The sequence below is a fragment of the Mesorhizobium sp. AR07 genome (genome assembly GCF_024746815.1).
Lineage (GTDB): Bacteria > Pseudomonadota > Alphaproteobacteria > Rhizobiales > Rhizobiaceae > Mesorhizobium.
The window spans coordinates 512,914-569,175 of record NZ_CP080528.1 but is presented as its reverse complement, the minus strand read 5'-3'; the positions used below and the strand labels follow the sequence as shown (position 1 = coordinate 569,175).

48 protein-coding genes and 16 pseudogenes (2 of these 64 cut by a window edge) are annotated in these 56,262 nt (G+C 61.1%); 36 read left to right on the top strand and 28 right to left on the bottom strand.

Annotated features, from left to right (window positions below; genetic code table 11):
• A protein-coding gene (gene istA, locus BPNPMPFG_RS39000) for an IS21 family transposase (protein WP_258598295.1) crosses the window boundary here: on the top strand, positions 1-244 show its 3' portion. Its footprint begins 1,043 nt before the window's first position; only the last 244 of its 1,287 coding nucleotides appear in the window; the start codon falls outside the window, past its left edge; it ends in the stop codon at positions 242-244.
• On the top strand, positions 244-1,044 hold the full coding sequence (istB, locus tag BPNPMPFG_RS38995; protein WP_258598293.1) for an IS21-like element ISSme2 family helper ATPase IstB: 801 nt from the start codon (positions 244-246) through the stop codon (positions 1,042-1,044). Before istA ends, istB begins: the two co-directional genes overlap by 1 nt.
• A 39-nt stretch (positions 1,045-1,083) precedes the next feature.
• Here the strand turns inward: istB and BPNPMPFG_RS38990 are convergent, their stop codons facing one another.
• The 6 genes and pseudogenes from BPNPMPFG_RS38990 to BPNPMPFG_RS38960 form a co-directional block, all read right to left on the bottom strand.
• Positions 1,084-1,584, bottom strand: coding sequence for a hypothetical protein (locus BPNPMPFG_RS38990; RefSeq protein WP_258598291.1), 501 nt, complete (start codon positions 1,582-1,584; stop codon positions 1,084-1,086).
• Between the two features lie 725 nt (positions 1,585-2,309).
• A pseudogene (locus BPNPMPFG_RS38985) lies at positions 2,310-2,528 on the bottom strand (hypothetical protein); the annotation flags it as partial.
• Positions 2,529-2,736: 208 nt separating this feature from the next.
• A pseudogene (locus tag BPNPMPFG_RS38980) lies at positions 2,737-2,790 on the bottom strand (hypothetical protein); the annotation flags it as partial.
• A gap of 123 nt (positions 2,791-2,913) precedes the next feature.
• Positions 2,914-3,153, bottom strand: coding sequence for an oxidoreductase (locus tag BPNPMPFG_RS38975; RefSeq protein ID WP_258598289.1), 240 nt, complete (start codon positions 3,151-3,153; stop codon positions 2,914-2,916).
• A gap of 429 nt (positions 3,154-3,582) precedes the next feature.
• Positions 3,583-4,263, bottom strand: a complete 681-nt coding sequence (locus tag BPNPMPFG_RS38965; protein WP_413776967.1) for an OmpW/AlkL family protein — start codon at positions 4,261-4,263, stop codon at positions 3,583-3,585.
• 201 nt (positions 4,264-4,464) lie between these two features.
• Complete coding sequence (locus BPNPMPFG_RS38960; RefSeq protein ID WP_258598285.1) at positions 4,465-6,558, bottom strand: prolyl oligopeptidase family serine peptidase; 2,094 nt, start codon at positions 6,556-6,558, stop codon at positions 4,465-4,467.
• Here BPNPMPFG_RS38960 and BPNPMPFG_RS38955 point away from each other — a divergent pair.
• On the top strand, positions 6,549-7,307 hold the full coding sequence (locus BPNPMPFG_RS38955; RefSeq protein ID WP_319946063.1) for a DUF2285 domain-containing protein: 759 nt from the start codon (positions 6,549-6,551) through the stop codon (positions 7,305-7,307). The genes BPNPMPFG_RS38960 and BPNPMPFG_RS38955 overlap by 10 nt on opposite strands.
• Before the next feature lie 23 nt (positions 7,308-7,330).
• Here the strand turns inward: BPNPMPFG_RS38955 and BPNPMPFG_RS43450 are convergent, their stop codons facing one another.
• Positions 7,331-7,459: a hypothetical protein gene (locus BPNPMPFG_RS43450; RefSeq protein ID WP_413776921.1), complete on the bottom strand. Its 129-nt coding sequence runs from the start codon at positions 7,457-7,459 to the stop codon at positions 7,331-7,333.
• Positions 7,460-7,691: 232 nt separating this feature from the next.
• Between BPNPMPFG_RS43450 and BPNPMPFG_RS38945 the strand changes: the two are divergent.
• Positions 7,692-7,914: pseudogene (locus BPNPMPFG_RS38945) on the top strand (helix-turn-helix domain-containing protein).
• Between the two features lie 779 nt (positions 7,915-8,693).
• Here the strand turns inward: BPNPMPFG_RS38945 and BPNPMPFG_RS38940 are convergent.
• The gene (locus BPNPMPFG_RS38940) at positions 8,694-10,052 is read right to left on the bottom strand and encodes an IS1182 family transposase (RefSeq protein WP_258598283.1); all 1,359 of its coding nucleotides are present in this window, start codon (positions 10,050-10,052) and stop codon (positions 8,694-8,696) included.
• Between the two features lie 233 nt (positions 10,053-10,285).
• On the opposite strand from BPNPMPFG_RS38940, the gene BPNPMPFG_RS43020 reads away from it, so the two are divergent.
• From BPNPMPFG_RS43020 to BPNPMPFG_RS38925, 3 genes are all read left to right on the top strand, one after another.
• Positions 10,286-10,543 (top strand): TatD family hydrolase, encoded by a 258-nt coding sequence (locus BPNPMPFG_RS43020; RefSeq protein WP_319946062.1) that lies wholly within the window; start codon positions 10,286-10,288, stop codon positions 10,541-10,543.
• A 102-nt stretch (positions 10,544-10,645) separates the two neighbouring features.
• Positions 10,646-10,981, top strand: coding sequence for a helix-turn-helix domain-containing protein (locus BPNPMPFG_RS38930; RefSeq protein ID WP_258598281.1), 336 nt, complete (start codon positions 10,646-10,648; stop codon positions 10,979-10,981).
• Complete coding sequence (locus BPNPMPFG_RS38925; RefSeq protein ID WP_258598279.1) at positions 10,974-12,221, top strand: type II toxin-antitoxin system HipA family toxin; 1,248 nt, start codon at positions 10,974-10,976, stop codon at positions 12,219-12,221. Before BPNPMPFG_RS38930 ends, BPNPMPFG_RS38925 begins: the two co-directional genes overlap by 8 nt.
• A 1,258-nt stretch (positions 12,222-13,479) precedes the next feature.
• Here BPNPMPFG_RS38925 and BPNPMPFG_RS38920 read toward each other — a convergent pair.
• The gene (locus BPNPMPFG_RS38920; RefSeq protein ID WP_413776966.1) at positions 13,480-14,937 is read right to left on the bottom strand and encodes an NAD-dependent succinate-semialdehyde dehydrogenase; all 1,458 of its coding nucleotides are present in this window, start codon (positions 14,935-14,937) and stop codon (positions 13,480-13,482) included.
• Positions 14,938-15,163: 226 nt separating this feature from the next.
• Here BPNPMPFG_RS38920 and BPNPMPFG_RS38915 point away from each other — a divergent pair.
• Positions 15,164-15,948 (top strand): annotated as a pseudogene (locus BPNPMPFG_RS38915) (IS5 family transposase).
• Here the strand turns inward: BPNPMPFG_RS38915 and BPNPMPFG_RS38910 are convergent.
• From BPNPMPFG_RS38910 to BPNPMPFG_RS38895, 4 genes are all read right to left on the bottom strand, one after another.
• Positions 15,919-16,248: a transposase gene (locus BPNPMPFG_RS38910; protein WP_413776920.1), complete on the bottom strand. Its 330-nt coding sequence runs from the start codon at positions 16,246-16,248 to the stop codon at positions 15,919-15,921. The pseudogene BPNPMPFG_RS38915 and the gene BPNPMPFG_RS38910 sit on opposite strands and share 30 nt — an antisense overlap.
• 219 nt (positions 16,249-16,467) lie before the next feature.
• A complete protein-coding gene (locus BPNPMPFG_RS38905; RefSeq protein WP_258598273.1) occupies positions 16,468-17,562 on the bottom strand; it encodes a site-specific DNA-methyltransferase in 1,095 nt (364 codons plus the stop codon).
• Positions 17,559-18,617: a hypothetical protein gene (locus BPNPMPFG_RS38900; protein ID WP_258598271.1), complete on the bottom strand. Its 1,059-nt coding sequence runs from the start codon at positions 18,615-18,617 to the stop codon at positions 17,559-17,561. Before BPNPMPFG_RS38900 ends, BPNPMPFG_RS38905 begins: the two co-directional genes overlap by 4 nt.
• 43 nt (positions 18,618-18,660) lie before the next feature.
• Positions 18,661-19,740, bottom strand: coding sequence for a ParB N-terminal domain-containing protein (locus BPNPMPFG_RS38895; RefSeq protein ID WP_258598269.1), 1,080 nt, complete (start codon positions 19,738-19,740; stop codon positions 18,661-18,663).
• Between the two features lie 420 nt (positions 19,741-20,160).
• Here BPNPMPFG_RS38895 and BPNPMPFG_RS38890 point away from each other — a divergent pair, with 420 nt between their 5' ends.
• The gene (locus BPNPMPFG_RS38890) at positions 20,161-22,356 is read left to right on the top strand and encodes a helix-turn-helix domain-containing protein (protein ID WP_258598267.1); all 2,196 of its coding nucleotides are present in this window, start codon (positions 20,161-20,163) and stop codon (positions 22,354-22,356) included.
• A gap of 244 nt (positions 22,357-22,600) precedes the next feature.
• Here the strand turns inward: BPNPMPFG_RS38890 and BPNPMPFG_RS38880 are convergent.
• Together BPNPMPFG_RS38880 and BPNPMPFG_RS38875 are read right to left on the bottom strand one after the other, a co-directional pair.
• Positions 22,601-23,730 (bottom strand): IS3 family transposase gene (locus BPNPMPFG_RS38880; RefSeq protein ID WP_258598265.1). Its coding sequence is split into 2 segments (ribosomal slippage): positions 22,601-23,481 and positions 23,481-23,730, totalling 1,131 coding nucleotides; the frame shifts between segments, so codons are not numbered across the junction.
• 58 nt (positions 23,731-23,788) lie between these two features.
• Positions 23,789-24,682 (bottom strand): annotated as a pseudogene (locus tag BPNPMPFG_RS38875) (reverse transcriptase domain-containing protein); the annotation flags it as partial.
• A gap of 53 nt (positions 24,683-24,735) precedes the next feature.
• Here BPNPMPFG_RS38875 and BPNPMPFG_RS43675 point away from each other — a divergent pair.
• The 4 genes and pseudogenes from BPNPMPFG_RS43675 to BPNPMPFG_RS38860 form a co-directional block, all read left to right on the top strand.
• Positions 24,736-24,957 (top strand): annotated as a pseudogene (locus tag BPNPMPFG_RS43675) (DUF5372 family protein); the annotation flags it as partial.
• A 58-nt stretch (positions 24,958-25,015) separates the two neighbouring features.
• Positions 25,016-25,174: a hypothetical protein gene (locus BPNPMPFG_RS38870; protein ID WP_183454876.1), complete on the top strand. Its 159-nt coding sequence runs from the start codon at positions 25,016-25,018 to the stop codon at positions 25,172-25,174.
• The gene (locus BPNPMPFG_RS38865) at positions 25,167-26,957 is read left to right on the top strand and encodes a recombinase family protein (protein ID WP_258598262.1); all 1,791 of its coding nucleotides are present in this window, start codon (positions 25,167-25,169) and stop codon (positions 26,955-26,957) included. Before BPNPMPFG_RS38870 ends, BPNPMPFG_RS38865 begins: the two co-directional genes overlap by 8 nt.
• 33 nt (positions 26,958-26,990) lie before the next feature.
• On the top strand, positions 26,991-27,392 hold the full coding sequence (locus BPNPMPFG_RS38860; protein WP_413776965.1) for a helix-turn-helix domain-containing protein: 402 nt from the start codon (positions 26,991-26,993) through the stop codon (positions 27,390-27,392).
• A gap of 11 nt (positions 27,393-27,403) precedes the next feature.
• Here BPNPMPFG_RS38860 and BPNPMPFG_RS43670 read toward each other — a convergent pair whose 3' ends face one another.
• The 5 genes and pseudogenes from BPNPMPFG_RS43670 to BPNPMPFG_RS38835 form a co-directional block, all read right to left on the bottom strand.
• Entirely contained in the window at positions 27,404-27,754 is a 351-nt protein-coding gene (locus BPNPMPFG_RS43670; RefSeq protein WP_495885011.1) for a reverse transcriptase domain-containing protein, read from the bottom strand.
• 945 nt (positions 27,755-28,699) lie between these two features.
• On the bottom strand, positions 28,700-30,097 hold the full coding sequence (locus BPNPMPFG_RS38850; RefSeq protein ID WP_258598259.1) for a M16 family metallopeptidase: 1,398 nt from the start codon (positions 30,095-30,097) through the stop codon (positions 28,700-28,702).
• Positions 30,098-30,101: 4 nt separating this feature from the next.
• Positions 30,102-30,827 (bottom strand): annotated as a pseudogene (locus tag BPNPMPFG_RS38845) (M16 family metallopeptidase); the annotation flags it as partial.
• A gap of 559 nt (positions 30,828-31,386) precedes the next feature.
• Positions 31,387-31,925: pseudogene (locus BPNPMPFG_RS38840) on the bottom strand (class I adenylate-forming enzyme family protein); the annotation flags it as partial.
• An 89-nt stretch (positions 31,926-32,014) separates the two neighbouring features.
• Positions 32,015-33,108: pseudogene (locus BPNPMPFG_RS38835) on the bottom strand (Fic family protein).
• A 319-nt stretch (positions 33,109-33,427) separates the two neighbouring features.
• On the opposite strand from BPNPMPFG_RS38835, the gene BPNPMPFG_RS38830 reads away from it, so the two are divergent.
• Positions 33,428-33,640 (top strand): cold-shock protein, encoded by a 213-nt coding sequence (locus BPNPMPFG_RS38830; protein WP_095495993.1) that lies wholly within the window; start codon positions 33,428-33,430, stop codon positions 33,638-33,640.
• 246 nt (positions 33,641-33,886) lie between these two features.
• On the opposite strand, the gene BPNPMPFG_RS38825 is transcribed toward BPNPMPFG_RS38830, so the two are convergent.
• Positions 33,887-34,357 carry a Ros/MucR family transcriptional regulator gene (locus BPNPMPFG_RS38825; protein WP_258599103.1) on the bottom strand — a complete coding sequence of 157 codons (471 nt, stop codon included), beginning with the start codon at positions 34,355-34,357 and terminating at the stop codon, positions 33,887-33,889.
• Between the two features lie 591 nt (positions 34,358-34,948).
• Here BPNPMPFG_RS38825 and BPNPMPFG_RS38820 point away from each other — a divergent pair.
• The 4 genes and pseudogenes from BPNPMPFG_RS38820 to BPNPMPFG_RS38805 form a co-directional block, all read left to right on the top strand.
• A pseudogene (locus BPNPMPFG_RS38820) lies at positions 34,949-35,671 on the top strand (cytochrome-c peroxidase); the annotation flags it as partial.
• 84 nt (positions 35,672-35,755) lie between these two features.
• Positions 35,756-37,031, top strand: a pseudogene (locus BPNPMPFG_RS38815) (IS256 family transposase).
• 40 nt (positions 37,032-37,071) lie between these two features.
• Positions 37,072-37,416: pseudogene (locus tag BPNPMPFG_RS38810) on the top strand (cytochrome C peroxidase); the annotation flags it as partial.
• Between the two features lie 448 nt (positions 37,417-37,864).
• Positions 37,865-38,218 (top strand): hypothetical protein, encoded by a 354-nt coding sequence (locus BPNPMPFG_RS38805; protein WP_258598257.1) that lies wholly within the window; start codon positions 37,865-37,867, stop codon positions 38,216-38,218.
• A 39-nt stretch (positions 38,219-38,257) separates the two neighbouring features.
• On the opposite strand, the pseudogene BPNPMPFG_RS38800 reads toward BPNPMPFG_RS38805, so the two are convergent.
• Positions 38,258-38,531, bottom strand: a pseudogene (locus BPNPMPFG_RS38800) (YbaK/EbsC family protein); the annotation flags it as partial.
• A gap of 58 nt (positions 38,532-38,589) precedes the next feature.
• Between BPNPMPFG_RS38800 and BPNPMPFG_RS38795 the strand changes: the two are divergent.
• Entirely contained in the window at positions 38,590-38,862 is a 273-nt protein-coding gene (locus BPNPMPFG_RS38795; protein WP_258598256.1) for a hypothetical protein, read from the top strand.
• 9 nt (positions 38,863-38,871) lie between these two features.
• Here BPNPMPFG_RS38795 and BPNPMPFG_RS38790 read toward each other — a convergent pair whose 3' ends face one another.
• The 6 genes and pseudogenes from BPNPMPFG_RS38790 to BPNPMPFG_RS38765 all read right to left on the bottom strand — a co-directional run.
• On the bottom strand, positions 38,872-40,269 hold the full coding sequence (locus BPNPMPFG_RS38790; RefSeq protein WP_258598254.1) for an ATP-binding protein: 1,398 nt from the start codon (positions 40,267-40,269) through the stop codon (positions 38,872-38,874).
• A gap of 179 nt (positions 40,270-40,448) precedes the next feature.
• Entirely contained in the window at positions 40,449-40,610 is a 162-nt protein-coding gene (locus BPNPMPFG_RS38785) for an HWE histidine kinase domain-containing protein (protein ID WP_258598253.1), read from the bottom strand.
• A 69-nt stretch (positions 40,611-40,679) separates the two neighbouring features.
• Positions 40,680-40,796 (bottom strand): annotated as a pseudogene (locus BPNPMPFG_RS38780) (HWE histidine kinase domain-containing protein); the annotation flags it as partial.
• Positions 40,797-40,801: 5 nt separating this feature from the next.
• Positions 40,802-41,086 (bottom strand): PAS domain-containing protein, encoded by a 285-nt coding sequence (locus BPNPMPFG_RS38775; protein ID WP_258598252.1) that lies wholly within the window; start codon positions 41,084-41,086, stop codon positions 40,802-40,804.
• Between the two features lie 48 nt (positions 41,087-41,134).
• Positions 41,135-41,386 (bottom strand): hypothetical protein, encoded by a 252-nt coding sequence (locus BPNPMPFG_RS38770; protein ID WP_258598251.1) that lies wholly within the window; start codon positions 41,384-41,386, stop codon positions 41,135-41,137.
• A 175-nt stretch (positions 41,387-41,561) separates the two neighbouring features.
• A pseudogene (locus tag BPNPMPFG_RS38765) lies at positions 41,562-41,714 on the bottom strand (ATP-binding protein); the annotation flags it as partial.
• Between the two features lie 406 nt (positions 41,715-42,120).
• Between BPNPMPFG_RS38765 and BPNPMPFG_RS38760 the strand changes: the two are divergent.
• From BPNPMPFG_RS38760 to hypE, 17 genes and pseudogenes are all read left to right on the top strand, one after another.
• Positions 42,121-43,206, top strand: coding sequence for a hydrogenase small subunit (locus BPNPMPFG_RS38760; RefSeq protein WP_258598249.1), 1,086 nt, complete (start codon positions 42,121-42,123; stop codon positions 43,204-43,206).
• A 24-nt stretch (positions 43,207-43,230) separates the two neighbouring features.
• A complete protein-coding gene (locus tag BPNPMPFG_RS38755) occupies positions 43,231-45,021 on the top strand; it encodes a nickel-dependent hydrogenase large subunit (protein WP_258598248.1) in 1,791 nt (596 codons plus the stop codon).
• 12 nt (positions 45,022-45,033) lie between these two features.
• Positions 45,034-45,753 (top strand): Ni/Fe-hydrogenase, b-type cytochrome subunit, encoded by a 720-nt coding sequence (gene cybH, locus BPNPMPFG_RS38750; RefSeq protein WP_258598246.1) that lies wholly within the window; start codon positions 45,034-45,036, stop codon positions 45,751-45,753.
• Positions 45,754-46,362: a HyaD/HybD family hydrogenase maturation endopeptidase gene (locus BPNPMPFG_RS38745; protein WP_258598245.1), complete on the top strand. Its 609-nt coding sequence runs from the start codon at positions 45,754-45,756 to the stop codon at positions 46,360-46,362.
• Positions 46,298-46,963 (top strand): HupE/UreJ family protein, encoded by a 666-nt coding sequence (locus BPNPMPFG_RS43665; protein ID WP_495885010.1) that lies wholly within the window; start codon positions 46,298-46,300, stop codon positions 46,961-46,963. Before BPNPMPFG_RS38745 ends, BPNPMPFG_RS43665 begins: the two co-directional genes overlap by 65 nt.
• 81 nt (positions 46,964-47,044) lie before the next feature.
• The gene (locus BPNPMPFG_RS38735) at positions 47,045-47,341 is read left to right on the top strand and encodes a HypC/HybG/HupF family hydrogenase formation chaperone (protein WP_183455178.1); all 297 of its coding nucleotides are present in this window, start codon (positions 47,045-47,047) and stop codon (positions 47,339-47,341) included.
• A 166-nt stretch (positions 47,342-47,507) separates the two neighbouring features.
• Positions 47,508-47,957 (top strand): thioredoxin domain-containing protein, encoded by a 450-nt coding sequence (locus BPNPMPFG_RS38730; RefSeq protein ID WP_258598244.1) that lies wholly within the window; start codon positions 47,508-47,510, stop codon positions 47,955-47,957.
• Positions 47,954-48,802 (top strand): hydrogenase expression/formation protein, encoded by an 849-nt coding sequence (locus BPNPMPFG_RS38725; protein WP_258598242.1) that lies wholly within the window; start codon positions 47,954-47,956, stop codon positions 48,800-48,802. Before BPNPMPFG_RS38730 ends, BPNPMPFG_RS38725 begins: the two co-directional genes overlap by 4 nt.
• Positions 48,799-49,014: a rubredoxin gene (locus tag BPNPMPFG_RS38720; RefSeq protein ID WP_258598241.1), complete on the top strand. Its 216-nt coding sequence runs from the start codon at positions 48,799-48,801 to the stop codon at positions 49,012-49,014. Before BPNPMPFG_RS38725 ends, BPNPMPFG_RS38720 begins: the two co-directional genes overlap by 4 nt.
• On the top strand, positions 49,004-49,519 hold the full coding sequence (hybE, locus tag BPNPMPFG_RS38715; protein ID WP_258598239.1) for a [NiFe]-hydrogenase assembly chaperone HybE: 516 nt from the start codon (positions 49,004-49,006) through the stop codon (positions 49,517-49,519). The genes BPNPMPFG_RS38720 and hybE overlap by 11 nt, the downstream gene beginning before the upstream one ends.
• A gap of 104 nt (positions 49,520-49,623) precedes the next feature.
• Positions 49,624-50,625, top strand: coding sequence for a nickel-dependent hydrogenase large subunit (locus BPNPMPFG_RS38710; protein WP_258598237.1), 1,002 nt, complete (start codon positions 49,624-49,626; stop codon positions 50,623-50,625).
• Positions 50,618-50,959: a hydrogenase maturation nickel metallochaperone HypA gene (gene hypA, locus BPNPMPFG_RS38705; RefSeq protein WP_183455173.1), complete on the top strand. Its 342-nt coding sequence runs from the start codon at positions 50,618-50,620 to the stop codon at positions 50,957-50,959. Before BPNPMPFG_RS38710 ends, hypA begins: the two co-directional genes overlap by 8 nt.
• Positions 50,959-51,822: a hydrogenase nickel incorporation protein HypB gene (hypB, locus tag BPNPMPFG_RS38700; protein ID WP_258598236.1), complete on the top strand. Its 864-nt coding sequence runs from the start codon at positions 50,959-50,961 to the stop codon at positions 51,820-51,822. The genes hypA and hypB overlap by 1 nt, the downstream gene beginning before the upstream one ends.
• Before the next feature lie 18 nt (positions 51,823-51,840).
• Positions 51,841-54,117 (top strand): carbamoyltransferase HypF, encoded by a 2,277-nt coding sequence (gene hypF, locus BPNPMPFG_RS38695; protein WP_258598235.1) that lies wholly within the window; start codon positions 51,841-51,843, stop codon positions 54,115-54,117.
• Positions 54,108-54,338, top strand: a complete 231-nt coding sequence (locus BPNPMPFG_RS38690) for a HypC/HybG/HupF family hydrogenase formation chaperone (protein WP_258598234.1) — start codon at positions 54,108-54,110, stop codon at positions 54,336-54,338. Before hypF ends, BPNPMPFG_RS38690 begins: the two co-directional genes overlap by 10 nt.
• Positions 54,335-55,471, top strand: a pseudogene (gene hypD / locus BPNPMPFG_RS38685) (hydrogenase formation protein HypD); the annotation flags it as partial. The gene BPNPMPFG_RS38690 and the pseudogene hypD, both read left to right, overlap by 4 nt.
• A gap of 18 nt (positions 55,472-55,489) precedes the next feature.
• On the top strand, positions 55,490-56,262 hold the 5' portion of the coding sequence (hypE, locus tag BPNPMPFG_RS38680) for a hydrogenase expression/formation protein HypE (RefSeq protein WP_258599102.1). The gene runs 280 nt beyond the window's last position; the window shows 773 of its 1,053 coding nt (coding positions 1-773); it begins with the start codon at positions 55,490-55,492; the stop codon falls past the right edge of the window.

Here is a 56,262-nt window from a genome sequence, read left to right as displayed (position 1 = left end):
CCTGATCGGCGAGAGCGTCCAGGTCGTGGTGTTGGCTGGCCGTGTGATCATCCGTCATGCAGGCCAGGTGGTAGGCGATCATGCCCTGTGCCGGGGGCGACGACAACGGATAGTGGACCGGGCGCATTTTGTCGGCGTCGCCGGCTTTGAAGGGCCGGTGCGCGCGGATCCCATCGAGATCGCTCCAGCCGCCCTGCTGCGGCCGCTTGCGGAATACGAGGCGGCTGTCGGAGGGGGCTGGTGATGACGAACGTGGATCATGACATGCTCATCGCAACGCTCGATCGGCTGAAGCTGACGGCGATCCGCGACCAGCTCGACACGTTGCTGGACGAAGCTGCCCGCTCGAAGATGACGTTACGCGAGGCCCTGGGCTTCCTAGTGTCGCGCGAGATCGCCCGGCGCGACGAGCGGCGCATCGCCATGTCGAGCAAGATCGCCCAGTTCCCCTTCGTGCGCGAGCTGGACGGCTTCGACTTCGACGCCCAGCCATCGCTCGATCAGGGGCAGATCAGGGAACTCGCCACCTGCCGCTGGATTGCGCACGGCGACACACTTTTGTTCCTCGGCCCACCCGGCACGGGCAAGACCCATCTGGCCGTGGCCCTCGGCCGCGAGGCGATCCGCCAGAATTACAACGTGCAGTTCATCACGGCTGCTACGTTGGTGGCGACGCTGGCCAAGGCCCACAGCGACGGCTCGCTCGACAAGCAGTTGGCGATCCTGTCGCGGCCGAAACTGCTCATCATCGACGAACTGGGCTATCTGCCCTTCGAGGCCAATGCCGCCCACCTGTTCTTCCAACTCGTGTCACGGCGCTACGAGAAGGGTTCGATCCTGATCACCTCCAACCGCTCCGTGGGCGAATGGGGAAGTGTTTTTGGCGACCCCGTTGTGGCCACGGCGATCCTGGACCGCCTGCTTCACCACTCCACGGTGATCACCATCCGCGGCGACAGCTACCGTCTCCGCGAAAAGCGTCGGTCCGGCCTTCTGCAGAAGACCGGACCGACGCTTGAACCCAACGAAACAGCAAACCAGTGAAGGGGGTCAGTTCCTAACTTCGCCAAAGGGGTCAAATCCTCACTTCGCTTGACACCAGTCAGCAAAGGTGCGCATTTTGATGCGCCGCCGCGGCTCTGGCACAACCCTTGGCGGCTTTTTCGTACGCATGGTGCGCCTCGGCATCTGGAGCAAGCGGTCGATCGTCGCGGCGCTCATAGACAGGATCTTGTGGCGTATCTCCTCCTCGAGCTTCAAATGATCGTTGCGTTCCAGCGCCGGCAATAGAATGGGCAGCAGTGCCTTAAGGCGCTTGCCGCAGACTCGATCTGAAGCTTCCCACAGCACAATCAACGCGCCCCGAGCGGCCTCGTCATAGAGCGACGGGCGTTGACGGGTCTGCCGGCTCCTCGGCTGCGGGGGGCTGTTCAGGACACGGATTGCGGACTTTTCATGATAACCCGTCGCCGCGATGAACTCCTCCAAGATCCTGCGCTTGTCCTTGTTCGCTGCGGCCGCATAGCGAACCCTGACCGCATTGGCGAGTTCCATGCGAATAGCATGCGTCATCTTCGTCGTCATGATGCCTCCCTCGTGGTGAGAGCATCATCGCGGTATTCGCCTTCACGGGTAACATTTTAGGTGAGGCAACCAAGACGCGCGGTAACATTTTCTTTGAGGCAATGCGACACTTGGCGATCACGGCCTCTTCCTTCTTCTGCATCTGGAAGGTCCTGCTGTAGTATGGCCGGACATATGCCCCGCCAGAAAGCTTTGGGCTAACATTTCGACATTCTCCGCATGACTATCGTCGGTCCGTGACGCGTTTGCGGATGACACGATGCAATATGCGCGCCGAAGGAAAAACCCGTTTAGACACAAGGCAATCGATCGGACCGGCTATGTCGGATGTCCGACATTCGTCGGGCGTCGGACAATGCCAAGTGACATTGACCTGTTGCACGCCGGGTTGCCAAAAGTGGGCCGTCGTCCAGTCAGCGATGACAGCAACCTGAGCAACGCGAGACGAGCGATTGCCGGGATGGATCACAGCTCAAGATTGCAGCACGGGCTGGTGGTCGCTTTGTAGCGCTCATCCGCGGGGAAGATGAACGACGGATCCGCCGATGCCGGCACCAGCGAACCGGCTTCGATCTGCGGCACGTATCGACTGCCATTTCCAGGCGCGGCGATCAGTCATGGCTGGATAGGGCGATGGTAATGAACACCCCGCCCGTCAGCTACAAGCGCCTCTCCAACCGAAGGCTTGGGAACGTCCACCTTGCCTGTCACGATGGCGAAGTCCGATGCCAGATATCGCTGGGCGACGGCGTATTACGGCGCAACGGGCGAGCATAGTCTGGCCCGAACTTGCGGCCCCAGCGCCGTATCTCTCGTAACGACACGGCAATGCCGCGCTCCAGCAGCATTTCCTCGACAAGGCGCAGGCTGAGGGGGAAGCGGTAGTAGAACCATACGGTGTGCGCAATGCTCTCGGTCGTGGTCACGAGCAATCCGGGAACCACGGGGCCGCGCTAGACTTAACCAGTGTCCCGCATGGTCTCCCTTGCTGCCGCGCGAGCGGCCAGTTGCCTTGCCAAGCCAGGAGCTCTTTTGGCCAAATGAGCCCCGTTGTGGCGATTCCAGCAGCGGAACTGGGTCTGCGCCGAGCGCGTACGCTGCGTGCCCAGCCCAAAAAGGATCGAGTAGCGCCTCCCTGCCGATTGCAATCAGATCGGCATCGTCAGCAGCCAGAATCTCTTCGGCCTGCTGCGCATCCACAATCATGCCGACCGCCTGCCTCATCACGCCTGTCTTCCTGCGAATCCGCGCGGAGAAGGCAAGTTGGAAACCGAGGCCACGAGGAATTGCGGCGTTGTCGTCGCATCGGTTAGCCCGCCGGAAGAGCAGTCAATTACATCGACTCCGACCTCTTTCAGACGCACCGCCAGAGCGATTGACTCTTCGAGATTCCAGCCGTTCTCGGCGCCGTCGAAAACGGACAACCGCACAAACAACGGCTTGTGCTCCGGCCATGCCACGCGCGTCCTCAGCGAGCTCAATGGCCAAGCGCATGCGTCTGTCGCGGTCACCGCCATAGGCATCCGTCCTCAGGTTGGCATGAGGGGAGAGGAATCCGACGATCTTCACGATCTATGAACTGGCATCGGCCCTCGGCGTCAGCCACAAGGATCTGGTTCGCCCCGACAAACAGGCCTGACACACCCGACTTCCAAATAATTGCTGCGCGCCCGCGCGCCTGAAGAGGCCGCGTTGACCAGGGTACTCTTCCTGGTCCGGTGGAAGCGGGGAGGCCGCCCCTCGACAAAGCTCCTCCAAGTGTCGTCCCACAATCGGCTGCTATGCGTCGGGGGGCATCGATAAAGCTGATCCGAACGTTCCTACGAGATCTCGGGCACCTCCCGCCTACCAAGGCGCCTCCTCGACGATCCGGGTCGATTCGCCTGTGCAGGCCGACGATAAAAAGGGCGCACGAGGCGCCCTTCATTTCAGATCGGCTGCCCAAACGAGCGCTTACTTCGTGGTCGGGGCTTCAACAAGCCCCCTTCGCTTCCGTTGTTAGAAGCGGTAGGTGACACCTGCGCCTATCAACCAGGGATCGAGCGCCGCTTTTCCCGTCAGTTTCGCCCCGGCAACGGTGACGTCGAAGTCTGGCTTCAGGAAAAGCTTCTTCACGTCGAAGTTGACACCCCAGTGCTGATCCACCATGTAGTCGAACCCGACCTGCAGCGCTGTGCCGAACGTATTCTTAACCTTGAGAGCATCGGCGCTGCCGGCATCCTGGTTATAGAAGATCGTGTAGTTCACGCCGGCGCCGACATAGGGCTTGAACGCGCCGAAATTGGTAAAATGATACTGCAATGTGAGGGTAGGCGGCAACAGCCAAACCTTGCCGATATTGCCCAGCCCGCCGATTGTCCCTTGGCCCTCGATGTTGGCATAGGTGGTGCCCAGTATGAGTTCGGCGGCGATGTTGTCCGTGAAGAAATACGAGATATCGAGTTCCGGCGTCACCGTGTCCGAATAAGAAAGACCGGAGCCGGGCACCGTATTAACGTAGCCCGAGTCCTCAGTGATGACCCCCAACGCGCGCAGGCGGATCTGCCAAGGGCTTGGCCATTCCGTGACCGAGGCTCCCGCCTGCGGGACGCTCGCGGCTTGCACAAGGTCCGCCGCGACGGCCTGCTGTCCCACCACGATGAAGACGACGGCCGCTGTTACTCCCCGCGCCACGCCCATTCGTTTTCTCGCCATGACATTCTCTCCTTTACCTTCAGAAATGATGCACTGCACTACTAATAATCTCCTCGGATTGATTGATATTGACGGAGTCTCATGCTCATTTTACAATAGACTGTGCCGACATTATTTGCGCATTTCCGCAATCATTGACCTGTGCCAACTTTATTTGAAACGTTGCTCTTGTTGGGCCCCGGTCACCTATCGACCGCTATCGGCTTGCCAGCCGATCGCACTGCGAAGGAAATTGTTGCCCAGGGCAATGAATGCGGCTCGCTCCCGGTTGTCCTTGCCGTAGCCGTGCCCGCCCGCGCTGGGCTCGTAAAAGTAAGCCTGATAGCCAAGAGCCTGCAGCTTTGCGGCCATCTTACGCGCGTGGCCCGGGTGGACGCGGTCGTCCCGCTTGGTGGTGGCGAGCAGGATCGGGGGGTAGGGCTGTCCCGGCGTCGCGGCGTGATAGGCAGAGATTTCCTTCAGGAAAGTCCAATCGTCCGGTTCGTCGGCATCGCCATATTCGTCGATCCAGCTCGCGCCCGCCAAAAGCTTGGTGTAGCGGCGCATGTCGACAAGCGGGATTGTGCAGAACAGCGCGCCGAAACGCTCAGGATAGCGGGTAAGCATGTTGGCGATCAGGAGGCCGCCATTTGAGCCGCCCTCGGCGGCAATCAGCCCCGGCCGCGTAATGCCCCTTCGCACGAGGTCGGCCGCAACGGCGGCGAAATCGTCATGGGCGAGACGCTTGCCCTCTCTGCGTCCCGCCTCGTGCCAACGGGTGCCGAACTCGCCGCCTCCCCGAATGTTCGCCACCACCCACGTGCCGCCGCGTTCGAGCCACAGCTTGCCGATCGAGGAGTTGTAGTAGGGCAGGAGCGATATGCCGAACCCGCCGTAGGCGGTGAGGTGAACCGGGGCATCCCCGTTCCCGTTCGCCGGACCGACCTGCGTATAGGGGACCATCTCACCATCGATCGAGACTGCCTCGTGGCGCGTGACCACGAGCCCGGATGCGTCGAAATTTTCCGGGTTGCGCTTCAGGATTACTGAAGCGCTGAGAGGCGGCGCGGTATTGAGGTCAAATAGGAGAAGCTGCGGCGGCGTGATCGGATCCTGAGCCCAAACCAGGACCTCTCCATTGGTCTCGTGAAGTTGCGCATCGAGTGACCAAAGGTGAACAGTCCCGTGGCCGGGCACGGTGTCCACGGCTCGGCGCGTGCATTCCTGCCGGCGTGGAGTGAACGTCTCGAAACGCGGAACGAGGTTCACCAGGTAGGAGATGATGAGCTCCCCGTTGTTCCAGAAAAATGACTGCAGGGAGCGCCTCTCGCCTGGTTCAAACAGGGTGACAAAGCCGCGCTCGCCGGCCATGAAAGAGGAAAGCGAGATGCCGATCAGCGCGTCGGCGGCATAGGTAGTCCCTCCAACCGTCCAGGGATTGCGCGGCTTTGCCGCCAGCCAGTCATCGAAGCCATTCCACCAGGCGTCCCGAGGAAGGTCGATCTCAACCTTCGGCCCGCTTCTATCGCCAATGCGGACTATCTTCTCGAAGTAGGCCGGCTTTTCGATAAACCAAAGGCGCTCGCTATCGGCGGTGCGGTCCAGATGGCCAGACACGCCGAGGGTTTCGGAAACGGTCTCGAAGATTACCGGCGCGGTGAGCGGATCCGCGCCACGCTTCCACAGCCGGACGGTGCGCGCGTAGCCGGAGCGGGTGGCCATGCCATCACCAAGCGCACTGGAAAGCAGAAGCGTGTCAGGGTCGAGCCAATCAATGCCGCCCTTGGCTTCCGGGAGATTGAAACCGTCGGCGACTAAGCTCAGAGTCCCTAGATCGAATTCGCGATGCACGACCGCATCGCTGCCGCCGCGCGACAGGCGCAGAACCGCTTTTTCCCGTCTCTCCGGCTCGATCGACGCGCCGCCCCAGATCCAGTCTTCTCCGTCACTAACGGCGAGGGCGTCCAGATCGAGCAGTACTTCCCATTGGGGATCCGCCTTCATGTAGGCGGCAAGGGTGGTCCGGCGCCACAGTCCGTGCGGGTTACGGGCATCTTGCCAGAAATTGTAGAGGTACTGACCGCGGCGCGTGATCAGGGGAATCTTGTCGGGACGGTCGAAAATCGCTGTCAGGGCCGCGCGGTCGCGCTCGAACTGCGTTCCACCGAAGTTCTCCAGGGTCCTTGCCGACTGGCTGGCGGTCCAGTCAAGTGCCGGTTCGCCTTCTATATCTTCAAGCCAAAGATAATAGGGATCATCGTCGGGAGCATTCAGAGTTGGACGGACATCGAATGCGGTCATGTCCGGACAACCCTAGGAATGAAAGCGCAAAGGCTTCCGTCGGCTCGGGAACGCTCAGTGTTCGCGGCGGCGACCGCATGTTCGAAAAGCGTGATCATGGTATGAGTTCTTCTCAGTCGGCGCGGCGCGGCAGTACGTTTGCGGATAGGACTGCATGTGTCGTGCCAACTAGGAAAATCGTTTCAGAACAATGCGATCACTCTGATAGCGTTGTGTCTCATGTCCGACATCGTCGGAGATCCGACAATGACTGCAACCTTAAGCGCCTGATCGATCTCGTATGCGAGCTCGCAGGACACCCGCAAACTCAAGCAGTGAAGCTCACAGCGAACTGTTGGGACGCAACATCTTTGCTCCAAGACGCTTCTCGTACCCTCCAGCTCGGCGCCTTGGGCGCGGACTATCCTGCACCCCGTTTGCCTGCGCACCGAGGCGATCTGGCCCGCGATGCTTTCGAAGCATCGCCTGAGGGCGATCGAGTGCCTCAATGCCCTCAGTCTGGGTCAACAACTGCCCACCGCTTGTTTCCGCCGGAAAAACGCGGCCCCCGTTTGACCTTCGTTCTTCGTGCGCTCGACGAATCGCTCGCCGGAGCGCCACATCGCGAGCTCGCTGAAGCTCTGATCGGTCAACGGCGCGTCCACGCCGATTGGAGGGATCCTCGCGATCATCTGCGCGACCGCATCCGCCGCGCCGTCTCTCGTGGCCGCGCGCTCATGCATGGCGGATACAGAGATTTCCTTGTTTGAAAGGTGACAGTCCGCGCTGTGCGTCAGCCGGCGAACAGTTCCTTGTAGCCGGTCGTCACCATCCAGTTCGCCCGGTCGATATGGCTGCGAAGGGCCCTGCGGGCGCGTACCGGTTCAAGGGCCGGGTCGATGCCGAGAATGAGATCGACCATTTCCTTTTCGCTGGCATTGTCGGCGCAGGCGTCCAGGATCCGCAGGTAGATGGTGAAATGCTCCCTGTCGTAGCTCGTGAAACTCTCTGCCCAGGGGACGTCGTCGACGACACGCGGCGTTCCGTCAGTTACGTGACATGGGTTTTTACCTTCACAGTTCTAAGCCTCCACCCATGCCGGTTTGTCAGAATACTCCGTGGTGGGATGCTCTACAGGAGCTGGCCTCTCACGCATGGAGATTCGAGAAGTCTTTGCCCGCAATCTGCGACAGCATCGACAGAGAAAGAGGCTATCACAGGAGGCGTTGGCGCATGAGGCCGGCGTTGACCGGACTTACATCAGCGCGCTGGAACGTGGCGTGTGCGGCGCCACTATCGATTGACAAGCTTGCCACGGTACTCGAAGTTGAGCCGGCAGTCTTGTTGGATCGGCGGTCGCAGACAGATGCGCAATGATGATGCGCGGGAAAGTTTGACAGCGCTGCGCGCTGTCCCCGCATCGACCGACAGCTCGCTCGACGTGGATGTCGCACTCGAATGCTGAGAGCCGTCGCGATTGATAATGGTGTGCCTGGCGTGCAGCAGGTCCCGGTTGCCCGGCGCTGTCTCAAGGAATAGCGGACAGAATCCCCCGGGGGAAAGCTGATTCACGCACCTTTCAGCCACGCTCAGCGTTGTCCGATACCCGACAATGTCGGATACACAACGCAGCAGAATCTGATCCATCAGTTGTTTTTAAATGCTTTTTCGCTTTGGCACGGTACATGCACTGCATACGGCAAAAGGCGTTCGGACTGAGGAGAAGTCGTCCCATGGCTGCGAAAAGCCGCTGAATTACGCCACCTCCCAAGGCGTACCCGGCCCGGCGGCGAGCTCAGTCTCCTGCCGGGCATCCGGTTTCAGGGTGTATGTGCCCCTGGTGTTCGGAAGTTGAAGTTGGGCGGCGGCAATGTCCGGCTGAAGAGGATTGCGGCGGATGGAATATGAGAAGGCAATCTCCAACCGTCTCGAGAGGGATTTCCGACGGCATTAAGAAGCGCCGGATAGACTCAGCGCCCAGGGACGGGGCACTCGTCGTCTAGCAGCCTGTCGGACTGATGTCTTCAATCGAAGGCAGAGTGGCTCTGGCTGGTCGAGACCTGTGAATGGCCAGGAGCCGGTCCGAGAGAGGCTTTGGTCGGCGATTTTTGACCGGTGGACGCTTTGGCGGTCTTCAGGCTTTGATGACGCCCCCATCAGGCTGGCATCAGGGCGAACATGCGCTTGATGTTCCAGGTCATGGTCACGAGGTTCCATTCGCCGCAAGCCTTTTTGTGGCCGCGCATCGAGAACTGCCGGAAGCCCAGAACGGATTTGATGATGCCGAACACCGGCTCCGGTGTCTGCTTGCGCAACGCATAGAGCCTTTTGCCTTCGGGTGTCTTCAGGCGGTGGGCCATGGCCTCGACAGGCGTCGGATTTTCCGGCGGCGGCGGTGGCTCGGCAAGCCGCTCGCTGAGCGGCGGGTAATGCGCCTGCCGGCCCGTGGCGATCAGCGGCTCGATGCCGGCGTTCGCGCAGGCATCGACATTGGCAGCGCTGAAGTAGCCGCTGTCGGCCAACAGCGTATCGGGCCGTCCCACCTCGTCCGGCAAGGCCGTGATCTTGTAGACCATCGGCGCAAGCTGCTGTTTGTCGTTGGCCGCCTGCACCACCTCCGCCGCGACCACCAGCAGGCTGCCTTCAGCGACGACGGCCTGCGCATTGTAGCATTGCTCGAACCCGCCGCCGGCCACCGGCATGATGCGCGAATCCTCGTCAGTCAGATTGATCTGGTCGGTGGGCGAAGGGCCCGATGCAGGTGGGGACGGCGGCTTGCCGCCGGGCTTCTTGCCCGTGCGCTTTTCCTTTTCCTGCCGCGCCGCAAGTTTTGCCTCATACTCGGCCTGCTCACGGGCGTGGCGCTCTTTGGCCCGCGCCTCGATCTTGGCGCGCGCCTCGGCAAGCTTGCCTAACCGCTCTTCCCGCAACGCAAGTTCTTCGGGGATCGAAAAGCCATCGGGAAGGTCGGCCTGATCGGCAGCTTCGGCCTTCGCCATCAGTTCGGCCACCTCGGCCTTCAGCTGTGCTTCGATCTTGCCCGCATGCTCATACGAAAGCGCGCTGTGCCGGCTGGCATTGGCGTGCAGCTTCGTCCCGTCAAGCCCAACCGTGCCCATCTTCAGAACGCCCATCTCGCGCGCCAGCAGCAGCACCTGCACAAACAGACCTTCGATCTCCTTGAGAAAACGCCGCCGGAACGCCGCTATCGTATCGTGGTCAGGATGATCGTTCGCCGCGATAAACCGGAAGGCCACCGAGTCATACGTCGCCCGTTCAAGCTTGCGGCTCGAAAAAACTCCCGTCGCATAGCCATAAACCACAACAGCAAGCAGAACCTTCGGGTGATACGACGCCGAACCCGACCCGCGATAGCTGCCGCTCATCGCCCGCAGGTCCAGCCCTTCGACAACCTCCACGACAAAACGCGCAAGGTGCCGCTCGGGAAGCCATTCATCCACCGAGGGCGGCAGAAGAAACCCGCTCGTACGATCGACCATTCGAAAGTTGCTCATCGCACAACCGGACATCTGGCTGGAGAATCAATCGCTTGATTCTAGTCGATATCCCTCCGGTGCGCTAAGTCCGACAGGCTGCTAGAAGCTTTTGTCCGACGGTGCGATGGGTGGCATCGGAAAACATCGCCGGCATGTAGCGGCCGCAGCCGGCGTCTGTTCGACAGGCTGATCGCGTTCGGCGCCGTCCGTGAGCTGGCGCGAGATCTCCATGTCCATCACCGCATGAACAGATCCACGACGACAACTCCTGCGCCCAATCAGACGCGACGCTCGGCTGCTTTTGTCCGTCGCCGCTGAGATACCCCGCTCGGATCGGAGGGGGCGCCTTCGTCACCGAATTCCCGACCGATCGGATCCTGACGGAGACAGATGGCCCCTTCACTCAGGTTGACGGTCGTCCCAGCGAGCCCGCTGACGTGAAAACCACTGTCGCCGCGATCGCTGACGTTCGGAATCTCCCGGTCGATGCCGCCTCGCGACGTCGGTAAGATTAAACCTCGCCTCCTGCTGGGCGGGCCTTGGACGGGGCTAGAAACAATTGTAATCTTCGTGCTACCTATTCAGCCATTTTGTAGTGCGAAGGTATCAAAATGCCAACCCCACACAACCCTCCTGCTGCCGTGCGGCGCGCCCTGCGTAAGCTTGGGGCGGACATTCACGATGCGCGTCGACGGCGACGGCTGCCGATGGCGGTCGTGGCCGAGCGCGCCTTCACGTCTCGCTCGACACTCCAACGGGTCGAAGCCGGGGACAACAACGTCAGCATCGGCATTTATGCCGGCGTCCTGCAGGCGCTCGGCCTGCTCGAGGGCCTGAGTCAAGTCGCCGACGTCAGAAACGACAGCGTCGGACAGGCGCTGGCCAGCGCCGATCTGCCTAAGCACGTCCATCTCAGGCGGCCAGTCGGATCATCGCGCGATGACTGACTTCGAGGTGCATATCGATCTGGACGGTCGCATACGCCCGATCGGAATGGCGAGGAGCAATCGCGTCCGAGGCACGGAGACCATCCTTTTCGAATATGATGGCGCATGGCTTAAGGACCCGGACCGCTTCTCGCTGGAGCCTGCTCTTGCTCTGACCCGCGGGGCCTTCGCTGCTTCTGCCGGTCTTGCGACTTTCGGGTCCATCAGCGACTCGGCGCCAGATACTTGGGGTCGCCGCCTTATGCAGCGCGCCGAGCGCCGCCTGGCGGAACGCGAAGGACGCGCCGTTCGCACCCTCACGGAAAGCGACTATCTGCTTGGCGGCGCCGACGAGACCCGCCTTGGCGCACTCCGCTTCCGCTGGGTTGGCGACGAGGTTTTTCAGGCACCGACCCGCGATGGCGTTCCCGCCCTGATCGAGCTTGGCCGGCTGCTCCAAATCACCGAGCGAATTCTTCGTGACGAAGAAACGGACGAAGACATGCAGCTCATTTTTGCCCCTGGCTCCTCCCTCGGCGGTGCCCGGCCGAAGGCGTCGGTCATCGATCAACAAGGGCGCCTCTCCATCGCCAAGTTTCCGAAGGAGACCGACGACTACAGCATGGAGACCTGGGAGGAGATCGCGCTGAGGCTGGCCGGTCAGGCAGGTATCGCCACGCCCCTGCACGAGCTGATCGACGTCGCCGGAAAGGCGGTCATGCTGTCGCGGCGTTTCGACCGTGATGGTGCGATCCGCATCCCGTTCCTATCGGCGATGGCGATGATGGGCGCCAAGGATGGCGAGCGTGGCAGCTATCCGGAGATCGTCGATGCCCTTGCGCAACACGGCGCACAGGGAAGGACGGACGCCCATGCCCTCTATCGGCGTGTCGTTTTCAACGTGCTGATCTCCAATGTCGACGATCACCTGCGCAATCACGGCTTCCTGTGGCTGGGAAAGGCCGGATGGTCGCTGTCACCGGCATACGACCTCAACCCCATCCCGACCGATCTCAAGGCGCGGGTGCTCACCACCAACATTGATCTCGACGAGGGCACCTGTTCGCTCGATCTTTTGGAGGGCGCGTCGGAGTTTTTTGCGCTCACGCTGGCGCAAGCCCGGGCGATTATCAAAGGAGTCGCGGCCGTGACCGCGACATGGCGGGACGCCGCCAAGGCAGTCGGCGCCCGCTCGGCCGAGATAAACCGCATGGCCAGCGCCTTCGAGCACGACGACCTCAAGCGGGCGCGGGCGCTGTGACAAGGACATTCCTTCACGGTTTCTATCCAGCAGCGCCAGTCCCGGCGGCCCCGCGTCGCATGAAATACGACACAGATAAGCGAAAGGAACATACAGACAGTGATTACCCGAGGGGTGATCCGGATCGCTCGCAAGGGAACGATGGGCAAGGCAATCGCGGTGGCAGTCTAGATCTGGATGGACCCTCCCAGGGTCGTTCAACAGATTGAGAGGCCTCGCTCTCCTACCCCATCATGCGGCCGGTCAGGTGCGGACCGCGAAGAGAAGCGAGTGACCAACGGGGCGACATCGTTCGGAAAAGACGGGAGCCTGACCTCACCGACCGCAATCGGAGAACTCCAGCCTCGCCCGCGCCTCCGCGTTCTCCGGCAGGCCTACACCGCCTGCGCCGCGCCTTGGCATCTGGATCTTGAGGATATCGTCCTTGCTGAGTTTCTGCGGCCGAGCTCAAGTTTCCCCAGCGGCTCCGCACTGTCCACAAAGGACTTCAAAGCAAGTGATCCCACCGGTGGCGGCGGAAGCGATTATATCCTTTGCACGACAGTGCCAAAGGTTCATCGGCCAGGTAAGCTGTGGACGAACCTCCCCGGAGCGGGGCTCGCAACGTGTCTTTGGGATTGCAATCCGTTCATCATCCAGCCGTTTCGGTTCGCGCCAGATATTCCCCACATCCAACCGCGGGTCTCGACCATAATGTCCCGATCGCTACCTCCTATTCCACGCGCAGACCCAAGGATCGCCCGATGCGATCTGAGCTGATGTCGCGCAAGCATCGGTCAAGTACCGTTCGCCCTGCCGGAGGGAAGCGAGCCACGCGATGCCGTAGGGTACCGGCAAGCGTCTGCGTATCAAGATCCAGGCCGCCCGCAGAAGCTTCAGTCGATCGAGCAGTGGGCTCGCTGCCATGGGCGGAACCGATGAAGCCGCTGATCTCCCGGCCCACGCGGCGCGCCAATGCAAACAAGCCCTTCCATGTAGAGACCTTGTTCGGGCCACTTGCCGAACTACAACTCGAAACGAAGCCTTCTCGGCGAGGACGCCTGGTCGCTCACAAGCTTGTCGCCCGCCACATGCGACGCTCTTCGCCGCCAACCAGGCGCTTGTCGCGTCGAGAGAATATCCAGCCAGTACTTCAGAATTGCGTCTCCACGGGTTGCAGAGTCGCACGCCGGCACCCATCGAGCAGCGGTCTTTCGATTCCCGTCTTCGGCGATCGCTCGCGCAGTTGCCGGATCTGCGAACCGCGCAAGCAGATGCTTCAGATGCCGCCCATGCAAAGATATTTCATTTCGAGGTAATCCTCGAGGCCATGACGGGAACCCTCACGCCCGATGCCGGACTGCTTGATCCCGCCGAAGGGTGCCGCTTCCGAGGACATGCGTCCGGTGTTGACACCGACCATGCCATATTCCAGAGCCTCGGCGACACGCCAGACACGCTTCAGGTTGGAGGCATAGAAGTAGGCGGCGAGGCCGTAGATCGTGTCGTTGGCCTCACGCACGACCTGATCCGCATCGTCGAAGCGAATGATCGGCGCCAGCGGCCCGAATGTCTCCTCCCGCGCAACCGCCATCACGCTGGAAATCTCGGTGAGGACCGTCGGTTCGAAAAAAGTGCCATCCTTGCCGATGCGACTGCCCCCGCATCGAATTGTGCCGTCTTTGGCAACGGCATCGGCGATGTGCGACTCGATCTTGGCCAGAGCATGCGTGTCTATGAGCGGTCCGATGTCCACTCCGAGAGCGAAGCCGTCACCAACCGATAAGCGGCGGACTTTCTCAACGAATTTCTCGACGAACTCATCGTGAACGCTCGATTGTACGTAAAGGCGGTTCGCCGACACGCAAGTCTGGCCGGCATTGCGGAACTTCGCCTGGATCGCACCGTCGACCGCAGCGTCGATTTCGGCATCGTCGAAGACGATGAAAGGTGCATTGCCGCCGAGCTCGAGGCTGACCTTCTTGATCTGTTCCGAGCATTGGCGCATCAGCAGCCGGCCAACCTCGGTCGATCCGGTGAAGCTGATCTTGCGGACCTTGGGATTGGCGCAAAGTTCGCGGCCAACCGCATCACCTTCGGACGCATAGATCAGGTTGACGACGCCTTCGGGAAAGCCGGCCTGATGGGCGAGGGCGAACATTGCGCCAGCCACGAGGGGGGTCTGCTCAGCGGGCTTGAGGACAATGGTGCAGCCTGCGGCCAAGGCTGGCGAGATCTTGCGTGCGACCATGGAGGCTGGGAAATTCCAGGGTGTTATCGTGCCGACGACGCCGATCGGTTGCTTGATCACCAGCATCCGACGGTCCGTCGATGGTGCGGAGATCGTCTCGCCATAGATGCGATTGGCCTCCTCGGCGTACCATTGCAGGTACGCCGCAGCATGCGACACCTCCGATTTGGCTTCGGCAAGCGGCTTGCCCATCTCCGCTGTGAGTATTGCGGCGAGATCGTCGGCGTGGTCGATGATCAACTGATGCCAACGCCACAGAACGTCGCTGCGCTCGCGTGCGGTCAATGCTGCCCATCCAGGCTGGGCGACATAAGCCTTGTCGATCACCGTGCGCGTCTCCTCGACACCCATGTCAGGAAGCTCTGCCAGCACTTCGCCGGTCGACGGGTTGAGGACCTCGAATGTTCGCTTGCTAATCCGGGTGCCAAGTGCCGGCAGGCGATCAATGGGTCCAAACAGCTCGGGGCATTTCAAGTGACGGATCATCGGCAGGCACAGGGGCAATACCGGATTCCTCCTCAACGTAGCGGGTATATGTAGCAGGGTGCGGCGTGTATTGCGCCCGCCGGGGTTGCTTATAGGGCCTCGGCCGGACAGCTGGTAGTCACAATGTAACCGGAAAGGGAACTACTTTGAGAGTTTTCTAGGCTTCGTGGACAAAGCTTGACGCTAGACTCGGTCGCTGATTCAAGGCTGTCTTTTGGAGGCAGCGTTGGGCGACCGGATTGGGGTATCGGACGAGGAATGGGCACTGATCGGGCCGCTGCTGCCAGCAGAGCGGGGTCCAGGGTGCCGTCCGGCGCAGGATAATCGGCGCTATTTCGAAGGCATGATGTGGATGGCCCGAACCGGGGCGCAATGGCGTCATCTGCCTGATGAATATGGCAAGTGGAACAGCGTCTTCCGCCGATACCGGCGATGGGTCGCGACGGGGGTGTTCGATGCGCTGCTCGAAACGCTCGCCGAGATGGTGGAACGCGATGCCACCGCCGACATGATCGATAGCACCGTTGTCCGGGCACATCATTGTGCAGTCGGCATAAAAAGGGGACTCAGGAAACTGAGGCGCTTGGCCGATCGCGCGGCGGCTTCACCACCAAACTCCATGCGCGGTGCGACGGAAAAGGCCGACCTCTCGGCTTCGTCCTGACACCTGGCCAGGCGCATGATATTCAAGGCTTCGGCCCGCTGTTTCGAATGATCGCCGACCGTATCGAGGCGCTCCTGGCGGACAAAGGTTATGACTCCGACGCTATCCGCGAAGAGATCGCCAAAGCCGGCGTCCAAGCGGTCATCCCCGCCAAAAGCAACCGCCGCGCCCCCATCCCGCATGATCGCGAGAAATACCGTTGGCGCAACCTCGTCGAGCGCCTGTTTAACAAGCTGAAGAACTGGCGCCGTATTGCCACACGCTACGACAAGACCAAGGAATCCTATCTTGGCTTCGTGGCGCTCGCCTCAATCAAACTATGGCTGCCCTTTGTCCACGAAGCCTAGTCGATGGCTCGCGGTTCTCGTTCGGCGAAAAATTGAACAATGGGACATTTCGGATTCGCCACCGGCACGCGGTGCATGTCGGCGACCCCGCCGACAATCTGCGGAACACGATCGGCGCTCACCGTCCTCACGGCGCCAATCGTCGGCGCCACACTCGCGCGCAGCGCGTCGCCAGGCGAACAACTGAGCCGGGAACAGCCCGTGACGGCGGGCAACGCAAGAAACGCTATCTCCCGCAATATAACGTTCTTCGACAATCTGACGCTTTGCCTCCGCACTGAACCGCCGGCCAGTGTCCACATCTCGAGAAGCCTGAAATCATTACTGATCGCAGTGGTGTCCATACGACCTCTAATCATATCAAGCCGAGCTCCTCACAAGGCGGCCTTCCTCGGATGTGTACGCAATATGCATCCCGGCACCCTTTGCTCATCTGGATTTCTACAATTTCGCTCAATCCGGGCCAGTCAGGACAACGATCGCTGTCGACAACACGGGCGCGCCCGATGGAAATCCTTATTAGGAAATCTGGAAGGTGAAGTCGTGTTCGAGGCGTTCGGGCTTGGTGCCGGGGCGGAAGGAATTGGTTTGGCGCTTGGCAATTTCGGACGAGCGACCACTGTGTACGGCTCGGACGGTGCGAGATTTCATTGCTTCAGAAAGTCCCGATTGCAGACCTTCCAACAATGCGTCTTTGGTAAGCCGAGTGCCGCCAATCCGAATCACGATAGTTGAGGTTTCGCGCAGTAGCGGTTCGGTGCCTTTCCAAACCTCTGAAAGAAAGCTCCAATAATCTGTCGGAACGGTATGTCGGTCATCCCGATTGAGACGATGAACAGGCCGTTCCGAACCACCAAGAAACCAGAGCCGAAGCCATTGGTCTTCGGAATAGTCTGTCGTGTCTAGATAGGGCGGGGAGGTGACCACAAGCGCGACCTTGCCGCGATGCTCGGCAAACCTTTCAGCGGACTTTCGAGAGTCGGCCAGAACAACCTTGCCATGGTTCTTGGGCGGCAGTTTTGAATATCGAAAAGTGGCCGCTTGACGAAGGATTTTGAAAGCGTCTCGCTCGGGTGCCTCCATACCGCGCTCTCGCCACCATCGTACCGAATAGTCTGGTTTAGTACTGATCGTCCGGGGCATGCGATTGCTGAGGCACATGGCCGAACGATGGGACTCGCCGTGAAGAACTCCCAACATCACTGCTGCAATGAAGCGGTCAGTTCGATCATCTTGCCAAATCAGCTGCTCGCGCAAGTATGCGATTTGGGCGAACGTCTTCGCGTGAAAACACGTGGAAAAAAAAACTGAGGGCGGGGCCGTCCGTTCGTCAGTCGCGTCGAATGACCCCTCCAACGCATTCAACCTGTCAAGTACCGCCTTGAGCTCGGGCACCTGCGCTTTGGCTCCCGCCACGCAAGCAGCGACAGGATTGATATCTGAGCCAATAGCTGCACGGTCATTGAGCAGGCTCTCAAGCACCGTGGTTCCGCGCCCACAGAAGGGATCAAAGACCAAATCCTTGGGTCGTGTATAGGCCAAGAGTTGCTCGGCAACGAACCTCTCTGGAAACATCGCAAAATACGGACAAATAGCATGTAGTGGATGTCTCATGCCGCAGCCCTCTTTTCGGCGAGAGATGCCATAACTTCGTCAACCCAAGCTGCAACTTCACCGATCCGATCGACCCCATCGACGCCTGCCCTAGGCCCTCCTGGGGCGCCCAGCACTCGAGCGGAAGATTGCGCGATACGGCCTCGGTCGAATATGACGCCAAACGCGCTCTCTCGAACGGCGAAGCGACGCAGTATGCCATCTTTGAAGGGCAGCTTTTTGCCGGACGCATCCTTCGGAGGCTCATCAAGATCAAACCAGAGCGGGAAGGGGATGCAAATCGCTGGCATGAAGTGTTCGAACACTCCGTCTACGAACCACTGCTTGATCGCCTTGACATCGTTCGCGACTGGCTTGTCTTTCCAGTCCAGCCCAGAGGCCACCTGCACGAACATCAAGAATGTTGCAGCGTGACCGTCATCGAACGGCCGCCAGGCAATTATGTCGACACCACCATCCTTGAGCTTGGCATCGAACCCGTGTGGAATGTCTTGTCGGACAGTGTAGGAGCCATACCGAAGCCATGCCGCTTGGAGCGCCGGAAGAAAGCCGTCGCCAGTTGCCCTTGGGAAACCGAACGACACGACTTGGGCTTCGGTATATCCGCCCACAGCGATGCACGAACAAATTTGAAAAATGTTTCCAATTCGTTGCACAAAATCCTGTTCGGCTTTTGGAACTTTCACCAAATCTTCGCGCATACATGAGTCGAGAAGACAGAAGGTGTAAAAAAGCTCGCCTGTTTGGGCCTCATTCCAAGTCGGCTTTCGGCGTAAGATTTGTGATTCACCAAGCTTGCCGTTAACCACTAGTTCGAATGGGTAGGCCGAACCAACAGTCTGCACTCGGAGCGAGAGTTCGTCGACCACGCGCTCCTCAAGATCGTCAGCCGCGCGGTCGGTCACTTCGGGCTCGCCGCTATCGTCGGCATCGGCATCCAGTTCCTTCGCCGAGGTCCGGTCGTCGGAAGTACGACGTAGTTGAGATTTGAGCGTTGAAATGGACACCTGACCGGCGGCGCTAGTTATAGCGAGAAGCTCCAGCCAATCGGCCAATCGCGTCCGCCGCGAACTTAGATCCGGTGGATTGATGTGCACGTCACAGATCCTCGTCTTGGCCGAGGCTCTTCTTCACCATCGCGTCCCGCAAATTCCTAACGGTCGTCGCCAGATTCCGGCCCATTGCGAGGAGCGTTTCATCGCCGTCAAAATGCGCTGAAAGGCCGAGCGCATTCTCGCACTCCTTGGATGCCGCGATAAGCGCCTCCTTAAAGCGCACCGAAGGGGGTTCAACTTGCTCGAAAGCCTGATCGAGGCGGCGGGTTTTTGCCAAGACAGCCAAAGCGGTCTTGTTCTCCATAACTCGCACAAGCTGGTTCAGGTTGGGATTCTGGCTGGCGATGAGAGTCGATTCTTTCTTGGACTCCTGACCGTAGAGCCACGACATAAGCTGATCGAGTTGGTTGCTGTTTTCGGTTGGAACAGGGGTCTCCGATTCATCTTCATCGTCCATTCCAAGATAGGTCCGCACGGCGGGTCTCGAGACGGCTGTGTAGAGATGTGAGAACGCGAATCGCTTCTTACTCCGGTCGTTGAGATCGAAGCCTTGCGCTTGCGCTTGCTCAAGCACGCGATAGCCGGCGACTAGCCGACGAACAGTGTTGTGGTTGTCGCCCAGCATTTTGCTGACAACTTCCACGTCCTCGCCTTCTTTCAACCAATCGGCCGCGTATTTTGCCTTGGCATATGCATCCCATTTGAATGGTCCGTTGATATGCTTGAAAGCAATAAACCGCCGCGCGGCAGCGCGATTGGGGACGTATCGAACACGGAGACCTGTGGGCAGCGGCTGCGGATTCGCTATATCGGGGAGGCGATAATTCATCGCTGCCCGGAGCTTTTCGTCGGCAATGAGGCGCAGCGCCGCGAGGCGGCGGTTTCCTTCGTAGACGATGTTGGTTTTAGCTTCGAGGATTAGCGGTTCGTAGTCGATCCACCCTGAAGACAGGATCGACTGTACGAGTTCCTCGACGTCGTACTCGTCGACAAGGTAACGCACGACTTCTTCGTCAGTCTCGAATGCCTCGTTGGGGACGCGAGGATTTCGCAGATCAAAACGCAGGTCAGCAGTAGGGATCATGACATCCCTGGCCGCCGGGTTTTCGATGTTTTTTGCCACTATCGGCCCCTTTCCCGGATACGCGTAGCAGTCGCATCAGCGACGGCCTTCTTGAGTGTCCGACTTATCCATTCTTGAAGGGTAGTGTCCTGCTCGGCGACGATCAGCCTGAGCTCGCGATGAAGGTCTGCGTCCAGCCGAATATGGACCATGCGCGCCTTATCATCGCTCGCAGCGTCGGATGAATCTTGAGCGCCGATAGCCGCCCCCTCTTTGTAACACAGTGACTCGTGTAACACGCGTTCCGTTGGCCCGCTATTCCCATGGACATTCTGTCGCTTGACCATGCCGCACCGCCCAAACTCCAGAGTTCGCGGGCGACATCGGCGATCCCACGATTTTTAAGATCCAGAACAAAGTTGACACAAGGCGACGTCCTGCATATATGTTTTCATTAATGCGGCATAAGGATGTACCTAAATGACAATTTTCCCTATTAATCATACGTCCGTCGCCATAGCCCGACTTCGGGCCGAGGCTGGCGCAACGCAGGCAACAGTGGCTGAAAAAGCCGGCCTTGACCAAAGTCGCATTTCCCGGATCGAAAAAGGAGAGATTGCCGCCGCAGCCGAGATCGATCGCGTCCTGGACGCGCTCGCCGAACTTGGCGCAATAAGAGCAGCTGACTATAAGAGTTATGCAGCGCGTGAATGGCTGCACATAGAGCCGCCTTCTTTCTGGAACCCGGAACTAGCTTGCCTTGAAATCACTGAAGAGACCCTCGGCCAAGTCGCAGAATTTCTGAACGACGATGAACGCCCCTGGCCCCTCCGCAGGCAAATTGAGAAGCACCGGGATTCATTGCTTCGCGCTGCGACATTCCTGAACCGTCTCAACCACAACATCGCGTTTATCGGCGACATGGGCGTCGGAAAATCGACGGCAATCAGCTTCATCTTTGACCTGCTTGTCCCTGCCTCAATGGCAGAGAAGCAGATCAACCGGCCGATACTGGAAACTGGGGGCGGCGGGACCACGATCTGCGAAGTTCATATAAAAGGGGGCCCAGAATTTGGTATCTCTCTTGTGCCCATGAGCGAAAACGAGTTGCGCGAATTAGTGGCTGACTTCTGCGCTGCGAAATGGATGATCCTGAGCAGTGAAAAGCGGGATCAGAGCGAGACGGTCGGCGTCAGCCGCGAAGCCGATCGTGCAATCCGTAACATGTCCGGCCTCGGTCGGCGTAGGGAGATGGTCGAAGGCAAGATCACCTATTTCGATCCGGTCAACGACTTGGCGCGTTCCTGTGGTAACGAGGAAGAATTTAGAACCCGTGTTCTCGGCCTAATGGGATTGCCCGACCGTACCCAGCGCGAGCTGTGGTACGACAGCGCTACCAGGAAGCATCCAATGGAATGGGTCACGGAGACCTTCAAGGCTGTGAACAACGGCCGGCTTAAGGATGTGTCGCTGCCACGCAGTATTGATCTGATGATTCCGAATTTCGGCCGAAGCTTTGGCGAGCTTGAGGTATCTGTAATCGATACCAAAGGGGTCGATGACGTTGCCGTCAGAGAAGACCTTGACGCCCGACTCAAGGATCCTCGCACGGCGGTCATTTTCTGCTCGCGGTTCAATGATGCGCCCGGCACGAGCGCCCGTATGCTGCTTCAACACATGCGGCTGACCTTCTCCGAGCGGGTCGATACCGGCAAGGTTTCTGTTCTTGCCCTGCCCCGTTCGGAAGAAGCACGCTCGATGAAGGACGATATGGGCGAACAAGCCCTGACCGATGCAGAAGGCTACGAGTTCAAAACAATGCAGGTGTCGGGCGAACTTCGCGCGGAGGATTTGGGCGGAGTTCCGTTGATCTTTTTTAACGTTGAGTCCGATGAACCGGCGCGTATTCGGGCCGAACTCTTTGGGCAACTCGCTCATATGCGAAAAACGATTGAAGAAAGGTTGTTTGACCTCTGTGCCGCCGCTCAAGAAATCATCGAAAATCATGAAGCCCAGGCCCTCAATGCTGCGATCGAGGAGGTGGCAAATCGCCTGAACACGTTTCTTAAGGGCAATCGGCGTCTAGGCGCGCGTGAACGGCTTGCATATGTCGAAGCAATCGGAACAGTTAAGGGCGTCCGGTACGCATCGACGCTTTGGGCAGCAACACGGCGGAGCGGCGAATACTCTGGTCTCAACATGACGCACCTTATTGGAGTTGGAGCTGCCCGTGATGCCAAGCTGCGCAGCGACACGTGGTTTCAGAGCCTTGATGCCTTCCTAAAATCGCTCAAGGCCGATGACGATCTTGCGGCGGCCGTGCGAACAATCGATCAGTTCGCGGCAAGCGCCGCAGCGTCGAAAGTTGCGTTCCTCGAAGGATCGCAACGGGGCGCAATCGAGGTGTATCGGGAGCCTTTGACCCAATCCCCCGTGTGGACGTCTTGCTCGTCGGAATGGGGTCGTGGCCCCGGCTTCAAACTGCGGGTTGCCGAGCAACTCGAAAAATGGTTTGCGGCAAAAGGCGATCTAAAAGAAACACTCGAAGATATCATCAACAGTCTTTGGGAACAGTCCGTAATCCTTCCTCTTCTGCGGCTTGTAGAGGAAAGCGCCCCCGAGGCTGACATCGCCGCGACAAACGTAGTTCGGTTCCCTGGTCACCTTTCAACATAACGCCGCGACTAACTTAGAAAGCCTGCAAAGGGGAACGCCGGAGCTGCTGCAGGATCAACTCGCTGAACTTTGGTCGAAGATGGATGATGTGAGCGTGGGCGTCAGTAGCCGAACCTTGCCGATATTGCCCAGCCCGCCGATCGTCCCTTGGCCCTCGATGTTGGCATAGGTGGCGCCGAGGTAAGAGCTGGCGCGGTTTGTTTGAACAGGATTTCCCGATTTATAAGTGGAATCCTACCTGTGTTTAAGCCGCTTTGGGAAGCGTCATTGGGGTGAAGTAGGCCTCATCGGGCGTTCTGTCGTCAAGGCTCGAATGAGGTCGTCTCTGGTTATAAAAAGTCAGGAATTTACCGATGGAAGCACGTGCCTGGCTGACGCTTTCATAGGCATGGAGATAGACCTCGTTGTATTTGACGGTTCGCCATAGGCGCTCGACGAATACGTTGTCGCGCCAGGCGCCCTTACCATCCATGCTGATCTGGATTTTCTGATCGAGCAGGTTCTTGGTGAACTCGATGCTGGTGAACTGGCTGCCCTGGTCGGAGTTGAAGATTTCCGGCTTGCCATATCGGGCGAGCGCCTCCTCGAGTGCTTCAATGCAGAACGCCGTGTCCATCGTGATGGAGAGCCGCCAGGACAGAACCTTGCGCGTAAACCAGTCGACGATGGCGACCAAATAACAAAACCCACGTGCCATCGGGATATAGGTCAGGTCTGTCGCCCAGACCTGATTGGGCCGGGTGACCGGCAGTTTGCGCAACAAATAGGGATAGATTTTGTGCCCATCCCCGGGCGTGCTGGTGCGCGGTTTGCGATAAAGCGCCTCTATGCCCATGCGCTTCATCAAGGTTCGCACGTGTAAGCGGCCCGTTTCATAGCCCTCCCGCTTCAGGAGTTTTTGCATCAGCCGGCTGCCGGCGAACGGATAATCCATGTGCAATTCGTCGATCCGGCGCATCAGCTTCAGATCGGCGGCTGACACGGGCCGAGGCAAGGCGTAGACGCTGCCCCGGCTGATCCCCAATTCGGCAGCCTGCTTTGTAATCGGCAAGTCATGGTCGCGATCAATCATCGTTTTACGCTCGCCAACAGCCCGGCCTTGTCGAGCGCCGAGCCTAAAAAATCATTGGCCAGCGTCAATTCGCCGATCTTGGCATGAAGAACCTTCACATCGACCGCTGGTGCCGCTTTCTCCCCACCGTTAGACACGCTCGCGGCTCCCTCAAGAAGCTGTTTCTTCCAATCCGCGATCTGGTTGGGATGCACATCGTATTGCTGCGCCAATTCCGATAGCGTCTTTTCCCCTTTCAGGGCCGCAAGCGCCACTTTGGCTTTAAAACCAGCAGCATGGTTACGGCGAATTCGTTTCGGCATTTCAGCTCCTGTTCGTGAGCCACCCTGGCTCAGCTCAGGGTCGCGGTAGGGACGCGCATTACTGCACGCCCCCCGCACAGATCCGTACGTGCGGCTTTCCCGCATACGGCTCCCACCTCGGGTGTCTGACGGCGAAGCGCTGCTCCGGCCAAGGGTGGATAATCTGGACCTTGGGGAGATAGTCGTCGGCGAATTTCTCGATCCGCTGCCTTGTCGTTCGGTCCCGATCGCCGCGCCTAATAAGGGCTCGACGCCAGTGTGATATGACTTGGCGGCGGAACGCCACGTTGGCCTCGTAGTTGGTCGGCACAGCGTGATAGTTCATAAATCCTCGGACAACCTGCCCCAGCCATTTCCCCAGTTCGGGGGTCGACTGGTGCCTTCGCTGTCGCAGCGTGGCCTTCACCTCCTTGAGCTTTGTCCGCAGGCGATCGGCCCGGGTTTTCCTCTTGACGAGGAACTTACCCTGCCGAGATCTGCCGCAGATAAAAGTAAAGCCCAGAAAGTTGAAAGTCTCCGGTTTTCCGAGCCCGCGCATCTCGCGATTTGCCGCCGCGTGGCGGCCAAACTCGATCGTGCGGGTCTTGTCCGGATGCATCGATAGCGAGAACTCCTCAAGCCTGGTTCGCATCGCATCGAGGAAGCGCCTTGCGTCAGTTTCGTGCTCGAAGCCAACGACCAGATCATCGGCATAGCGCACAACGATCATGTCGCCGGATGCTTCCCGACGCCGCCAGCGCTTGGCCCACAGGTCGATGACGTAGTGCAAATAGACGTTGGCAAGTAGCGGTGAGATCACCGAGCCCTGTCCCGTCCCCATTTCACTGACCGCCACCACCCCATCTTCTAGGACGCCCGCCTTCAGCCATTTCTGGATCAGGCGGATGATGCGCTTGTCGCCAATCCGATGTTCCAGGAACCGGATGAGCCATTCTTGGCTTACCGAGTCGAAGGAAACATCTCCAGACTGCCCATCACCAGGACCTTCCCGCCTCGGCAACGATCATGCGGGAGGGCCACGCCTTTGAAGGGCGGCCTCTGGCCGTAATCAGCCGCCTCAAACGCCGCGGCGAGCCAACGCTGCTTTTAGAATTGCCGGACGGCAGCCGGACCTACATTCCCGTCGCGTGGACGGATCTCGGGGGCCTGGGGGGTGATTCCACAGCCTCGCCGGCTAATCACTCCAGCATTGGGCGGCTTTCAGACCTTCTGCATCTGCGCTTTCTGACCGACGCTCTTCTTGAACGGCGCGGCGAGTCGCCGCCCGATGACAAGGAGGAGCGACATGCAACTGAAGCTGAGATTCGCCGAGGAAGACCGCAAGCGGCCTCCCGACCCACCCACCTGGGAGACGCTGGACGCCGAGGCGCGGGCGGAGGCGTTGCGCCGGCTCGCCCTCGTGATCGCGCGCATGCTGACAGTGAGGGAGGCCGGTCATGACTGAACACAGCAAAATCGCCGCCGGTCACCAGGCCCGGCTGGCTGTCGTCTACCTGCGCCAGTCGAGCGCCTCACAGGTGGAGAACAACCGTGAATCGACCGAGCGGCAATACGCGCTCTCCGGTCGGGCGCGTGAGCTGGGTTGGCCGGACGAGCGTGTCTTGGTCATCGACGAGGACCTTGGCCTGTCCGGCTCCGGCAGCGTCATGCGCGCCGGCTTTGCGCGGCTGACCAGCGAGGTGGCGCTGGCCCGGGTCGGCATCGTGCTTGGCCTGGAGGTTTCGCGGCTGGCGCGCAACAATGCCGACTGGCACCGGCTGATCGAGTTGGCCGGGCTGACCGATACGCTGATTGGCGATGCCGACGGGATCTACCACCCGGCTCTGTTCAACGATAGGCTTTTGCTCGGGTTGAAAGGCGCCATGAGCGAGGCCGAATTGCACGTCCTGCGCGCCCGCCTCAATGGCGGCATCCGCAACAAGGCAGCGCGCGGTGAATTGCGCCGCGGCCTACCGATCGGCTTCGTCTGGGGCGAGGCGGACGGCGAGATCCTGATCCATCCCGACGAGGCCGTCGCCCATGCCATCCGCACCGTCTTTGCCCGCTTTGCCGAGCTCGGCTCGGCGCGCCGCGTGTGGCTGTGGTTCCGCGAGCAAGGGATGAAGTTCCCGCTGTGGCTTAATGCACGCACCGAGCTGCGCTGGGGCGAGGCCAGCTACCACGCGATTCACAGTGTGCTTGGCAATCCAGTCTATGCCGGCGCCTATGTCTATGGCAAGTATCGCCGAGAGACGGTGCTCGACGAAACCGGCGCGCGGTGCAAGCGGATACGCAAGCTGCCGATGGAAGACTGGCAAGTGCTGATCAAGGACCACCACCAGGGCTATATCGATTGGCCCACCTTCGAGGCCAATCGAGAGCGCATGGCGGCCAACACCCAACCCCGGACGCACGCCAAGGCGCAGGAACAGGCCGGTGGCGCCGCCAGAGAGGGTGGCGCCCTGCTGCAGGGCATTGCCCGCTGCGGCCACTGCGGGCGACGGCTGCACACCCATTATCGCGGCCGCACCGTGACGCCGGGCTACCATTGTCCCGGCAAGGTGGTCGTCGAGGGCAGAGGCGTCCATTGCCTCAATGTTGGCGGCGGGCAGATCGATGAAGCCGTGGTGGCGGCCTTCCTGGAGGCGCTGGAGCCGGTGCGCCTGACCGCCACGCTCGAAGCGGCCGAGCGGCTGGAGAACGATCGCGAGGCAGCACTCAAGCATTGGCGGCTCGACGTGGAGCGCGCCGCCTTCGCCGTCAACCGCGCCGAGCGCCGCTATTGCGCCGTCGATCCCGACAATCGCCTGGTCGCCCGCAGGCTCGAGCAGGAGTGGGAGGAGGCGTTGCGCGCACTGGAGGCGGCAAAGGCGGAACTGGCGCGGCGCGAGGAGCAGCGTCCGCGCGTCCTGTCGGCCACGGAGCGGGAAACGCTGCTTGCCCTCGGGGCCGATCTGGCGAGCGTTTGGTACGCGCCCACCACCACGCCGCGTGACCGCAAGGAATTGCTGCGCACGCTCCTCGATGAGGTCACCCTCCATGTCGATCGCGACGAGGCAGCGGCGCTTCTCGTCCTGCGCTGGAAGGGCAACGCTACGAGTCGCCTCACCGTCGCCTTGCCGCGCTCGCGGCCGGCGACGGTTCGTACCGACGAGGACACGCTGGCGCTGCTGCGGCGGCTGGCACCGCATTATCCCGACGCGGTCATTGCCGGCGTCCTCAACCGCCAGGGCCGCCGAACGGCGTAGGGCCACCGGTTTGACGCCAACCGCGTCGGCTATCTGCGTAAGCACTGGAAGATTCCCGCCTGCAAGGCCAAGCCACCAGCCGCCGACGGCGACATCGTCACCGTCCGTCAGGCCGCTGCCGCGCTCGGCGTGGCGCCATCGACGCTTCACCGCCATGTCAACGACGGCCTCATCCCGGGCGAACAGGTGACACCCGGTGCGCCATGGCGCATTCGCCTGACCGCCGAACTCAAGGCCCGCTTCCTGGCCACGCCTGGCGAAGGCTTTGAGCCCATCCGCGACGCCATGGAGAACCTCGGCCTGTCGCGCCAGGTCGTGTTGCAGCGAGTAAAACGCGGCGAACTCGAAGCCGTCCATGTCGTGCGTGGACAGAGAAAAGGCCTATGGATCAAGACGATAGACCAAAATCCTAGCCTCTTCGAACAGATACCGTGAACCAGGGGGTATTATGACAATGGATCCAAGAATGACCGGATGTCGGCGTCAAGAACCCAGTTCACTTTCCGTTTGCCAATCCCAACTACAAGGGCGTCCAGCGCATCGTGCTGGCTACGTCCAGGTCGGAACCCATACGAGAACCCGAGGAAATCTTCCTCATAGACCGCATTCAGCACCTCCAGCGTCGCCCTTTGGACAATTTTGTCTTCCAGAGCTACCACCGCGAGAGGCCGTCGTCGCCCATCCGCCTTTGGTATGTACTGCCGGCGGGATGGAAGCGGGTGATACGGTCCCCCTCGGTGAACCCGATCATAGAGATCGGCGAGGTTGCTTTCGAGATCGGCTTCGTAGTTTGCCATGTCACTCCGTCTACTCCCGGAGCAGCTTTCCGTTTGAGGGCGTAGAAGGCTTCCCGCATCTGGTTAATGCTGACATGGTGCAAAAGGGCAGTGAACTTCGTCTCCTTGTTGTGCCTTGCCACTTGCCGTATGCGGTCCAACCCATGTGCCACACTCTCCCGTCCCTGTGTCCGGAGTGTGCGGTGCTGTTCCGCATTCCCCTTGGCCCCCGCCCTTCGCTCCACCGTCTCCGCCGCCGGTGACCCGGCCTTGTTCGTCGGCTTCTTCACTACTATGGCGGGATCCGACTTCTCGCGACCGTGCATCATCGGCTCCGGCTCCTCACCTTCCCGATGCGGGCCGAGGCGGTTTCCCACCTTCGGTCAGACGCGAGATATCCCAGGTTCCGACGCAATCCGTTCGTGCGTGATAGGATCTTCGACCGCGGCAGAGCGTCAAGGCCTCGCATAGCGGCCCCGCACATTTCGCCTTCGACGTTTCTGACCGTCTCGGCCTCTGCGACATTGTGGATATCGCGGCTCAATAACCTACCCCTCACGATTGCTGTGTACGCTTCGCGGCCGCCGTCGCCGGCGGGCTCACGCAACACTCGCTACCAGGCGGACGCTACTCCTTACCTGGGCCGGACTTCCACCGGCTGGATCACGCCAGCTTCTCCTGGCGCACCAGAAATTCCACTTAACCCCCTGTTCAATTTTGCCGAGCCAGCTCTGTACGCCCAGTCTGCGGGCCACGGTCCCGCTCTCTAACCGACCGAAGAGATGCTGACGTGAGGAGGAGCGGCCACAATCAGGCGAGTAGGCCGCCTGAACCGGCAAATGCTCGTAAGGCCCCCCCCAAACCGCTCGGCGGGCTTTTAAAAAACCCTACCAGCCAGCCGAACTGGGCCACACTCCCCTTGAAAAAGATCAAAAGGGAGAGGGAAGTCGAAACGGGCTCCTGTATTCATCCTTTGCCCCCCAGCGGCGGGCCAACGACCATAATGGCGGGCTCGGCCGAAAGCAGCTTCTTCGCCGCTGCCTTGACCTGGTCGAGCGTCACCTGATCGATGAGGGCGGAACGGCGCTGGATGTAGTCGGTGCCGAGATTGTCGAGCTGCAATCCGACGAGCGTGGCTGCAATCGAGCTGGAGGTATCCAGATAGCTGATGGCATAGGCGCCGATCAGATGCTTCTTGCTCGCCTCGAGCTCGGCCTCGGTCGGCCCCTTTTCCGCCATATCCTTCACCACCTGACGCACGATGCTCAGCGTCTCGGCGGCGCGGTCCGAGCGTGTCGCCGTCGTAACCAGCAGCGCATGAGAATGCTCGTAACCGGCCAGATAAGAGCCGACCCCATAGGCAAGGCCGCGCTTTTCCCGCACCTCCTCCCACAGGCGCGACGTGAAGGGCGAGCCGCCGAGGATATCGTTCATCAGCAGCGCGGCGAAGAAATCCGGCTCGCTGCGTCCGACGCCAGGAAAAGCCAATCGCAGCGAGGTCTGCGGAAGCTCGTAGTTCACCTCGACCTGCTGTCCGAGTTTCGCGGCGACATCGACAACGGGGGAGAGCGTCTGCTTCTCGTACAAATCGCCGAACAGCTGGTCGAGCTTTTCACTCAGCCTCTTCGCGTCAATGTCGCCGACCACGACAACATGGAGCCCGTCGCGAGCGAAAATAGCCTTGTGGAAGGCGCCGAGATCGGCCGGCGTTATGCCGGCGAGGCTCACTTTGGTCCCTTCGTCCGGCCTCGAATAAGGATGCGTGCCGTAGATCGCGCGTAGCCATTTGCGCTGAGCGATCGCATCGGGGTCGGGCTCATTGGCAATGATGCCGGAGAGCACCTGGGCGCGGATGCGATCGACCGGCTCCTGGTCGAAGCGCGGCCTGTTGACCGCGAGCCTGAGCAGATCGAAAGCGGCGTCCTTCCGCAGGGAAGGCATGCGCATCGAGCCATGGATGCCGTCGCGTTGCGCGTCGAAGCTCATCTCGGCGCCGGCATTGTCGAGCTTCACCTGGAAGGCCTCGCTGTCGAGATCGCCGGCGCCCTCGTCGAACAGGCGGGTCATCAGATGAATGAGCCCCTCCTTGCCGAGCGGGTCCTGCGTGGTGCCGCCGGCGAAGACAAAGCGAATGGCCACGATCGGCACCGTATGGTCCTCGACCAGCCAGGCATTGATGCCCTTTTCAGATTTCACCTCCTGGATGTTCATCGCCGCATGAGCAGTGAGCGCCGGCAGAATGAGGAAGAAAATGGCGATGAAAAGGATGGCCAGCGGGGTGGCGAGGCACGCGACGCTACCTTCTGCCGCTGAAAGCGGAAAAGGCAGCGCTTGAGCAAAGGCGGCACGGTGTTGGTTCCTCATCACATCAATTCTCCGTCTTGGGCAAGAGATAGCCGGTGGTCGAATGGCCGGGCACGAGATAGCGGGCGGCAACCGCTTTGACCTGATCGGCGGTAACCTTGCGGATGCGGTCCGGCCATTCCTCGATATCTTTTACGCTGCCGCCGGTGGCAAGCGTTGAGCCATATATGTGGGCCAAGCAGGCGGGGTTGTCGCGGGCGAGGATCACCGAGCGGACACGGCGGTCCTTGGCCTTGCCCAGCTCGTCATCGGTAACACCGTCCTTGACGATGCGGGCGACCTCGGCATTGGCCGCCGCTTCCAGATCGGCGAGCTTGGCATCGCCGCGCGGCGAGGCGTAGATGGCGAAGTTGGTGGCATCCAGCATGGTGCCCTGGAAATTGGCGCTGGCCTCGGCGGCAATGCCCTGCTTCACAAACAGCTGCTGGTAGAGCCGGCTGCGGTTGCCGCCCCCGAGGATATCGGCCAGGAGGTCGAGCGCCTCGGCCTCGCCAGGTTCGGCCGTATGATAGGACGGGACCACCCATTGCGTGGAAAAGCGGGGCACCGAAACGCGCGCGTCGGTCAGCGTCACCGTGCGCTTGGTGTTCTGCTCCGGCTCGACCGGGCGGATGCGGGTTAAACCAGGACCTGCCGAAACCTTTCCATAAGTCTTTTCGGCCAGCGCCTTCACCGTTTCCGGCTCGACGTCGCCGGTTACCACGAGCACGGCGTTATTGGGCCTATAATATAGGTGGGGCTCGTGAGGCAATGTGTGTACACCTCCCGAGAAGATCGCGGGGCTGCTAACGCAGAGCCGTGCACTCAAGCCGACAGAGAGAGCGCCTAGCCGTTTTGAAAAAGCCAACAAAACAAGGCAGCGACGGGAGTGCTCTTTGCGTACTTCCTATCGGCGTGCCTTCTTCAATGTCCGGAGCGACCACGAAACCGCAATCGCCATCCTCAGGACGCTGAGACATTGCGGCTATTAATCATATATCGGTGGATGCGAGGACGAAGCGGCCTTGCGCGACGCCCTTTGCTGATCCCGCCGGGCGACCGCAGGCTGCAGCTGGTCGAGATTTGGCAAAGGCGATCGTCGGCCGAACGGCGATTGGTGGGCGGCATGAGCAGCGCGCTAAATATTACGCCGCGCGTCCATAATCTAAATTCGCGACAGAAACACAGGCGATAGCCTCCGAACCTTTCGCCGAGGCCGGGTTTGTAGCACCGCCACAGCCGCATTCACCTTGAATTGCAAGTTCACCGTGGCCGTAAAAAAACCCAGTCATCGCGCAACGCCCCGTTCTTCAATTGCTGCCACTTTGCTGGCGTGGTCGCGCATCGCGCTCTTTCAGAATAGAGTGCTGGATGTTGCCGAACGCCGTTCGCGGCAATTCGTTCGTGAAAATAAACTCGCGCGGGACTTTGAAACGGGCGACCTGGGACTGCACATGGGCAGCCAGCGCTTCTGCTTCGATCCGAGCCCCCACCCGCCTGATCCCCGTAGGCGACTGGTACTTCGTCCCAGCGCGGATCCGGCCGGCCGACGACAGAGCATTCTGCGACATCGGGGTGCTCGTTAAGCACACGCTCGACTTCCGCCGGATAGATGTTTTCTCCGCCGGAAATGATCAGGTTCTTTTTGCGATCACGGACCCAAAAAAACCGTCGGCATCGCGGTGACCGAGATCGCCACTGCGATACCATCTGTCACGCCGCGCCTCTCGGGTCGCTTGTTGATCGCGCCAATATTCATAGGAGACGTTGGGGCCCGCACCGCTATTTCGCCTGTCACGCCTGGCGGCGACTCCTTGTCAGCGTCGTCGATAATCATGGCTTCGCAGCATCTCCGCGCGTTTCAGGCGATCGTGAAAGACGAGTTGGAACGGCTTCGAAGGGGCTGATGCGCGTACCGAGACTCCGAGCGCATGACGACTATTGCTTCAGGTTTAGATGGTATCGCGTGTGTCGACGCTCGCCGGTACGCACCAGCGCGCCCTTTTCGACAAGGTCTTGCAGGTCACGTGTAGCAGTGGCTCGGGACGCTTTCGTCGTATGGATATAGTTATCGGCGCTAAGGCCGCCTTTGAAGCCCTCGATGCCCTCTCGGAACATACGGGTGACGGCTTTCTCCTGCCGGGGGGATAGCTTACCGCGCAGCCGGTCAAAAAGGCGCGCCTTATCGATATAGAAGTCGATGCGCTTCAACGTATTGCTTTGCGCTTCGAGGATCGTTTCCGCGAAAGACACCAGCCAATCGGTGATCTCATTCTCCTTGTTGGAGCGCTCCAGCGAGTCGTAGTAAGCCTTGCGGTTCCGCTCGATCGTGTACGCCAGCGCGATAAGGCTCGGCTCGCCGAGGTTCTGCGCCAATGCCTTTTCCGAAAGCGCTCGACCGATACGCCCGTTGCAGTCCTCGAAAGGATGGATGCTCTCAAAATACAGATGCGCGATCCCCGCGCGTGTCAGTGCCGGCAAGGCGCGCCGCTGATCCGACGCGCTCGCGTTGAACCAGGCGATGAAGGCGTCCATTTCGGCGCCCGCGCGTGCCGAGGGCGGCGCCTCGAAATGCACCTTCGGCTTGTCGATGCGCTCGGATACGACCTGCATCGGCTCCGCATGCGTGCGGTAACCGCCTATCACCTGGATGCTGCGGTGCCCGGCGATGACCATCTTGTGCCAACCCAACAAAGTTTCGGCGTAAGGGTGTCGGCAGAGGTCCGGTAGAGATTGACCATCATCTCGGCGATGCCGCACTCTTGCGGAGGAACGTTGTCGAGCCCCAGTTGCTGGCGCAGCGAAGATTGCACGCTGTCACGATTGAGGATCTCGCCTTCGATTTCCGAGGTCTTCAGCGCTTCATCGCTAATCAATTCGATTCTCAGCGTATCCCGATCATTGGGACTGACATGGCGGAATCCACCGAACAGTTCGCCTGCGCGCAGCAGAAATGCCTTCTCCAGCGGCTCTAACGCAGCGGGATCGTAACGGAAATTCGGCCAGTCGGGTTGTTGCCAGTTCCAGGTCATGAGCGATAGAATGCCTTTCTATAGCTCATTTCTCCCTAAAATATGAGTTATAGTAAGCATTTCTATGCCTCAACGGACACACCAAAGCCAATCGCAGTGTCCACTGCGACAGTGATATAGATGATACTGGGATTCAGGCGCGTCGCAGGCGCAATGGCGACGTGAACCACCCGGCCGTTGACCCAGTGGCGCGAGCCACCACCGGCAGATCGAGCCGGGCCTAGCAATTTTTCGTTTTTGCTTTGCCTAAAGTCTCGGCTATGAAACGGACTGGCCAAATGGCCTGCCCACGTTGCAATTGTTACAAAGGAATACGCATATGGCGACCGGAACAGTGAAGTGGTTTAACAGCAGCAAGGGATTTGGATTTATCCAGCCCGACAATGGCGGTCAGGATGTTTTCGTCCACATTTCCGCTGTCGAGCGCGCGGGCCTCTCAACCCTCAATGAAGGGCAGAAGATCAACTATGAGATTGAACAGGACCGCCGCACTGGCAAGTCATCCGCTGGCAGCCTCAGCAAAGCTGGCTGATTTTTCGGCTGCGTCCAGCAAGAGCCGGAAGCAGCCCGGCACGTCCCGGATGGGCTGACCCGCTCGACAAGAGTGGGCGAGAACATGGCTTGACCGGAGAATCGGTCAACAGTTTGCTGCAAACCGTCGCGAATTCCTGAAACCAGGCTGTCTGCAAAGATGGGGTTGCTCCCCCGCCCTTTCATAGTCCGCGCAGATCATGCCAATGGCAGCAGCGCGGTCCAGAACGAATCTCGGTTGCCGAAATTAAGCCGCAACCTTCTTGCGGGTCCGTTTCGCCGGCCCCGGCGCCGGCGTTTCCGGCTCCTTCGGTTTGCGGCCGAGCCCCATCGTCTTGGCCAAGGCCGAGCGCGCCGCGGCGTAATTCGGCGCGACCATGGGATAATCCGCCGGCAGGCCCCATTTGGCGCGATATTCGTCCGGCGTCAGCCCGTAGTGGGTCGACAGATGGCGCTTTAGCGATTTGAATTTCTTCCCGTCCTCAAGGGAGATCATGTAGTCCGGTGTCACTGACTTCTTGATCGGGACTGCAGGCTTAAGGACCGCCGGCTCTTCTGCGGAGACGCTTCCGGCCGTGCCATTCAGAGCCGCATGCACTTGGGCGATCAGAGCAGGGAGGTCCCCTACCGGAACCGGATTGTTGGAGACATAGGCTGAGACCACATCGGCGGTGAGCTCGATGAGGCTGTCGATGTTCTTGTCGGTTTCTTCTGTCATGAAATTCTCCGGGCGGCTTGAAACATAGTCGGCGAAGCGTCGCTTCATAGTGGGGGTTGCCGCTGAACGCAACAATTGTCTCGACAGGATATTGCGATGCTCATCCCAGCATCGAGGTCTATAGCGCCGCATCCCACCATCATGCACGTTGATCCGCTCGGTGTTGGGCTGTCCCGCAACTGGGTCGGAGTTTGCTTTGATTCCCGATCCCCTCCATTTGAATTTTGCAAAATGAAAAAGCCGAAGGTGTTTCGCGCCGCTGAAGGTTTCGTACGTCATCGGATACACGGCTCCGACCTTCATGGTCTCCAATGATGCTTTCCGCCTTGGCATTGTCATGGTGATCGTCGCCACGCCCCAAGGAACCAACCAGGCCGTCAGCGCGAGCAAATTGCGACGGCGCCGGCCACGTATGGGATCCGCGGTCGCAGCGATGGACACAGGCTTGGTGGCGGCTTCCGCCATTCGATCACAGGCCCAATAAAAGTCTGGCCGTCAGGCCCGGTCCTCTCCCGCCGTTGATCTAGCGCAGGGCGTTCACGAACCGCATATCCCACAATGGCTTCCGTGCACAACTCTCGGAGATCATTTATGAAAATGCTATTCACTACGATGGCTGTCGCCTTGCCGGCAGCCACCGCTTTTGCTGCCGAACCGATCCCCGCCGACCTCAGAGAAACGGCACTGGGCACTTTCAAGGCTTTGCCATCCACCACGCCGGCAGTCGACAACAACCCGATCACACCGGAAAAGATCGCCCTCGGCAAGGCATTGTTCTTCGATCCGCGTGTCTCGGCGTCAGGCGTTTTGTCGTGCAACTCGTGCCACAACCTGGCCACCGGGGGCGACGACAATCTTGAAACCTCGATCGGCCATGGTTGGCAGAAGGGACCTCGCAACGCGCCGACGGTGCTGAACGCTGTCTTCAACATCGCTCAGTTCTGGGATGGTCGCGCCGAAGACCTGAAGGCTCAGGCCAAGGGACCGATCCAAGCCGGTGTCGAAATGGCCAACACACCGGGTCAAGTCATCGCGACGCTCAAGTCGATGCCGCAATACGTGGGATGGTTCAATGCAGCTTTCCCGGGCGAGGCCGATCGCGTCACCTTCGACAACTTAGCCAAGGCAGTTGAAGCCTTTGAGGCGACACTGGTAACACCGGCCCCCTTCGATGCTTTCCTCAAGGGCGATGACGCCGCCATGACTTCGGAACAGAAACAGGGCCTGGCGCTTTTCATGGAGAAAGGCTGCTCGTCCTGCCATGCCGGCATCAACGTTGGCGGGGAGGCCTATTACGCAGGAGCTATGGCTGAAACTGGGTGATGACGGTTTGAGAAGGGCGGCGTATCGAGGCGGGTGATGAAGCCTGCCAGAACCTCTCAAGGAGAGCGATACGCCATGAACGAGACTATCAACATTGTTCGCCTTCGTCAGCCCGACGAAATCGATGATCCCCTGACGGATGTGCTTCGCACCGGCGCGCGCAAATTGCTGGCGCAGGCGATCGAGAATCGAGATGGAGGCCGAAGCGTTTCTTGCCGAGATGCGGGATCTCAAGCTTCCGGACGGACGTGACCGGCTGGTCCGGCACGGTCACGGGCCGGAGCGGAGCATCCAGACGGGGATCGGGGCGGTGCCCGTCAGCCGGGTGAAGGTCCGGGATCGCGGCGCGAACGGTGAAGCGGAGCGCATCCGTTTTTCCTCATCGATCCTGCCGAAATGGGCGCGTCGGACACGAAGTCTGGATGCGCTTCTTCCCGTTCTCTATCTGCGCGGCATTTCGACGGGCGACTTTCAGGAAGCTCTGGCAGCTCTGTTGGGCAAGGAGGCGCCGAACCTCTCACCCTCGGTGATCACGCGACTGACGGCGGAGTGGGGCATCGAATACGATCGTTGGCAAAAGCGCGATCTTTCGGCGCGCCGCTATGTGTATGTGTGGGCGGACGGGGTCTACCTGCAGGCCCGGATGGAAGATCATGCCGAATGCATGCTGGTCCTGATCGGCGCCACGCCCGAGGGCAAGAAAGAGCTGCTCGGCTTCCAGACCGGCATTCGTGAGAGCGCACAGAGCTGGCGCGAGCTGCTGGTCGACGTCAAGCGTCGTGGCCTGCAGATCGCGCCCGATCTTGCCGTCGGCGACGGCGCGCTTGGCTTCTGGAAAGCGCTCGATGAGCTCCTTCCCGGCACCAAGCACCAGCGATGCTGGGTGCACAAGACAGCCAACGTGCTCAACAAGGTGCCGAAATCGGTGCAGGCCGCCATGAAGACGGACTTGCGCGAAATCTTTTCCGCCCCGAACCGAGCCTCAGCCGAGACGGCGATTGCCGTCTTTGTCGAGAAATATGATGCGAAATACGGCAAGGCGGTCGACTGCCTGACCAAAGATCAGAATGCCTTGCTGGCGTTCTACGATTTCCCCGCCGAACATTGGGATCATCTGCGAACGTCCAATCCCATCGAGAGCGTCTTTGCGACCGTTCGCCATCGCACGGTGCGTACCAAGGGCTCACTCTCCTCGAAAACCGCCAGGCTGATGGTCTTCAAGCTGGTCATGGCCGCGGCCAGGACGTGGCGACGACTGAAAGGACAAAATCAGTTGCCTAAACTCATCGCAGGTGCAACGTTCCAGGATGGAATCGAGGTCATTGAACTGAAGCCGCAGAGCGCCGCTTGATCAGCCTCGTCACCCAAATTGCAGCATAGCTCATTACGCAGGCCTTATTGAAAAGCCCAGCGCCGAGGTACGGCCGGAAAACGACAAGGGCCGCTTTGCCGTCACCAATTCAGCCGACGATACCTTTGTTTTCCGCGTGGCGCCGCTGCGCAACGTGGCACTCACCGCGCCCTATTTTCATTCGGGCAAGGTTTGGGATCTGAAACAGGCCGTGGCCATTATGGGCACCACCCAGCTCGGCGAAGAATTGAAGGCCGAAGAGGTCGACCTGCTCGTTGCCTTCCTTAACTCGCTGACCGGAAAGGTGCCCGAGGTCGTCTTGCCTATCTTACCCGCCGAGACTGCGACAACGCCTCGACCTGCATCGCAGATCCTAGGGAAATAAATGGCCGGGGCTGGCTACGGAAAGTCACAATCAACAATAAATGCGACCATTACCGGGACGAGACGGATCGCGACCTCTTTGAGAAGGCAATGCCTGGCATGATCCCAAACTGCAGACAGTGCTTCCGTCGCCAGCTCGTTGCGATGGCATCATGTTAGGTGTCTGGCGCAAGTCGGACCAAAGGGGTTCGAAAAGTTGGTGGATTGTCGCAGATACTACAACAAGGAGCGCCCATATGGGGCGACAGGGCACAAGGCTCCGATCGCCGGTCTCAGTCTGTCCAAATTCAACGGCGCTTCACCGCCCAGTTCCGCTAATTCCCCCACAACCACCTGTCCGCTTTGCCGGAAGCTCTCTTGACTAATTGGCGGCGATGTACAGGGATTCCCCGAGAGTTTAGTCTCACACTGTGCAATGGCCTGCTACGGCTGAGGGAGGGGAGGGCTGCTTGGACGAGCACGATCCGAAGGAAGAGCTGATCGAGACGATTTTCCGCAATGGCACAATCACTGTCGTGGGCATCCTGCTTGCCTTTTCGCTCGGCTTCGTCACGCATTGGGCGGCAAACCCCGTGCCATGGCGGCTCTACGACCTGTTCGCCGTTGTGCCGATCCTGGTCGGCATCGCGTTGCAGATGCGGGCGCTGTCCAAGCTGCTCGACATGAGTTCGCTGCGCCGACCCATCTACGAACGCGCCAACCGCATCTTCATGGCCGGCCTCATCCTGACTGCGTGCGGCGTCGGGCTGGCCATCCTGCTCGATGTCGTCGAAATGTCGGCGGGCACGCTGCCCGGCGCTTAACGGCCTGTCACGGCGCTTTGGCGCTGCCGCTCATCCCTGTCAGTCGATTATTGCATCCGTCGCAGGTCCGGCATCTTGGCAGTGTCGCACCATTTGACGCCGTTCCTTACCGCTGGCCTTGGTTTCGCCGGCCGCCGGCACCACGTGATCGTGGGCGCAGCGACACATCGCAATAGACCGGCAGTGGCGAGGCGAGGCCGGAAGGGCAAACGTCGCCAACCGGGTGGCCGGTGATTTCCACCACCTGCTCGGCATCCAGCATGCGTGGCTTGCCGCCGAACCCAACACGCGTTTTGCGGTTGTCGATACGCGCGCCAAGCTCTGGGAACGATTTGGGCCTTCAGCCTCAGTAGCGCCGCGGCCGGCTGCCCATGGCCGTCAGGGAACTCGACAAGGTCATCGGCGAGACAAACAAGCGTCAGATGACTCTCGACATTCTGCGGACCGCCAAGCGTCCGATGTCGACCGCCGAATGCGCGCAGGAGCTCGCAACGAGGCACGGGTGTCCGGGGACGATCCGCGCCGTCACCATCATCGGCAAGCGCCTGTCTCCGATCCTCAGTACCCTCGAGAAAGCCGGACGCGTCGGACTGAACCGCGAGGGTGACTGGGCCGAGGACCGCATCGACCGCCGCCTGATTTGACTGAGGATTTCAGAGGGCGAGCATGGTGTCGGGCGTCAGCAACACAATCCGTCCGTCCTCCTTGGCACGCTCTTGGACACCTGCCTTGAAACCGGTGCGCGCGTATAGGACGAAGTGGCGATCTTCTACGCCACGACCATAGTCGGTTCTTCCGGCGCGCTCGATCAGTGTCGCGAGGACATCCGCCCCGATCATTCCGCGGCGCCACTTGCACTCGCCGTATAGCATCGATCCGTCCAGCAAGCGTCCGGCTACGTCAATGTCATATTCGGCACCCCAGATTTGACCGATCTCCTGGGCCGGAGACGGAAGAGCCTCCTGCGCATGGCGGCGGGCGTGCCCTCGGCAGATTTCCTCGAACGCGCCGCCCACATACTCGTCCAGCCCCGGCACCACTTGGTGCCGCCAAATCTCGGGACCGAAGCCCTGCATCACACTTGACATGTTCGGCCGAACGAACCGATGCCAGAAGGCAACAAGCGGATCGTCCACGAAGTAACGCGTGTCCCGTGACTTGGGGTTGGCGTCGAGGGAATGTACGGTCCGAACCAGCCGCATGCGCTCGAGCCGCTTCATGTAGGGGCTCAGCGAAACGGAATCCTTGATGTCCCGGAGACGGCCGCCGATTTCCCCGAGTTTGGTGCAGCCGTCCGCGATCGCCGCCAGGATGCTGGCGTAGCGTTGGGTCTCCCGAAGTTCCGATTGGAGCAGGACGTTCGGCTCGTCTACCAGCGCCCCAGTATCGGCGAGCAGCAAATTGGTGACGTTCTCCTCGAGACTTGCGCTCGGATCGCAGAGCCTTAGGTAAAAGGGGATACCACCGAAGATGGCATAGGCAAGGATACGATCCACAGCAGGGTAATCCGGGAAGAACCCGGCCGCGTCCCGCAGCGGCAGCGCCTTGACTTCCAGGGGTAGGGTTTGGCGCCCGTAGAGTGGGTTCCTCTCGGCCAACAGATCCTCCATCTGGGCAATCATCGACCCGCAGAGCACCAAGTTCAGCTTGCCCTCGGCGGCGACGACCGCGTCCCAGAATTTTTGGATGATCGATGGCAGGGCCTGATCGCCCTCGACAAGGTAGGGGAATTCGTCCAGGACGACGATCAGCCCAAGCGTCCCCTCGGCCTTACGCGCGAGGTATGTCAGCACGCTCAGCCAATCGCCGAGGCCGTCCAACAGGGGATCGGCGCCGAGCGAGCGGGCGATTTCCGCTTTGAAGCCCTCCAGATTCAGAGTGGGGGTGACACGCGTCGCTTGATAGAGAACGTGGGGACGGTCCTTGGCAGCTTCCTTGAGCAGCGCGGACTTCCCGATCCGGCGCCGTCCATATACCACAAGCAAAGAGGGCCTAGCGAGGGAGAATTCCTTGCGGAGGCGGGAGAGCTCCTGAGCGCGACCTACGAACATTAGTGTAATCCTAATTACGGTAATCAAGGTTACACTAACCCGAGTGCCAAAGCAAGGGCGCTCAGGCAGCTTGGTAAGTACAAAGCACCAAAGCCGGGACAGGCCACTGGAAAGACACCGCTTTCAAAGCGCCAAAATCCCGGCCGATGGGTCCGCTGGGCCTGGTTGGTCGAGGAGGACTACGGCCAGAAAGGCAGATCGCCTTCTGGCCGATCCAGCCGGGACTTGACCGTTTCGCGGATCGCCCGCGGATCGGAATTGGCTCGCGATGCCTGCCAGACGATCGATTGCACCGTTGCCAGCGTGTTCTTCACCCGATGGTTCAATTCGTCGATGAGCATTTTGGATTGCGCCTGCTCCTCCTTGTGTCTGGTCAGATCGACAAAGGAGGTAAAATACTGGACGATGGCGCCGCTCTTGTCGTGGACAGGACTGGCGAAAAGACCCGCCCAGAACTCGCTGCCATCCTTGCGCCTGTAAAGGATTTCCGTGCCCGCCTCCGCATTGGCTTCGAACTCGAGCTTGATGCGTTTCAGCGCCCCGGCGTCGTGCCGTTCGCCATCAGGAAATTGAAGTGCCGACCGAGGACCTCTTCCCTGGCGTATCCGGTGATGCCGAGGGAGGCGTCATTGGCAAAAATGATGGGATTGCCGGGTTCTTTTGCGTCGGTGAAAACCATGTGTTGTCTCGGCGGCAACGACGAACGGCCCAGGTCGTCCTGAAAGCCCTCGACTTCGGCTTCGGCGTCCTTCTGCTCTTCGGACTTGGCGACTACGCTGGACATATTGACTAGATCCCGCGCCTTGGCGCGATCCAACCGGATGGCGGACCTGCGCCTACGGCTCCCGCCACCGGATGGATCATGCTACGCCGCCCGCGACACGCGCGAGGTGAACGTTGCCCTTGTCATCGACACGCTGGTGCCGTTCTTGTCGCTGATGACCTCGATGTTGGCCTCCAGCTGCTTGACCAGCACCTGGACAATGGCGGTTCCCAGGCCCGCACTGGCGACGATGCTGGCGGGCTTGCCGGCGCCATTGTCTTGCCGTGATGCACGTAACCCCTGGCTTCTGCCGCAGTCGCACGGGTGCCGTTCTGGTCGCGGCCTTGAATGCATCGCGGCACGATACGTTCGACGCTGAACCGGCCGTGAGGGCGAGGGGGCCACAAACGCAAGACGGTTCGCGGCGAGATACAACGGCAGTCGGCGCGTTGTGTTGATGTTGGGCTAGCAATTGCGAGCGAAGAATTCCGGCATTCGGCAGCAACGGCCATCCGGCACCGTACCTGCTCTACCCCCAAAGTACCGAAAGCGGTGCCGCATGGAGGCGCTCTCCGAATGGGACAATCTTATCGTGGTCTTATAGCACCACTCCAGAGACAAAACGGTCTCCGCATGCGTCTGCCAGCATTCGCAAGCCCTTGAAATCTGAGCTTGTGACTGTGGTTCGGGTGCAGACATGGCCCTTCGCGCCTGCTGTGGACTTCCAATGCTTGGCCAAGGTTCCTCGAACTATCTCGCATCCAGGGCTCCTCGCAAAGGCGTGAGCCGAGGCGTATGCCCTAATTCATCTTGAGCTTTCGCCACTGGGGCTTAGGGCCGCCTTGGGTAACCCCTCAAGGGTGCGGCTATTGGCTTCCGTTTGAATCGTTACTACGCGAGCTGGCGCTGCGACCCGGTAGCGGACCCTCCAACGTCCGCAGTGGGGTCGGAAACAGCATTATCCCGAACCGGGTGATTATCCCCCTGACCCCTACTAAATTGGTCCGCTTCTTGCAGCAAGCATTTCTGGCAGAGCCCGGCGTCTATCCGGGTGATGGGATGGGGGATGAAATTGCTGGAGGAGCAACATGGCAGCTGCCCAAACCTTATATGACGTCATTCGTCGCCAGGGGATCACCCGGCGCAGTTTCACCAAGTTCTGCAGCCTGACGGCCGCGAGCCTCGGTTTCGGCCCGGGTGCCGCGACAGCGATGGCTGAAGCACTTGAGACCAAGGAACGCGTTCCCGTCATCTGGATGCATGGGCTCGAATGCACCTGCTGTTCGGAGAGCTTCATCCGCTCGGCCCATCCGCTCGTCAAAGACGTCGTGCTGTCGATGATCTCGCTCGACTACGACGATACGATCATGGCGGCCGCCGGCCATCAAGCGGAGGCGATTCTCAAAGAGACGAAGGAGAAGTACAAAGGCAAGTACATCCTCGCCGTCGAGGGCAATCCGCCGCTCAACGAGGACGGCATGTTCTGCATCGACGGCGGCAAACCCTTCGTTGAGAAGCTGAAGTGGATGGCCGAGGATGCCATGGCGATTATCGCCTGGGGCGCCTGCGCCTCTTGGGGCTGCGTCCAGGCGGCCAAGCCGAACCCGACCCGGGCGACAGCGATCGACAAGGTCATCCTCGACAAGCCGGTCATTAAGGTACCAGGCTGTCCCCCGATCGCGGAGGTGATGACCGGGGTCGTCACCTTCATCACGACCTTCGGCAAGCTGCCGGACCTCGACCGGCAGGGCCGGCCCAAGATGTTCTATTCGCAGCGCATCCACGACAAATGCTACCGTCGATCACATTTCGATGCCGGCCAGTTTGTCGAGGAGTGGGACGATGAGGGCGCACGCAAGGGCTACTGTCTCTACAAGATGGGCTGCAAGGGCCCGACCACCTACAATGCCTGCTCTACCGTGCGCTGGAACGGTGGCGTTTCCTTCCCGATCCAGTCAGGCCACGGCTGCATCGGCTGCTCGGAAGACGGCTTCTGGGACAACGGCAGCTTCTATGACCGGCTGACGAACCTCCAACAGTTCGGCGTCGAGGCCAACGCCGACAAGGTCGGCATGACCGCCGCCGGCATCGTGGGTGGTGCAATCGCCGCCCATGCCGCGGTGACCGCCTTCAAGCGCGTGACCACCAAGCGCGAAAAAGCCGACGCATCATAATCACTCTCGGCGAGGAACAGCATCGTGACAATTCAAACACCCAACGGCTTCACACTGGACAATTCGGGCAAGCGCATCGTCGTCGATCCCGTCACCCGCATCGAGGGACATATGCGGGTGGAGGTCAATGTCGACGAGAACAACATCATCCGGAATGCGGTCTCGACCGGCACCATGTGGCGCGGCATCGAAGTCATCCTAAAGAACCGCGACCCCCGCGACGCATGGGCCTTCACGGAGCGCATCTGCGGCGTCTGCACCGGCACGCATGCGCTGACCTCTGTACGCGCGGTCGAGAATGCGCTCGGCATCACCATCCCGGACAATGCCAATTCGATCCGCAATCTGATGCAGCTGGCGCTGCAGGTCCATGACCATGTCGTGCACTTCTACCATCTTCATGCGCTCGACTGGGTGGACGTGATCTCTGCGATCTCGGCCAATCCGAAGGCGACCTCCGCGCTCGCGCAGTCCGTGTCCGACTGGCCGCTTTCCTCTCCAGGCTATTTCAAAGACATCCAGACCCGGCTCAAGAAATTCGTCGAGTCAGGCCAGCTCGGACCCTTCAAGAACGGCTATTGGGGCAATGCATCCTACAAGCTGCCGCCGGAGGCCAATCTCATGGCGGTGGCGCATTATCTGGAGGCGCTCGACTTCCAGAAGGAGATCGTCAAGATCCACACGATCTTCGGCGGCAAGAACCCGCATCCAAACTGGCTGGTTGGCGGGGTACCCTGTCCGATCAATATCGATGGCACTGGAGCGGTCGGCGCGATCAACATGGAACGGCTTAACATGGTCACCTCGATCATCGACCAGATTATCGAGTTCAATGACAAGGTATACGTTCCCGACATCATGGCCATCGGCTCCTTCTACAAGGACTGGCTCTATGGAGGCGGTCTGTCGGGCAAGAACGTGCTAGCCTATGGCGACGTACCCGAGCACGTCAACGACTACTCCGAGGCAAGCCTGAAGCTGCCGCGCGGCGCGATCATCAATGGCAATCTCGCCGAAGTGCTGCCGGTCGACCATGAGGATCCCGAGCAGATCCAGGAATTCGTTACCCATTCCTGGTACAAATATCCCGACGAGACAAAGGGCCTGCATCCCTGGGACGGGGTTACCGAGCCACATTACGAACTCGGCCCCAACGCCAAGGGGACGAAGACCAATATCGAGCAGCTCGACGAGGCCGCTAAATATTCCTGGATCAAGGCGCCGCGCTGGCGCGGCCATGCCATGGAGGTCGGGCCGCTCGCCCGCTGGGTCGTCGGCTATGCCCAGAACAAGGCGGAGTTCAAGGACCCGGTCGAAAAGGTGCTCAAGGATCTCGGCCTTCCGGTTTCAGCCCTCTTCTCGACACTCGGCCGCACGGCAGCCCGTGCGCTTGAATCGAGGTGGGCCGGCCACCAGATGCGCTATTTCCGGAACAAGCTGATCGCCAATATGAAGGCCGGCGACTTCTCTACGGCCCATGTCGACAGGTGGAAGCCGGAAACCTGGCCCAAGGAGGTCAAGGGCGTCGGCTTTACCGAGGCCCCGCGAGGCGCGCTCGCGCACTGGATCAAAATCAAGGACGGCAAGATCGACAACTACCAGTGCGTCGTGCCCACCACATGGAACGGCAGCCCCCGCGATCCGGCAGGAAATATTGGCGCCTTCGAGGCTTCGTTGATGGATACGCCGATGTCAGACCCCACCCAACCGCTCGAAATCCTCAGGACCATCCATTCCTTCGATCCGTGCCTAGCATGCTCGACGCATGTCATGAGCCCGGACGGTCAGGAAATGGCCAAGGTCCAGGTCCGGTGAGGAGGATAAGTCATGACTATCCATGAAACTCTCGCAGCCGCCGACGCCCACGGTGAAAAGGCCGTCGAGCGCCAGAGCATCTATGTTTACGAAGCCCCGGTGCGCATCTGGCACTGGGTCAACGCCGTCTCGATCCTGACGCTCGCGCTAACCGGCTATTTCATCGCCTCGCCGCTGCCTTCCGTGCCGGGCGAGGCCATCGCCAGTTTCCTGACGGGGTATATCCGCTTCATCCACTTCGCGGCGGGGCAGGTCCTTGCCGTGTTCCTTATCCTCAGGGTCTACTGGGCCTTTGTCGGCAATATCCATGCCCGCCAGATCTTCTATGTGCCCTTCTGGAGCGGCCGCTTCTGGAAGGAATGGCTGCATGAGTTGCGGTGGTACATGTTCTTAGCCCGGCAGCCGAAGCATGTCGGCCACAATCCTCTTTCCCAGTTCACCATGTTCCTGATGTTCACCCTGCCGCTCTTCTTCATGGTGATCACCGGTTTTGCGCTCTATAGCGAGGGTGCCGGCCGCGACGGCTGGGAATATGCGCTCTTCGGCTGGGTGTTCTCGATCTGGCCCAACAGCCAGGACATCCACACATTCCACCATCTCGGCATGTGGGTAATCCTCGTCTTCCTCATGGTTCACATTTATGTGGCGATCCGCGAGGACATTATGAGCCGACAGAGCATCATCTCGTCGATGATTTCCGGCGAACGGCTCTTCAAGGACGTGGAGGACTAGATGGTCGCCCCAAATCCCTTGGCCTCTTCGCCTTCCCCGCGGATTCTCGTGCTTGGCATAGGCAATATCCTCTGGGCCGACGAAGGCTTCGGCGTGCGCGCGGTGGAAACCTTCCACAAGGCGTATCGGGTGCCTGACAACGTCACCGTCCTCGATGGCGGCACGCAGGGGCTCTATCTCGTGCAGTTCGTCAATGAACACGATCGTTTGATGGTGTTCGACGCCATCGACTACGGCCTCGAGCCGGGCACGATGAAGATCGTGGAAGACGACGAGGTGCCGAAATTTACTGGAGCCAAGAAGATGAGCCTGCATCAGACCGGCTTCCAGGAGGTGCTGAGCGCCGCTGACCTTATGGGGCACTATCCCGATCGTCTGGTTCTCATCGGGTGCCAGCCGCTGGATCTCGAGGACTGGGGCGGCCCGCTGACGACGCTGGTCAAGGCAGTCATACCGCGCGCAATCGAAACGGCAGTAGGAATATTGCGGGACTGGGGCGTCGTCGTCACTGCGCGACCGGAAGGAGCAGCGGTTCCGCCACTACTTGAAAACGACATCGATTTCGAACGTTACGAGCGCCGAGCCGGATCGGCCGCATTGCGCTATTGAGGAGGATATCATGAATTTCCGTAGGGTTGCGGCGACGCTCGTCGCGATGGCGCGACCAGACATCGCCCACGCGCATGTCGGCCTTCACACCGACGGCGCGCTTGCTGGCTTCAGCCATCCGTTCAGCGGTCTCGATCATATCCTGGCGATGGTCGCGGTCGGCTTCTGGGCCTTGGGGCTGGGCGGTAAAGCCCGATGGATCGTTCCCTTGGCCTTCGTGACGGTCATGGCGGTGGGGGGCGCCCTGGGCATTTACGGCCTCGCTTTTCCAATGGTGGAAACCGGGATCGCGCTGACCGTCGCGCTGCTCGGTCTGCTGGTTGCTTTCGAAGTGAAGGTTTCAACGTCGGTCGCGGCGACGGGGTTGGAACATGCGCGCTCTTCCATGGCCACGCCCATGGCACCGAGCTTCCGGCGATGGCGCATGGGGCGGCTAAGTGGCGGGCTTCATGGCTGCTACGGTCATCCTGCATCTCACCGGTTTCGGGCTGGCCTGGTTGAGGTTCGGCAACGCCCGGCGAGTTGCCGCGCGGACCGCCGGCGTGGCCATTGCCCTTGCCGGTGCAGTCCTGCTGGCCGGCTGAACTTCTCCCAGGGCTGAGGCCGGTCGGGAGTCCGTGTGGGCACCCTGCGCACCGCGGCTCCCGATTCATGAGATCTAAGACGACGGAGGAGGAGCATCATGTGCATCGGTATTCCCATGCGGACCGTCGCCGGCAATGAGTTCGTCGCGCACTGCGAGCGACATGGCCGGATATCCTCGATCTCCCTCATGCTGGTCGGCCCACAACCGCCGGGAACCTACCTACTCACCCATCTCGGCTCCGCCATCCGGGTGCTGGACGCCGACGAGGCCCGGGCCATCGACAACGCACTCGCGGGTCTTGCTGAAGCTGTCGAGGGGAGGGCTTTCGACGCCCTCTTTGCCGATCTCACCTCGCGCGAGCCGGAACTGCCGCCGCATCTGCGTAGCGAGTGAAAAGAAATTTCCAAAGTGGAAGGACTTTCCATCCAGATGCCCGCAATACTTTGTGAAGGCGGAAATTTGTATTCCAGATCAAAGGAATCTGACTTTCCCAAGTCTGGCACGCCGCTTGCTCCTCATTTCGTTGGAATGTTTCGCAGCGTGATTTGTGGAGGAGACTATGCCATCTGTCCTGGTCCGCGCCCTGAGCGAGCGGGCGCGCCTGCCCCTCATCGACGAGACGAATATCGATGCCTTCCTCGCTCCGGCGGCGAGTGAACCCGACAATGCCGTGCTGTTCTTCACCGGCGATCCGTCGCAGCGGCCGGAAGCCGATGACGTCGCCGTCGTCCTCCCGCATATCCTCCAGACCTTCCAAGGCCGCTTGCGAGGCGCCGTGGTCCTGCGCACGGCCGAAGACAAGCTAAAGGCCCGCTTTAACGTCGTTGTGATGCCGAGCCTCGCCGTGACTCGTCGAGACCAACCGGTCGGCGTGCTGGGCAAGATCCGCGACTGGTCCGAATATGTCGAGAAGATCAGCGCCTGGCTCGCGCCCGCCGCGCCGGTCATGGTGCCCTCGGGCGGACCGAAGGTCGAGATCACCCATGCCGGCAAGGAGATCGTGCGTTGAAGGCCGGCTTCTGGGTCGCCCCCGAGGGCGAGGATGCGGCGATGACGGTGATGCCGATCGGCGCCGAGCCGCCGCTGCGTGCCCGCAAGCTCAATTTCCTCGCCACCAGCAGCGCCGAGGAAATGATCCGCCGATGTCGGCGGACGGCGATGCTCCTGCCGGAACTCGCTGACGCGCTCGCCGTTCAGAAGGCCGACCGGCCGGGCCGGCTATTCGACATCACCGATTTCCCCGACGACGACAAGGAACTGATCGCCCAGACTCTCGGCGAGGGCGAGGTCGCCGGCGTTGCGGCATTGGCGAACGGCATCACGGCCCGGATGCAGGAGGCGGTGATGGCTGGCGTCTGGCGCGTCCGTTTCGCCGACGGTGAGGGCCGGCTCATTGCCGACTATGTCGAGGTCGCGAGCATTCCCGCCGCTGTCAAACAGGTGTGCTCGGCGCTGCCGGGCTCGATCAGCCACGGGCCGGCGCCGACCGGCGCCATGAACGTCATGCCCGTGCTGACCGAGATCGGTGATCGCATCGCCCGTTACAGCGACGGTGATCCGGGCCAAATCATCACCTTCTCGCTCTTCCCGATGAGCCCGGAAGACATGGCCTTCCTGCAGGAAACGTTGGGTGCCGGGCCGGTGCAGCTCACCTCGCGCGGCTATGGCAGCTGCCGTATCGTGGTGACCGGCGCGCGCAATGTCTGGTCGGTTCAGTTCTACAACGCCATGGACGCGATCATCCTCGATACGTTGGAGATCTGCGACATTCCCTCGGTCGCGATCGCCGCCGAGGATGATTTCCGCGACTCCGAGGCGAGGCTGCGTGAGATCGAGGAGGCCTATTTCAAATGAGCGCCTTCGAGAATTTCGGCAAGCGCGAGACCGTGTCGGACGACGACCAGATGGAATGCGGTATCTGCTGGCATGTCTATGATCCCGCTGAGGGTGACCCGGTCTGGCAGATTGCTCCGGGGACGTCGTTTGCAGTCCTGCCGGAAGACTGGCGCTGCCCAAATTGCGATGCGCTGCAATCGAAGTTCATGAGGCTAGGTGATGGACGCTGACGTCGCAGAGAGGGCCGAGATCGATCCCGCGCAGGCGCTCGGCCGGCGGCTCGAGGCCTGCTACCAGCACATTTACGCGACCGCCATGGCCGATGTGCCGATCTGCAATCCCGCGCTTGGTATTGCCTCGACCGGTTTTCGGACTTACGGCGGTCGTGCGTTCGGCATCGTGACTACACCATGGTTCATGAATCTCGTGGCAGCGGATCTGCCGCAGGGCCCTTCCTCCTCCCCAGCTGCCACCGGTACGACCCTCCGTGTCGGCCTGCCGGCGGGTGAGGTCGGGTTCATTGCCGGTGAACTCGATGCGATTGACCGTGTCGATTCCTGCTCGCTGTTTTCGCCGGTCTTCGAGTTCGCGACGATGGAGGCTGCCCTCGAAACAGCGGACGAAGCAGCCCGGGCCTTCTTTGATCCTGCCACGCTCGAACCGCCGCCCGCGGCGGTCAACCGGCGTGACCTGTTGCGCGGGTATGTCCGCAGGCGCGAGGAAGCGTCGCAATGACATTCCTTCTCGGGGCAGGCACGATAAGGATCGACGTAACCGTGTCGCGCGCGCTTGCCTGTTCCGTCACGGTGAAGGCGAACCGCCCGCAGGGCCTGACGCGCATGTTCATCGGCCGCAGGCCCGAAGAGGCGCCCCCTCTTGCCGGTCAAGTCTTTTCGCTCTGCGGTTTTGCGCAATCCGTAGCGGCGCGGCTCGCCGTCCTGAATGCAGCGGATATGGCGATGAAGGTGGACGAACGGATCGGCTCCGGTGCCGGATTGCTCGCCGAGCGGATTTTCGAAACCTTGCGGGCGCTCATCCTCCATTGGCCATGCCCCCTGCCGGCATCGCTCGGCGCAACCGCCGGTAGACATCTCCGCGAAGCGCTGGCCGCTTCGCAAGAAATCATCGCCCTGGCCAAGGCCGGGCAAAACGACAGGGCGCATTTGGCGGCCGCCGCTGCGCGGCTGTCTGCGGCGGCCAGCGCGCTCGGCATCCCGAGCCAGGGCGACACACCTTTGCCGGAATCAGCCTGCGCCGCGATGTTGCAGGATATAGGCAACGATCGGGTCTTCAATGGCCGCCGGCCCGATCCACTGACCATCAATGACGATCCGGAAGTCATCGCCCGGCTTTGCGCCGAGCCCGGCTATGCAAGCCTCCCGCATCTCCAAGGCCGCGTCGCGGAGACGGGCGCGTATGCCCGGCTCGCCGCCGGTGACGTGGAGGCGTCCCATCTGGTCCAACGACTGCTAGCCCGCATCAACGACGTGCGCCGCTGCCTCAAACAACTGACGGCTCTCGCAGCAACCGGCAAGTGCGACGGAGCATCCCTCGCCTGCGGCGGGGCCACGCCGGGCGCCGGTGGCTACGGTGCTGTGGAATGCGCGCGTGGCCGGCTCTATCATCAGGCCGAGATCGGCGGCGACGGCAGGCTTTCGTCCTATCGCATCCTCGCCCCGACCGAATGGAATTTTCATCCCGCCGGCCCCTTCGTCGAGACACTGCTGTCGTCATCCGTCGGGACCGATGAGGCCGCCGTGAGATCGGTGTCGCGGCTCGCGGTCCTGTTCGATCCTTGCGTGGCCTTTGAGGTTAGTGTTCGCGAGGCCGCACATGCATGAAATGTCGCTGATGGAGAGTGTGATCGAGATCGTCTGCGACACGGCGCGGCAGAACGGCGCGACACGCGTCAAGTCGGTCCGGGTCGATGTCGGCGTGCTGAGCCACGTCGAGCCGGACGCGCTGATGTTCTGTTATGAGGCCGTGCGACACGGCACGATTGCGGACGAGGCGACGCTCGAGATCAACCGCATTGCCGGCGAGGGCTGGTGTCTCGACTGCGGCAAGACGGTCGCCTTGGAGGAGCGGTTCGGCGCCTGCCCGGACTGCGGACGGCATCGGGTCCAGATGACGGCAGGCGACGAATTGAAGATCAGGGATATGGAGGTGAGCTGATGTGCACGGTATGCGGTTGCGAGACTTCTTCCATCGAGGGTCACAAGCACGACGAGGGCGGACACCGTCACAGCCATGACCATCATCACGACCAAGACCACCACCACCATGGCGATGGCGGGCATGAGCATCACCATGCCGCGGACTGCAGCGTCCATTATGGCAAGGGGATCGCCGGCGTCACTGTGCCAGGCATGAGCCAGGGGCGGATCATCCAGGTGGAGAGAGACATCCTCTCCAAGAACGACGCTTATGCGGAAGAGAACCGGCGATATTTTGAGCGCCAGGGCATCTTTGCGCTCAACTTCGTCTCCAGCCCCGGCTCGGGCAAGACCAGCCTGCTGGTCCGCACGATCAATGACCTAAAGGACCGCCTCACGATCTCGGTTATCGAAGGTGACCAGCAGACCTCGAACGACGCGGCCCGGATCCGCGAGACCGGCGCCCGCGCCATCCAGATCAACACGGGCAAGGGCTGCCACCTCGACGCCCACATGGTGGGCCACGCGACTGAGGATCTCGCGCTCGAACCAGGCTCTGCGCTCTTCATCGAGAATGTCGGCAACCTCGTCTGTCCCGCCGCCTTCGATCTCGGCGAGGCCCACAAGGTTGTGGTGCTGTCAGTCACCGAAGGCGAGGACAAGCCGCTCAAATATCCCAACATGTTCGCCGCCGCCGACCTGATGATCCTCAACAAGGCCGACCTGTTGCCGCATCTCGATTTCAATGTCGGCCTCTGCATCGCCAACGCCCTGCGCGTCAATCCCCGCCTCCAGACGCTGACGGTCTCCGCCCGCACGGGAGAGGGCATGGAAGCCTTCCATGCCTGGCTCGAGGCATCCGCCGCCCACCGGGCCGCGTGACCGAAGGTGGCATGAACCATGGCGAGGGCGCTCGCACGACCGATCGAAAACCCGATCCGGCGGCTCAGGCTCCAGGTGCGCGGCGCCGTGCAGGGCGTCGGGTTCCGGCCCTTCGCCTACAGGCTCGCGCGGACTATGCGGCTTTCTGGCTTCGTGCTGAACCACAGTGCCGGCGTGCTGATAGAGATCGAGGGTACGGATGCGGGCCGCTTTCACGACGCGATCCGGACCCAGGCGCCGCCGCTCGCCCGCATCGACTCGATCCACGTGCTCGAACTCTCGCCAGCCGGTGGCGAACGGTTCGATATCCTCGAGAGCCTTGGCGGCAAGAGCGCGACCCGGATCGGCGCGGATGCCGCGACCTGCGCCGAATGCCGGTGTGAGCTGACCGATCCCGCGAGCCGCTTCTTCGGTTATCCCTTCGTCAACTGCACCCATTGCGGCCCGCGCTTCACCATCACTCGCGCGCTGCCCTATGACCGGACGCAGACCTCGATGGCATCGTTTCCGATGTGCCGGGCCTGTGCCTCGGACTATATCGATCCGGAGAACCGGCGCTTCCATGCCGAGCCGGTCGCCTGCCCCGATTGCGGCCCGAGTCTCAGCCATTCGATCGCGGAGATTGCGGCGCGGCTCGAAGGCGGCGCCATCGTCGCGCTCAAGGGCATCGGCGGTTTCCACCTGCTCTGCGACGCCCGCAACGATGCAGCGATCGATCTCCTCCGGCTGCGCAAGGCTCGTGACCAGAAGCCGTTTGCCGTCATGGTCGCCGGCATCGAGGCGGCGCGGCAGTTCGCACGACTGAGCGAAGCCGAAGAAGCCTTGCTGGCCTCGCCCGCGAGCCCGATCGTGGTGGTCGAGGCACGTGCCGGTGCGCTCGCCAACCTCATCGCGCCCGGCCTCGCGCGGATTGGGCTGATGCTCGCCTATGCTCCACTGCATCATGTGCTGCTCGACGAACTCGCCTGCCATTCGCCGCACCGACCTGCAGCGCTGGTCGCGACCAGCGCCAATCCCGGTGGTGAACCCCTTGTGGCCGACAACGCCGACGCCGAGCGCCGCCTTGCCGCGATTGCGGATCTGATTGTCACCCATGATCGCGACATCACCGTCCGCGCCGACGACTCCGTCATGCAGGTCATCGATGGCGCCCCCGCGTTCATCCGTCGCGCCCGCGGCTTCGTGCCCGAGCCGGTCGATCTCGGCGAGGATGGACCTGCGGTGATCGCCACCGGCGCCGACCTCAAGAACACTATCTGCGTCACACGTGGGTACGAGGCCTTTCTCTCGCAGCATATAGGCGGCCTCGACAATGCCGAGGCGATCCGTTTCCAGCGCGAGGCGATCACCCATCTCTGTTCGATCCTGGACGTGAAGCCGGAATTCGCGGTCTCGGACCTGCATCCGGATTTCCGTTCGCTGCGGATGGCAGAGAGCCTGGGCCTGCCGGTCGTGGCAGTCCAGCATCATGTCGCCCATGTAGCGGCCGTGGTGGCGGAGCATCGGCTTTCCGGCCCGGTTCTCGGGCTTGCGCTCGATGGGCACGGTTTCGGCGCCGATGGCACGAGTTGGGGGGGCGAAATGCTCATCGCCGATAGGGGTCATTGGCGCCGAGCGGGATCGCTTACATCGCTGCCGCTGCCCGGTGGCGACCGCGCGGCGCGTGAGCCTTGGCGCATGGGGGTGGCAGCCCTGCAGGAGGCCGGATGCATTGATTTCGCATCGCAGCTCTGGCCAGGTCATCGGGGTGTTGCGCAGCTCACGGCGATGTTCGAACGCGGTATGCGGCCGTTCCGGACAACCAGCCTCGGCAGGCTCTTCGATGCCGCCGCGGCGATAGCAGCCGTTCGTCTCGTCCAGAGCTACGAAGGGCAGGCGGCGATGGAGCTCGAGGCCCTGGTCCGGGCGCCGCGATGTCTCTGCGACGGCTATGCAATCCGGGACGGGGTGCTCGATTTCCGGCCCCTTATCCTGCATCTTGCGCGGGAAGGACTGAGCGGCGCTGACGCGGCCGATGTCTTTCACGGTACGCTGATCGCGGGACTTGCGGAATGGGCCGCGAGGGAAGCGGCACCCCTCGGCATCCCGCAGGTCGCGCTCGGCGGCGGATGCTTGATGAATCGGGTCCTTGCGGCCGGACTTGCGCAAGCGCTTCGGGACCGCGGTCTCAAGCCTTATTTGCCACGTCTCGCGCCGGCCAATGACGGCGGCATCGCGCTCGGCCAGGCCGCCCATGCGCGGCAGGTCATCATGAACGAGAATGCATCAGGGCAGGAGAGCCGGACATGTGCTTAGCGATGCCGGTCCAGGTCAAGGAAGTACTGCCCGACAACATGGCGAAGGTTACACTCGACGGCGTCTCGAAGATCGTTTCGACCGCGCTGATCGACGATGTCCGGCCGGGCGACTATCTCCTCCTTCATGTCGGCTATGCGCTCGCGAAGATCGATCCGGAGGAGGCGGAAAGGACGCTCGCCCTCATCCGAGAAGCTGCGGCCCTGGGAGATGCGGCATGAAATATATCGACGAATATCGCGACGGCAGGCTCGCCAAGGATATCGCCCGGCAGATCGCCGCTCTCGCCGATCCGGCGCGTTCCTATCACTTCATGGAGTTCTGCGGCGGCCATACGCATGCTATTTCCCGCTATGGTCTCGAGGACCTGCTGCCGGCCAATGTGCGGATGATCCACGGACCGGGCTGTCCCGTCTGCGTGCTGCCGATCGGCCGTATCGATGCGGCGATCGCGCTCGCCATGCGGCCGAAGATCACGCTCTGCACCTATGGCGACCTGATGCGCGTGCCGGGCTCGGACGGATCGAGCCTCTTGAAGGCCAAGGCGGCCGGCGCCGATATCCGCATGGTCTATTCGACGCTCGATGCGCTCAGGATCGCCGAGGCCGAGCTCGAACGCGAAGTGGTGTTCTTTGCCATCGGCTTCGAGACCACGACGCCACCGACCGCGCTCGCGCTCAAGGCGGCGATAGCCAAGGGGCTCGGCAATTTCTCGATCTTCTGCAATCACGTGCTGACGCCGGCGGCGATCCAGAACATCCTGGAAAGCCCTGACGTTCGCAAGCTCGGCACGATCAAGATCGACGGTTTCGTCGGCCCTGCCCATGTCTCGACCGTCATCGGCACCGAACCTTACGAATTCTTCGCCGGGGAATTCCAGAAGCCGGTGGTGGTGGCGGGCTTCGAGCCGCTCGACGTCATCCAGGCGATCCTGATGCTGGTGCGCCAGGTCAATGACGGCAGGCACGAGGTCGAGAACCAGTATATCCGTGCGGTGACCGCGCTCGGCAACGAAAAGGCCCAGGCGGAGGTGGCGAATTTCTTCGAGCTGCGCGAGAGCTTCGAATGGCGCGGTCTCGGCGAAGTGCCCTATGGCGCGCTGCGGCTCCGGCCGCAATATGTGGCCTACGACGCCGAGAAGCGCTTTTCGATGGTGACGCCCGCCGCGAAGGACAACCCGGCCTGCGAATGCGGCGCGATCCTGCGCGGCGTCAAGAAGCCGGCCGACTGCAAGCTGTTCGGCACGGTCTGCACGCCCGATACACCGATGGGCTCCTGCATGGTGTCGTCGGAGGGCGCCTGCGCCGCGCACTGGACCTATGGCCGCTTCCGCGAGAACGCGCGGCAGGTGGATGGGGGGGAGGGCGGTCGCATGAACATGATGATCAAGGCCTACAGGCGCAAGCTCGATGTCGCCAACGGCCGTGTCGACCTCTCGCACGGGGCCGGCGGGCGCGCCATGGGCCAGTTGATCGAGGGCATTTTCCACAAGGCTTTCGACAATGACTGGCTGAGGGCCGGCAACGACCAATCGGCCTTTTCGGTGCCTGGCGGGCGGATGGTGATGACCACGGACGGCTACGTCGTTTCGCCGCTTTTCTTCCCCGGCGGCAATATCGGCACCCTCGCCGTGCACGGCACGATCAACGACATCGCCATGGCGGGCGCGGTACCGCTCTATCTGTCGGCAAGCTTCATCATCGAGGAGGGTTTTCCGTTCGCCGATCTCGAGCGCATCGCCCAGAGCATGGGCGCCGCCTCGCGCGAGGCCGGCGTGCCGATCATCACCGGCGACACCAAGGTCGTCGAGCGCGGCAAGGCCGACGGCGTCTTCATCTCGACCGCCGGCGTCGGCATGGTTCCGGACGGGCTCGATCTCCGGTCGGACGCCGCCCGGCCCGGCGATGCGGTGATCATTTCCGGCTCGATCGGAGACCATGGCGTCGCCGTGATGTCGAAACACGAGAACCTGGAATTCGACACCGACATCGCCTCCGACAGCGCGGCCCTGCACGGGTTGGTAGCAGACATGGTCGCGGCTGGCGGGGCGCATATCCGGCTAATGCGCGATCCGACGCGCGGCGGCATCGCCGCGACGCTGAACGAGATCGCCAGCCAGTCGCGGGTCGGCTTCCGCATCGACGA

What these genes read in the sequence shown, in the direction of transcription:
- BPNPMPFG_RS38710 (WP_258598237.1), top strand. Translation starts at nt 49,624, where the DNA reads ATGTTCATCGGCCGCAGGCCCGAAGAGGCGCCCCCTCTTGCCGGTCAA.
- hybE (WP_258598239.1), top strand. Translation starts at nt 49,004, where the DNA reads ATGGACGCTGACGTCGCAGAGAGGGCCGAGATCGATCCCGCGCAGGCG.
- BPNPMPFG_RS38730 (WP_258598244.1), top strand. Translation starts at nt 47,508, where the DNA reads ATGCCATCTGTCCTGGTCCGCGCCCTGAGCGAGCGGGCGCGCCTGCCC.
- BPNPMPFG_RS38870 (WP_183454876.1), top strand. Translation starts at nt 25,016, where the DNA reads ATGCAACTGAAGCTGAGATTCGCCGAGGAAGACCGCAAGCGGCCTCCC.
- BPNPMPFG_RS38955 (WP_319946063.1), top strand. Translation starts at nt 6,549, where the DNA reads ATGCGGTCATGTCCGGACAACCCTAGGAATGAAAGCGCAAAGGCTTCC.
- istB (WP_258598293.1), top strand. Translation starts at nt 244, where the DNA reads ATGACGAACGTGGATCATGACATGCTCATCGCAACGCTCGATCGGCTG.
- BPNPMPFG_RS38890 (WP_258598267.1), top strand. Translation starts at nt 20,161, where the DNA reads ATGACAATTTTCCCTATTAATCATACGTCCGTCGCCATAGCCCGACTT.
- hypA (WP_183455173.1), top strand. Translation starts at nt 50,618, where the DNA reads ATGCATGAAATGTCGCTGATGGAGAGTGTGATCGAGATCGTCTGCGAC.
- BPNPMPFG_RS38905 (WP_258598273.1), bottom strand. Translation starts at nt 17,562, where the DNA reads ATGAGACATCCACTACATGCTATTTGTCCGTATTTTGCGATGTTTCCA.
- BPNPMPFG_RS38745 (WP_258598245.1), top strand. Translation starts at nt 45,754, where the DNA reads ATGGTCGCCCCAAATCCCTTGGCCTCTTCGCCTTCCCCGCGGATTCTC.
- BPNPMPFG_RS38990 (WP_258598291.1), bottom strand. Translation starts at nt 1,584, where the DNA reads ATGACGACGAAGATGACGCATGCTATTCGCATGGAACTCGCCAATGCG.
- BPNPMPFG_RS38960 (WP_258598285.1), bottom strand. Translation starts at nt 6,558, where the DNA reads ATGACCGCATTCGATGTCCGTCCAACTCTGAATGCTCCCGACGATGAT.
- BPNPMPFG_RS38850 (WP_258598259.1), bottom strand. Translation starts at nt 30,097, where the DNA reads ATGAGGAACCAACACCGTGCCGCCTTTGCTCAAGCGCTGCCTTTTCCG.
- BPNPMPFG_RS38690 (WP_258598234.1), top strand. Translation starts at nt 54,108, where the DNA reads ATGTGCTTAGCGATGCCGGTCCAGGTCAAGGAAGTACTGCCCGACAAC.
- BPNPMPFG_RS38795 (WP_258598256.1), top strand. Translation starts at nt 38,590, where the DNA reads ATGGCCGTCAGGGAACTCGACAAGGTCATCGGCGAGACAAACAAGCGT.
- BPNPMPFG_RS38785 (WP_258598253.1), bottom strand. Translation starts at nt 40,610, where the DNA reads ATGCTCATCGACGAATTGAACCATCGGGTGAAGAACACGCTGGCAACG.
- BPNPMPFG_RS43670 (WP_495885011.1), bottom strand. Translation starts at nt 27,754, where the DNA reads ATGGCAAACTACGAAGCCGATCTCGAAAGCAACCTCGCCGATCTCTAT.
- BPNPMPFG_RS38940 (WP_258598283.1), bottom strand. Translation starts at nt 10,052, where the DNA reads ATGAGCAACTTTCGAATGGTCGATCGTACGAGCGGGTTTCTTCTGCCG.
- BPNPMPFG_RS38965 (WP_413776967.1), bottom strand. Translation starts at nt 4,263, where the DNA reads ATGGGCGTGGCGCGGGGAGTAACAGCGGCCGTCGTCTTCATCGTGGTG.
- BPNPMPFG_RS38925 (WP_258598279.1), top strand. Translation starts at nt 10,974, where the DNA reads ATGACTGACTTCGAGGTGCATATCGATCTGGACGGTCGCATACGCCCG.
- BPNPMPFG_RS38825 (WP_258599103.1), bottom strand. Translation starts at nt 34,357, where the DNA reads ATGACAGAAGAAACCGACAAGAACATCGACAGCCTCATCGAGCTCACC.
- BPNPMPFG_RS38865 (WP_258598262.1), top strand. Translation starts at nt 25,167, where the DNA reads ATGACTGAACACAGCAAAATCGCCGCCGGTCACCAGGCCCGGCTGGCT.
- BPNPMPFG_RS38760 (WP_258598249.1), top strand. Translation starts at nt 42,121, where the DNA reads ATGGCAGCTGCCCAAACCTTATATGACGTCATTCGTCGCCAGGGGATC.
- cybH (WP_258598246.1), top strand. Translation starts at nt 45,034, where the DNA reads ATGACTATCCATGAAACTCTCGCAGCCGCCGACGCCCACGGTGAAAAG.
- BPNPMPFG_RS43450 (WP_413776921.1), bottom strand. Translation starts at nt 7,459, where the DNA reads ATGGTCGATCTCATTCTCGGCATCGACCCGGCCCTTGAACCGGTACGC.
- hypF (WP_258598235.1), top strand. Translation starts at nt 51,841, where the DNA reads ATGGCGAGGGCGCTCGCACGACCGATCGAAAACCCGATCCGGCGGCTC.
- BPNPMPFG_RS38930 (WP_258598281.1), top strand. Translation starts at nt 10,646, where the DNA reads ATGCCAACCCCACACAACCCTCCTGCTGCCGTGCGGCGCGCCCTGCGT.
- BPNPMPFG_RS38830 (WP_095495993.1), top strand. Translation starts at nt 33,428, where the DNA reads ATGGCGACCGGAACAGTGAAGTGGTTTAACAGCAGCAAGGGATTTGGA.
- BPNPMPFG_RS38770 (WP_258598251.1), bottom strand. Translation starts at nt 41,386, where the DNA reads ATGCATTCAAGGCCGCGACCAGAACGGCACCCGTGCGACTGCGGCAGA.
- BPNPMPFG_RS38735 (WP_183455178.1), top strand. Translation starts at nt 47,045, where the DNA reads ATGTGCATCGGTATTCCCATGCGGACCGTCGCCGGCAATGAGTTCGTC.
- BPNPMPFG_RS38790 (WP_258598254.1), bottom strand. Translation starts at nt 40,269, where the DNA reads ATGTTCGTAGGTCGCGCTCAGGAGCTCTCCCGCCTCCGCAAGGAATTC.
- BPNPMPFG_RS38720 (WP_258598241.1), top strand. Translation starts at nt 48,799, where the DNA reads ATGAGCGCCTTCGAGAATTTCGGCAAGCGCGAGACCGTGTCGGACGAC.
- hypB (WP_258598236.1), top strand. Translation starts at nt 50,959, where the DNA reads ATGTGCACGGTATGCGGTTGCGAGACTTCTTCCATCGAGGGTCACAAG.
- BPNPMPFG_RS38920 (WP_413776966.1), bottom strand. Translation starts at nt 14,937, where the DNA reads ATGATCCGTCACTTGAAATGCCCCGAGCTGTTTGGACCCATTGATCGC.